This window comes from Micromonospora sp. CNZ286, from assembly GCF_014207755.1.
Genome location: NZ_JACHIZ010000001.1, coordinates 5,538,740 through 5,596,410 on the forward strand (window position 1 = coordinate 5,538,740; position 57,671 = coordinate 5,596,410).

Annotated in this window: 49 protein-coding genes and 1 pseudogene (2 of these 50 running past the window's edge); 22 read left to right on the forward strand and 28 right to left on the reverse strand. The window is 70.0% G+C overall.

Going from position 1 to position 57,671, the window contains the following annotated elements; translation table 11 throughout:
- Both FHX31_RS24470 and FHX31_RS24475 read right to left on the reverse strand, forming a co-directional pair.
- Positions 1–486, reverse strand: the 5' portion of a protein-coding gene (locus tag FHX31_RS24470; protein WP_221489317.1) for a response regulator. 207 nt of this gene lie to the left of the window's left edge; 486 of the gene's 693 nt are visible here — the first part of the coding sequence; it begins with the start codon at positions 484–486; the stop codon falls past the left edge of the window.
- Positions 462–1,697, reverse strand: a complete 1,236-nt coding sequence (locus FHX31_RS24475) for a sensor histidine kinase (RefSeq protein ID WP_184977249.1) — start codon at positions 1,695–1,697, stop codon at positions 462–464. The genes FHX31_RS24470 and FHX31_RS24475 overlap by 25 nt, the downstream gene beginning before the upstream one ends.
- Before the next feature lie 132 nt (positions 1,698–1,829).
- Here FHX31_RS24475 and FHX31_RS24480 point away from each other — a divergent pair, with 132 nt between their 5' ends.
- From FHX31_RS24480 to FHX31_RS24505, 7 genes are all read left to right on the forward strand, one after another.
- Positions 1,830–2,729 carry an ABC transporter ATP-binding protein gene (locus tag FHX31_RS24480; RefSeq protein ID WP_030272934.1) on the forward strand — a complete coding sequence of 300 codons (900 nt, stop codon included), beginning with the start codon at positions 1,830–1,832 and terminating at the stop codon, positions 2,727–2,729.
- Positions 2,726–3,511 carry an ABC transporter permease gene (locus tag FHX31_RS24485; protein ID WP_184977250.1) on the forward strand — a complete coding sequence of 262 codons (786 nt, stop codon included), beginning with the start codon at positions 2,726–2,728 and terminating at the stop codon, positions 3,509–3,511. Before FHX31_RS24480 ends, FHX31_RS24485 begins: the two co-directional genes overlap by 4 nt.
- A 2-nt stretch (positions 3,512–3,513) precedes the next feature.
- A complete protein-coding gene (locus tag FHX31_RS24490; RefSeq protein ID WP_013284322.1) occupies positions 3,514–4,218 on the forward strand; it encodes a YqeB family protein in 705 nt (234 codons plus the stop codon).
- Positions 4,219–4,314: 96 nt separating this feature from the next.
- Complete coding sequence (locus FHX31_RS32835) at positions 4,315–4,446, forward strand: hypothetical protein (protein ID WP_013284321.1); 132 nt, start codon at positions 4,315–4,317, stop codon at positions 4,444–4,446.
- 124 nt (positions 4,447–4,570) lie between these two features.
- Complete coding sequence (locus tag FHX31_RS24495) at positions 4,571–5,392, forward strand: CDP-alcohol phosphatidyltransferase family protein (protein WP_221488134.1); 822 nt, start codon at positions 4,571–4,573, stop codon at positions 5,390–5,392.
- On the forward strand, positions 5,389–7,215 hold the full coding sequence (locus FHX31_RS24500; RefSeq protein WP_184977251.1) for a sulfatase: 1,827 nt from the start codon (positions 5,389–5,391) through the stop codon (positions 7,213–7,215). The genes FHX31_RS24495 and FHX31_RS24500 overlap by 4 nt, the downstream gene beginning before the upstream one ends.
- A 13-nt stretch (positions 7,216–7,228) precedes the next feature.
- Complete coding sequence (locus tag FHX31_RS24505; protein WP_030272946.1) at positions 7,229–7,984, forward strand: FkbM family methyltransferase; 756 nt, start codon at positions 7,229–7,231, stop codon at positions 7,982–7,984.
- A gap of 9 nt (positions 7,985–7,993) precedes the next feature.
- On the opposite strand, the gene FHX31_RS24510 is transcribed toward FHX31_RS24505, so the two are convergent.
- Positions 7,994–8,995 (reverse strand): MBL fold metallo-hydrolase, encoded by a 1,002-nt coding sequence (locus FHX31_RS24510; RefSeq protein WP_184977252.1) that lies wholly within the window; start codon positions 8,993–8,995, stop codon positions 7,994–7,996.
- A 139-nt stretch (positions 8,996–9,134) separates the two neighbouring features.
- Positions 9,135–10,016, reverse strand: a complete 882-nt coding sequence (locus FHX31_RS24515; protein ID WP_184977253.1) for a serine hydrolase — start codon at positions 10,014–10,016, stop codon at positions 9,135–9,137.
- A gap of 38 nt (positions 10,017–10,054) precedes the next feature.
- On the opposite strand from FHX31_RS24515, the gene FHX31_RS32840 reads away from it, so the two are divergent.
- The 3 genes from FHX31_RS32840 to FHX31_RS24535 all read left to right on the forward strand — a co-directional run bounded on the left by FHX31_RS32840 (position 10,055) and on the right by FHX31_RS24535 (position 14,307).
- Positions 10,055–12,244 carry an endonuclease gene (locus tag FHX31_RS32840; RefSeq protein ID WP_402882739.1) on the forward strand — a complete coding sequence of 730 codons (2,190 nt, stop codon included), beginning with the start codon at positions 10,055–10,057 and terminating at the stop codon, positions 12,242–12,244.
- Between the two features lie 117 nt (positions 12,245–12,361).
- Positions 12,362–13,216 (forward strand): aldo/keto reductase, encoded by an 855-nt coding sequence (locus FHX31_RS24530; protein WP_184977255.1) that lies wholly within the window; start codon positions 12,362–12,364, stop codon positions 13,214–13,216.
- 107 nt (positions 13,217–13,323) lie between these two features.
- Entirely contained in the window at positions 13,324–14,307 is a 984-nt protein-coding gene (locus FHX31_RS24535; RefSeq protein ID WP_184977256.1) for an aldo/keto reductase, read from the forward strand.
- A gap of 45 nt (positions 14,308–14,352) precedes the next feature.
- Here FHX31_RS24535 and FHX31_RS24540 read toward each other — a convergent pair whose 3' ends face one another.
- Entirely contained in the window at positions 14,353–15,900 is a 1,548-nt protein-coding gene (locus FHX31_RS24540) for a collagen binding domain-containing protein (RefSeq protein ID WP_184977257.1), read from the reverse strand.
- Positions 15,901–16,252: 352 nt separating this feature from the next.
- On the opposite strand from FHX31_RS24540, the gene FHX31_RS24545 reads away from it, so the two are divergent.
- Together FHX31_RS24545 and FHX31_RS24550 are read left to right on the forward strand one after the other, a co-directional pair.
- Positions 16,253–17,266, forward strand: coding sequence for an ATP-binding cassette domain-containing protein (locus FHX31_RS24545; RefSeq protein WP_047891230.1), 1,014 nt, complete (start codon positions 16,253–16,255; stop codon positions 17,264–17,266).
- Positions 17,263–18,117, forward strand: coding sequence for an ABC transporter permease (locus FHX31_RS24550; protein WP_047891231.1), 855 nt, complete (start codon positions 17,263–17,265; stop codon positions 18,115–18,117). Before FHX31_RS24545 ends, FHX31_RS24550 begins: the two co-directional genes overlap by 4 nt.
- Positions 18,118–18,162: 45 nt before the next feature.
- Here the strand turns inward: FHX31_RS24550 and FHX31_RS24555 are convergent.
- The 5 genes and pseudogenes from FHX31_RS24555 to FHX31_RS24575 form a co-directional block, all read right to left on the reverse strand.
- Positions 18,163–21,502, reverse strand: a pseudogene (locus tag FHX31_RS24555) (AAA family ATPase).
- 44 nt (positions 21,503–21,546) lie between these two features.
- Positions 21,547–21,954 (reverse strand): hypothetical protein, encoded by a 408-nt coding sequence (locus tag FHX31_RS24560; protein ID WP_184977258.1) that lies wholly within the window; start codon positions 21,952–21,954, stop codon positions 21,547–21,549.
- The gene (locus FHX31_RS24565; protein ID WP_013284305.1) at positions 21,951–22,211 is read right to left on the reverse strand and encodes a class I SAM-dependent methyltransferase; all 261 of its coding nucleotides are present in this window, start codon (positions 22,209–22,211) and stop codon (positions 21,951–21,953) included. The genes FHX31_RS24560 and FHX31_RS24565 overlap by 4 nt, the downstream gene beginning before the upstream one ends.
- A gap of 13 nt (positions 22,212–22,224) precedes the next feature.
- A complete protein-coding gene (locus FHX31_RS24570; protein ID WP_013284304.1) occupies positions 22,225–22,938 on the reverse strand; it encodes a hypothetical protein in 714 nt (237 codons plus the stop codon).
- A 152-nt stretch (positions 22,939–23,090) separates the two neighbouring features.
- Positions 23,091–23,480: a globin family protein gene (locus FHX31_RS24575; protein ID WP_357235163.1), complete on the reverse strand. Its 390-nt coding sequence runs from the start codon at positions 23,478–23,480 to the stop codon at positions 23,091–23,093.
- 116 nt (positions 23,481–23,596) lie between these two features.
- Between FHX31_RS24575 and FHX31_RS24580 the strand changes: the two genes are divergently transcribed.
- A complete protein-coding gene (locus FHX31_RS24580; protein WP_013284302.1) occupies positions 23,597–24,163 on the forward strand; it encodes a snapalysin family zinc-dependent metalloprotease in 567 nt (188 codons plus the stop codon).
- 27 nt (positions 24,164–24,190) lie between these two features.
- Here FHX31_RS24580 and FHX31_RS24585 read toward each other — a convergent pair whose 3' ends face one another.
- The 5 genes from FHX31_RS24585 to FHX31_RS24605 all read right to left on the reverse strand — a co-directional run bounded on the left by FHX31_RS24585 (position 24,191) and on the right by FHX31_RS24605 (position 28,494).
- Positions 24,191–25,171 carry a hypothetical protein gene (locus FHX31_RS24585; protein ID WP_184977259.1) on the reverse strand — a complete coding sequence of 327 codons (981 nt, stop codon included), beginning with the start codon at positions 25,169–25,171 and terminating at the stop codon, positions 24,191–24,193.
- On the reverse strand, positions 25,168–26,517 hold the full coding sequence (locus FHX31_RS24590) for a hypothetical protein (RefSeq protein WP_184977260.1): 1,350 nt from the start codon (positions 26,515–26,517) through the stop codon (positions 25,168–25,170). Before FHX31_RS24590 ends, FHX31_RS24585 begins: the two co-directional genes overlap by 4 nt.
- Entirely contained in the window at positions 26,514–26,819 is a 306-nt protein-coding gene (locus tag FHX31_RS24595) for a DUF6403 family protein (protein WP_184977261.1), read from the reverse strand. Before FHX31_RS24595 ends, FHX31_RS24590 begins: the two co-directional genes overlap by 4 nt.
- 55 nt (positions 26,820–26,874) lie before the next feature.
- The gene (locus tag FHX31_RS24600; RefSeq protein ID WP_184977262.1) at positions 26,875–27,126 is read right to left on the reverse strand and encodes a hypothetical protein; all 252 of its coding nucleotides are present in this window, start codon (positions 27,124–27,126) and stop codon (positions 26,875–26,877) included.
- Between the two features lie 75 nt (positions 27,127–27,201).
- Positions 27,202–28,494 carry an AAA family ATPase gene (locus tag FHX31_RS24605; RefSeq protein ID WP_184977263.1) on the reverse strand — a complete coding sequence of 431 codons (1,293 nt, stop codon included), beginning with the start codon at positions 28,492–28,494 and terminating at the stop codon, positions 27,202–27,204.
- 1,023 nt (positions 28,495–29,517) lie between these two features.
- On the opposite strand from FHX31_RS24605, the gene queC reads away from it, so the two are divergent.
- The 7 genes from queC to dbpB (FHX31_RS24640) are packed head-to-tail and all read left to right on the forward strand — an operon-like array spanning position 29,518 to position 35,786.
- Positions 29,518–30,219 (forward strand): 7-cyano-7-deazaguanine synthase QueC, encoded by a 702-nt coding sequence (gene queC / locus FHX31_RS24610; protein WP_184977264.1) that lies wholly within the window; start codon positions 29,518–29,520, stop codon positions 30,217–30,219.
- Complete coding sequence (gene queE / locus FHX31_RS24615; protein ID WP_184977265.1) at positions 30,216–30,863, forward strand: 7-carboxy-7-deazaguanine synthase; 648 nt, start codon at positions 30,216–30,218, stop codon at positions 30,861–30,863. The genes queC and queE overlap by 4 nt, the downstream gene beginning before the upstream one ends.
- Complete coding sequence (gene queD / locus FHX31_RS24620; RefSeq protein WP_184977266.1) at positions 30,863–31,222, forward strand: 6-carboxytetrahydropterin synthase QueD; 360 nt, start codon at positions 30,863–30,865, stop codon at positions 31,220–31,222. The genes queE and queD overlap by 1 nt, the downstream gene beginning before the upstream one ends.
- On the forward strand, positions 31,219–32,223 hold the full coding sequence (locus FHX31_RS24625) for a hypothetical protein (RefSeq protein WP_184977267.1): 1,005 nt from the start codon (positions 31,219–31,221) through the stop codon (positions 32,221–32,223). The genes queD and FHX31_RS24625 overlap by 4 nt, the downstream gene beginning before the upstream one ends.
- Positions 32,223–33,365 carry a DGQHR domain-containing protein DpdB gene (gene dbpB / locus FHX31_RS24630; RefSeq protein WP_184977268.1) on the forward strand — a complete coding sequence of 381 codons (1,143 nt, stop codon included), beginning with the start codon at positions 32,223–32,225 and terminating at the stop codon, positions 33,363–33,365. Before FHX31_RS24625 ends, dbpB (FHX31_RS24630) begins: the two co-directional genes overlap by 1 nt.
- On the forward strand, positions 33,362–34,603 hold the full coding sequence (gene dpdA / locus FHX31_RS24635; protein ID WP_184977269.1) for a tRNA-guanine transglycosylase DpdA: 1,242 nt from the start codon (positions 33,362–33,364) through the stop codon (positions 34,601–34,603). The genes dbpB (FHX31_RS24630) and dpdA overlap by 4 nt, the downstream gene beginning before the upstream one ends.
- On the forward strand, positions 34,587–35,786 hold the full coding sequence (gene dbpB / locus FHX31_RS24640; RefSeq protein WP_184977270.1) for a DGQHR domain-containing protein DpdB: 1,200 nt from the start codon (positions 34,587–34,589) through the stop codon (positions 35,784–35,786). Before dpdA ends, dbpB (FHX31_RS24640) begins: the two co-directional genes overlap by 17 nt.
- 118 nt (positions 35,787–35,904) lie before the next feature.
- Here the strand turns inward: dbpB (FHX31_RS24640) and dpdD are convergent, their stop codons facing one another.
- Genes dpdD through FHX31_RS24685 form a run of 9 tightly spaced genes read right to left on the reverse strand, consistent with a single transcriptional unit; the run spans position 35,905 to position 54,293 of the window.
- Positions 35,905–38,070: a protein DpdD gene (gene dpdD / locus FHX31_RS24645; protein ID WP_184977271.1), complete on the reverse strand. Its 2,166-nt coding sequence runs from the start codon at positions 38,068–38,070 to the stop codon at positions 35,905–35,907.
- Positions 38,067–38,588 (reverse strand): phospholipase D-like domain-containing protein DpdK, encoded by a 522-nt coding sequence (dpdK, locus tag FHX31_RS24650; protein ID WP_402881223.1) that lies wholly within the window; start codon positions 38,586–38,588, stop codon positions 38,067–38,069. Before dpdK ends, dpdD begins: the two co-directional genes overlap by 4 nt.
- Positions 38,585–43,084 (reverse strand): protein DpdJ, encoded by a 4,500-nt coding sequence (gene dpdJ / locus FHX31_RS24655; RefSeq protein ID WP_184977273.1) that lies wholly within the window; start codon positions 43,082–43,084, stop codon positions 38,585–38,587. Before dpdJ ends, dpdK begins: the two co-directional genes overlap by 4 nt.
- Entirely contained in the window at positions 43,081–43,779 is a 699-nt protein-coding gene (locus FHX31_RS24660) for a hypothetical protein (protein WP_184977274.1), read from the reverse strand. Before FHX31_RS24660 ends, dpdJ begins: the two co-directional genes overlap by 4 nt.
- On the reverse strand, positions 43,772–46,936 hold the full coding sequence (dpdH, locus tag FHX31_RS24665) for a protein DpdH (protein ID WP_184977275.1): 3,165 nt from the start codon (positions 46,934–46,936) through the stop codon (positions 43,772–43,774). Before dpdH ends, FHX31_RS24660 begins: the two co-directional genes overlap by 8 nt.
- Positions 46,933–47,820, reverse strand: a complete 888-nt coding sequence (dpdG, locus tag FHX31_RS24670) for a protein DpdG (RefSeq protein ID WP_184977276.1) — start codon at positions 47,818–47,820, stop codon at positions 46,933–46,935. Before dpdG ends, dpdH begins: the two co-directional genes overlap by 4 nt.
- Positions 47,820–50,360 carry a protein DpdF gene (gene dpdF / locus FHX31_RS24675; protein WP_402881220.1) on the reverse strand — a complete coding sequence of 847 codons (2,541 nt, stop codon included), beginning with the start codon at positions 50,358–50,360 and terminating at the stop codon, positions 47,820–47,822. Before dpdF ends, dpdG begins: the two co-directional genes overlap by 1 nt.
- Positions 50,350–53,601, reverse strand: a complete 3,252-nt coding sequence (dpdE, locus tag FHX31_RS24680) for a protein DpdE (RefSeq protein ID WP_402881217.1) — start codon at positions 53,599–53,601, stop codon at positions 50,350–50,352. Before dpdE ends, dpdF begins: the two co-directional genes overlap by 11 nt.
- Entirely contained in the window at positions 53,598–54,293 is a 696-nt protein-coding gene (locus tag FHX31_RS24685; RefSeq protein ID WP_184977279.1) for a hypothetical protein, read from the reverse strand. Before FHX31_RS24685 ends, dpdE begins: the two co-directional genes overlap by 4 nt.
- Before the next feature lie 374 nt (positions 54,294–54,667).
- Here FHX31_RS24685 and FHX31_RS24690 point away from each other — a divergent pair, with 374 nt between their 5' ends.
- On the forward strand, positions 54,668–54,874 hold the full coding sequence (locus FHX31_RS24690) for a hypothetical protein (protein ID WP_184977280.1): 207 nt from the start codon (positions 54,668–54,670) through the stop codon (positions 54,872–54,874).
- 312 nt (positions 54,875–55,186) lie between these two features.
- Here FHX31_RS24690 and FHX31_RS24695 read toward each other — a convergent pair whose 3' ends face one another.
- The 4 genes from FHX31_RS24695 to FHX31_RS24710 form a co-directional block, all read right to left on the reverse strand.
- A complete protein-coding gene (locus FHX31_RS24695; protein WP_184977281.1) occupies positions 55,187–56,014 on the reverse strand; it encodes an SAM-dependent methyltransferase in 828 nt (275 codons plus the stop codon).
- A gap of 139 nt (positions 56,015–56,153) precedes the next feature.
- Complete coding sequence (locus FHX31_RS24700; protein ID WP_128137735.1) at positions 56,154–56,408, reverse strand: hypothetical protein; 255 nt, start codon at positions 56,406–56,408, stop codon at positions 56,154–56,156.
- Positions 56,401–56,643: a DivIVA domain-containing protein gene (locus tag FHX31_RS24705; RefSeq protein ID WP_128137740.1), complete on the reverse strand. Its 243-nt coding sequence runs from the start codon at positions 56,641–56,643 to the stop codon at positions 56,401–56,403. Before FHX31_RS24705 ends, FHX31_RS24700 begins: the two co-directional genes overlap by 8 nt.
- Complete coding sequence (locus tag FHX31_RS24710) at positions 56,640–56,870, reverse strand: hypothetical protein (protein ID WP_128137734.1); 231 nt, start codon at positions 56,868–56,870, stop codon at positions 56,640–56,642. Before FHX31_RS24710 ends, FHX31_RS24705 begins: the two co-directional genes overlap by 4 nt.
- A 311-nt stretch (positions 56,871–57,181) precedes the next feature.
- On the opposite strand from FHX31_RS24710, the gene FHX31_RS24715 reads away from it, so the two are divergent.
- Positions 57,182–57,671 carry the 5' portion of a helix-turn-helix domain-containing protein gene (locus FHX31_RS24715; protein ID WP_184977282.1) on the forward strand. 947 nt of this gene lie beyond the right edge of the window, so 490 of the gene's 1,437 nt are visible here — the first part of the coding sequence; its start codon is at positions 57,182–57,184; its stop codon lies off the right edge, out of view.

Here is a 57,671-nt window from a genome sequence, read left to right on the forward strand (position 1 = left end):
CCGCTCCCGCTTCGGGTCCGGGCTCGCCACCGGCGCGGTGCCGGTGACGTGCGCGATGAGCTTGCGGGTCACCGCCGGGGACAGCGTCGCCTCCCCCGCCGCGACCCGGCGTACCGCCGCCACGATCTCGGCCGGCGGGGTGTCCTTGAGCAGGAAGCCGCTCGCCCCGGCGCGCAGCGCCCGCAGCACCTGCTCGTCGGCGTCGAACGTGGTGAGCATCAGCACCTCGGGCGGTTCCGGGGTGGCCCGCAGCGCCTCGGTGGCGGCCAGCCCGTCGACCCGGGGCATGCGGATGTCCATCAGCACCACGTCCGGGGCGTACGCGGCGACCGCCGCCGGCACCTCGGCGCCGTCGGTGGCCTCGCCGACCACCGCCAGGTCGGGTACGCCGCCGAGGATCATCGACAGCGCGCCGCGGACCAGCGGATCGTCGTCGACGATCAGCACCCGCACCGGCGCGCTCACCGGGCCGCCCAGGGCAGCCAGGCGGTCAGCCGGAAACCGCCGTCGGCGTCCCGCCCGTGTTCGAGGCGGCCACCGGCGAGCGTGACCCGTTCCGCGATCCCGACCAGCCCGGTACCGGCGCCGGGAATGGCGGTGGGCGACGCGCCGACCGGCCACGGGTTGTGGATCTCCACCGCCAGCCCGTCCCCCGGGCCGCCCGCCAGCCGGACCGTGACCACCGCGCCGGGCGCGTGCTTGCGGGCGTTGGTCAGCCCTTCCTGCACGATCCGGTACGCGCTGCGCCCGATCGCCGCGGGCACCGCCTCCGGCTCGATCACCTCGTCGACCACGGTGACCCGTACCCCGGCGTCGCGGCTCTCGGCGACCAGCGCGGGCACGTCGGCCAGCGTGGGCTGCGGCCGTTCCGGCGTGGCCTCGGAGCCGACCTCGGCCCGCAGCACGCCGATCACCTCGCGCAGGTCCTGGAGCGCGGCGTGCGCGCTGGCCCGGATCACCCCGGCCGCCCGCGCCACCTCCTCCGGCGGCGCGTCCGGCCGGAACTCCAGCGCGCCCGCGTGCAGGCTGAGCAGGGAGATCCGGTGGGCGAGCACGTCGTGCATCTCCCGGGCGATCCGGCCGCGTTCGAGCTGCCGGGCCTGGTCGAGCCGGAGCTGCTGCTCGGCCTCGGCCCGCTCGGCCCGGTCACGCAGGGACAGCACGAGCTGGCGGCGGGCGCGGACGAACAACGCCCACGCCACCACCACGCAGATGAACAGCCCGGTCCACACGGCGGAGGCCCAGACCGGCAGCGTCGGGTCGGGCCGGACCGCGAGGTAGACCGGCAGGCTCAACAGTTGCCAGGCCACCAGCGCCAGGCCCACCGGCAGCGGCCGGTGGACCAGCACGGTGAACACGATGACCAGCAGCGCGACACCGCCGGTGACCGAGAAGAGCGCCAGCGGCGCGGTCGCGACCGCGAGCCCGACCGGCCAGCGCCGGCGCAGCCAGAGCGCGCCGCTGACGAGCAGGCCGACGAGCAGGTCGACCTCCTCCAGCCAGGCCGGACCGGCGTTGAGGCCGAACTCCGGGGTGGCGCTGGTCACGTCGCCGTGCGCGATCAGCACCCAGAGCAGCGAGGCCACGAACAGCACGCCGTCCACGAACCAGTCCCGCGGCGTCCGCCGGGCGACTCGGGCGGGCACCAGGGAGCCCGGCAGGAGCCAGGGATGATCGGGTACGGCGGCACTGGTCACCCGTCCATGCTAGGAAGCCCTCCGGACCGGCTACCAGCTACCAAAGTCGACGCCTGCGGTGAACCGAGGTCGACGGCGGCGCAGACCGCCGGCCGCAGCGCGTGACCGGGTGGCCCCGGCAGGCTCGACGGCATGATCGAAGTCGACCAGCTCACCAAGCGGTACGGTCCGCACACCGCCGTCGAGGACGTCACGTTCCGGTGCGAACCGGGTTCCGTGACCGGTTTCCTCGGGCCGAACGGCGCCGGGAAGTCCACCACGATGCGGATGATCTGCGGGATGACGCCGCCCACCTCGGGCGGCGCCACAGTCGGCGGACGCCCGTACCGGCACCTGCCCAATCCGGGACGGGAGATCGGCGTGCTGCTCGACGCCTCGGCGCAGCACGCCGGGCGCACCGGGCGGGAGACGCTCACGCTCGCCGCCCGCACCATGGGCGTGGACCGGGGGCGGGTGGCGGCGGTACTCGACCAGGTCGGGCTGAACGACACCGCGGCCCGGCGCCGCGTCGGCGCGTACTCCCTGGGCATGCGGCAGCGGCTCGGCCTGGCTCTGGCGCTGCTGGGCGACCCCCGGGTCCTGATCCTGGACGAGCCGGCCAACGGCCTCGACCCGGAGGGGATCTTCTGGATGCGCGGCCTGCTGCGCGACTTCGCCGACCGGGGCGGCACGGTGCTGCTCTCCTCGCACCTGCTGCGCGAGGTGGAGGCGGTGGCCGACCGGCTGGTGGTGATCGGCGGCGGCCGGGTGGTCGCCCAGGGCGGCAAGGACGAGCTGCTCGCCGGCGCCGGCACGCTCGTGCGCGCCCGCGACGCGCACGCCCTGCGCCTGACGCTGGACCGGGCCGCGCTGCCCGCCACCGCCGGCACCGACGGCGGCTTCGTGGTCCGGGCCGAGCCGGGCCAGGTCGGTCAGGCCGCGGCGGACGCCGGACTGGTCCTCACCGAACTGCGCCCGGCCGGCAGCGGCGGCCTGGAGCAGCTCTTCCTCACCCTCACCGCCGGCGCGTCGACCAAGGAGGCCGTCCGATGACCACCACTGCCGTTCCGACCGCCCCGCCGCAGCACGAGCCGGCCGTCGCCGGTCCTTCGCTGGCCCGGCTGACCGCCGTGGAGCTGCGCAAGCTCGCCGACACCCGGGCCGGACGCTGGCTGCTGATCACGATCGGGCTGATCGCCGCCGCGATCGTGGTGGTGCAGCTGTTCGTCGTCGACGCGCCGGACCAGACGTTCACCGCCTTCTTCACGCCGTCGCTGCTGCCGGTCGGGCTGCTGCTGCCGGTGCTCGGCATCCTCTCCATCACCGGCGAGTGGTCGCAGCGCAGCGCGCTCACCACGTTCGCGCTGGTGCCCCGCCGCGAGCGGGTGATCGTCGCCAAACTCGCAGCGGTGGTGCTCGCCGCGCTCGCCTCGGTGCTCGTCAGCCTGGCCGTCGCCGCCGCCGGCACGCTCGCCGCCCGCGTCACCGGCGGGGCGGGCGCCTGGACGTTCGACTGGCAACTGCTGCCGCACGCGGCCGTGTTCCAGGTGGCGAGCGTGCTGATGGGCGCCGCCTTCGGCCTGCTGCTGCTGAACACGCCGCTGGCGATCGTCACCTACCTGCTGCTACCCACGGTGTGGAGCCTGCTCGCCGCGATGATCTCCGCGCTGCGTGAGCCGGCCCGCTGGCTGGACACGTCGTACACGATGGAGCCGCTGCTCGGCGCCGAGATGAACGGCGGGCAGTGGGGCCGGCTCGGCGTCTCACTCGCCGTCTGGGTGCTCCTGCCGCTGGTCGCCGGTCTGGTGCGCACCATGCGCCGGGAGGTGTCCTGACAGTGACCGCATGGCAACCCGGTGAGGACGTCGTGGTCGACGGCGGACGCGGCGAGCTGGTGCTGATGTGGGCGGGGTTCCCGCTGCTCGGGGCGGGGCTGGGCGCCGGGCTGACCGCGGTGTCCGGCTGGATCGCCGGGCTGGCCTGGTTCCCGTTCCAGGGCCTGTTCGAGTTGCTCGACCGGTGGCCGGACGATCGGGCGTACCCGATCGGGGCCGGGGTGGGCCTGCTCGGCGGCCTGTTCCTGGCGGTGGTGGCGGTCCGCGAGCGGCTGACCGTCACGGTCGGGCACCGGACGGTACGGCTGCACCGCGACGGGCACGGGCGGGATCTGGCGCGCGCCGCCGTTGCGGGGGTGTTCGTCGACGGCAAGGCGCTGGTGCTGCTGGACACCGCCGGTGGCGAGCTGGCCCGGGAGAAGTCCGACCTGGACGCCGAGCGGCTGCAGGAGGCGTTCACCCGGCAGGGCTGGCCGTGGACCGGGCAGGACCCGCACCGGGACGCGTACCGGCGGTGGGTGGAAGGGCTGCCCGGCCTGCCGTCCGGCGCGGACGCCCTGTTGCGCGCCCGGCAGCGGGCGCTCGACGGCGGCCACGACGCCGAGACCCGGGAGCTGCACGGGGAACTGGCCCGGCTCGGCGTGGTGGTCCGCGACGAGGGCAAGCGGCAGTACTGGCGGCTGGTCGCCGGCCCGCCGCCGGGGTGACCGCCGCCGCCGGGCTGCGATCTTCGCGCCGAGGATTTACGTTCGTCCATGCGGGTGCGGCTCGCCGGACGGCGGCGGCCCGGCCGGAGTACGTCGGTGCGACGGGAGGGACCGGCATGGCGGTTCGGCGCCTGGTTCCTGCTCGGCGCGCTCGTCTACGCGCTGTACGGCTACCGCCGTTCGGCGCTGGCCCGGCGCGACGAGGACACCGCCGACCGGGCGCGCTGACCGCGCGCCGCCCCGCCGGCCGACGTGACATGCCACATCCGCTGGCGCGTTTCCGGCATCAGAACGAACTGTTCGGGCATGTTCTCCGTACACACGTGTGGTTCGTGACGTCTACCTCGGAGGCATGGTGTCCGCACTTCGAACTGATCCATTCGCGGGGGCGATTCTCCAGGTCGGCGTACTCGCGGCCCTGGCCGGCACGGTCGGCCTGAGCGCGTACGGCTGGCTTGCCGGTCTGCTCTTCGGGGTGGTGACGGTCGCGGCGCTCGGATACGGGCTGCGCCGCTCGGGCGCGGACCGGCTCGGCCCGGCCGACTGGGTGACGCTCACCCGGGCGACGCTCGCCGGCGGGGTTGCCGCGCTGACAGTCGACTCGTTCCGCGAGCCGATCGTGGTGCCGGTGCTCGTCGTCCTGAGCGCGGTGGCGCTGTCGCTGGACTGGGTCGACGGGCAGGTGGCCCGGCGTACCGGCACGGTGAGCGCGCTGGGCGCACGGTTCGACATGGAGGTCGACTCCTTCCTGGTCCTGGTCCTCTGCGGGTACGTCGCCGACCAGGTCGGTGCCTGGGTGCTGGTGATCGGCGCGATGCGATACGTCTTCGTCGCCGCCGGCTGGGTGCTGCCGTGGATGCGCGGCTCGCTGCCTCCGCGCTACTGGCGCAAGGTGGTCGCCGCCACGCAGGGCATCGCGCTGGCGGTGGTGGCGGCAGGCGTCCTGCCCCGGCTGCTCGCGGTCGCGGTGCTTCTCGGCGCGCTCGCGATGCTCGTCGAGTCGTTCGGACGGGACGTCGCCTGGTTGTGGCGGCACCGCGTACCGTCGCGGCGGCGCCCGGTGGCGCTCCCGGCCGCGCCGGTGTCCCCCGCGCCCGCCGGTCACCGCTCCGAGTGGGCGCCGGGCGCGCGGATCGCGCGCGAGCCCGCCGAGGTCGGCGGGCGGCGCCCGTGACCGACCTGTCCCGCCGGGCGGACGGCGACGACGCCCCGAACGGCACCACGACCGACGGCACCGCGAACAACGGCATCACGACCGACGGCACGACGGCCGAGAGCGACCGCGCCACGAGCGACCCGGGCGACGGTGCCACGTCCGACGCCGGCCCGGTCGACCGCACCCCCTGCCACACAGGGGCCGGGGACGACGGCGTCGCGACGCCCGGCCGACCGCGCGCCCGGCGGCTGCTCGCCGCGACGGTCACCGCGCTGGCCGCCGCACTCGTGCTGGTGGCGCTCGTCGCCCCGAGCGACGTCAACGGGTTCAGCCCTGGCGCGTTCCTGCGCATCCCGGTGGAAGGGCTGGTCGCCGTCGCCCTGCTGCTGGTCCTGCCGGCACGTCCGCGCCGGGTGGTGGCCACGATCCTCGGCGCGCTGCTCGGCCTGGTCCTCGTCCTCAAGGTCGCCGACCTCGGGTTCTCGCTGGTCCTGGACCGCCCCTTCGACCTGATCGCCGACTGGACGTTCCTCGGCGCGGGCGCGGAGTTCCTGTCCGAGTCGTACGGCCCGGCCGCCGAGGTGGGTGCGGTGGCGCTGGCAGTGGTCGCCGTTCTCGCCGTACCGCTGCTGGTGACGCTGTCGGCGCGGCGGCTGGCCCGGGTGGTGGCCCGCCACCGGATGGTCTCCGCGCGCGCGACCACCGCGCTCGCCGCCGCCTGGGTGGTCTGCGCCGTGCTCGGCGCGCAGATCGTGCCGGGCGTCCCGGTCGCCGCCGACACGGTGGCGGCCGGTCTCTACGACCGGGCCCGGCAGGTACGGGCGGGCCTCAACGACCAGGAGACACTGAACACGCAGCTCGCCGGCGACCCGTTCCAGAACGTGCCGGGCGACGAGATGCTGACCGCGCTGCGCGGCAAGGACGTGCTGTTCACGTTCGTGGAGAGCTACGGCCGGGTCGCGCTGGAGGATCCGGACCTCGCACCGGAGGTGGACGCCGTCCTGGACGAGGGAACCCGGCAGTTGCGCGCGGCCGGATACGGCAGCCGCAGCGCGTTCCTCACCTCGTCCACCACCGGCGGCGGGAGCTGGCTCGCGCACGCCACGCTGATGAGCGGCATCCGGGCGGACAACCAGTTGCGCTACACCAACCTGGTGCGCAGCGACCACCTGACCCTCAACGGCGCGTTCAAGCGCGCCGGCTGGCGCACCACGCTGGTCATGCCGGCGCTCACCCGGGCCTGGCCGGAGGCCGACTTCTTCTCCCCCGACCAGGTGTACGGCGTGAAGGAACTCGGCTACCGGGGGCCACTGTTCAGCTTCTCCTCACCGCCGGACCAGTACACGCTGTCGACGTTCCAGCGCCGCGAGCGCGGACCCGGGCACGCACCCGTGATGGCCGAGATCCCGCTGCTGTCCAGCCACATCCCGTGGACGCCGGTGCCGCCGCTGGTGGACTGGGACGACGTCGGCGACGGCTCGGTCTACAAGGGGACCGCGCGCGCCGACCGCGCCAAGGAGGGCACCCGGGAGGCGTACCGGCAGTCGGTGGTCTACACGCTGCGCACGCTCATCTCCTACGTGCAGCGGTACGGTGACGAGAACCTGGTGGTCGTGTTCCTCGGCGACCACCAACCGGCCCGGGCGGTCACCGGTGAGGGCGCCGGCAAGGACGTGCCGATCACAGTCGTCGCCAAGGACCCGGCAGTGCTCGACCGCATCGCCGGGTGGGGCTGGCAGGACGGCCTCAACCCCGACCCGCAGGCCCCGGTCTGGCCGATGGAGTCGTTCCGTGACCGGTTCCTGCACGCGTTCGGACCGAAGTCCACCACTCACAGTTAGGGATGTCGTGACGATGCTCGCGCGGGCCTGGGGGATCACCCGTTCCCTGGCCGTCTACCACGGTCAGCCGGCCAAGCACCGGCGTGCCCGGCAGCTCTACGGGCAGTTCCTCTCCCCCGGCGACCTCGGCTTCGACATCGGCGCCCACGTCGGCGGCCGGGTGCGTACCTGGCGGCGGCTGGGCGCGCGGGTGGTCGCCGTGGAGCCGCAGCCGGACTGCCTGCGGGTGCTGCGCCTGGGCTTCGGGCGGGACGCCGACGTGACGATCGAGCCGACGGCGGTCGGTGCGCGGTCCGGCAGCGCGCGGCTGGAGCTGTCCAGCGCGACGCCCACGGTGTCCACCATGTCGTCGTCGTGGATCGAGTCGGTCACAGCCGATCCGAGCTTCGCCGGGGTCCGCTGGGACCGGTCGGTCGAGGTGCCGGTGGTGACGCTGGACGACCTGATCGCGCGGCACGGCGTACCGGCGTTCTGCAAGGTCGACGTCGAGGGCTTCGAGGTCGACGTGCTGGCCGGGCTCAGCCGTCCGGTGCGCGGGCTGTCGTTCGAGTACCTGCCGCCCGCGCACGACGCCGCGCTGGCCGCGCTGGAGCTGGTGGAGCGGCTGGGCGCGACGGCGGGCGGCTACCGCTACAACTACTCGCCGGTGGAGACCATGCGGTTCGCCGGCGACCGGTGGCTGGACGCGGCCGGGCTGGTACGCCTGCTGGAGACGTACCGCCCGGCCGGTCGCTCCGGCGACGTCTACGCCCGGCTGGCGGCCTCCTGAGCGGCGCCGTCAGAATCGGTAGGCGGTGTGGTACTCCGGCACCAGCACGCGGCTGCGCGGCGAGACCCGGCGCACCTCGGCGACGAGGGCGTCGAGGCGTTCCCGGTCGCTGTCGGCGACAGTCGGCGGGTTGGTGAGCGGCGTCTCGAAGTTGTCCCAGTGCACCGGAACCACGACCTTCGGACGGTCCAGCGCGGCCATCAGCCGGGGCACGTAGTCGGCGGTCGCCGTGGTGGCGGCGGAGGCGACCATGGCGACGTCCGGGGCGAGCCCGCTGAGCTTGCGCTCGTCGAAGTCGCTGGCACCCATGAAGAACACGGCCGGGCCGCCGTCGATCCGGATCTGGTACGCCAGCGTGTCGCCCTCGGGCAGGTCGGCGATCGTCTCCGGACGGGGCGGCCGGCTGATCCGTACCCCGGGGAAGGCCATCGACCAGGTGGGGTTCCGGCTGTGCAGCGAGCCGATCACCTCCACCGTGTACCCGTCGAAGTCGAGCACCTCCCCGCCCTTGACCGGGGCCAGTTGCCCGGTCGGCAGCCCGTACGCCAGGCCGAGGTGATACGCGGTGAGCGTGCCGAAGACCCGGGCACCGGTCCGGGTGGCGATGTGCGGCACATCGTTGAAGTGGTCCCAGTGGGTGTGGGTGACGAAGATGTTCTCCGCCCGGTCGGCGAGCCGGTCGACCACGTCGGCGGCCACTGTCAGCCGGGTGTCGGGGTTGAACGGCTTCCGGAACAGCCCGGTGTCGTACCGGCTCAGGTACGGGTCGACGAGCACCGTCCGGTCCCCGATGTCGATCCGCCAGCCGGAGGTCCCCCACCAGCGGAAGCTCACCGCGCCGCCGCGTCGCGTACCGCCGGCGGCGCGGCTCGGCGCGGCGACGGGGCTCGGCCCGGCGGCGCGGGCCGGGGCGCCGGCGACGAGTCCGGCGGTGGTGACGGCGGCGGCGCCGACCGCTGTGTCGCGTAGCAGTCGACGGCGGGCGTAGCCGGACGGCCGGTTCTCGGGCATGTGTCGTCCTCCCGTTCGGGATCGGTGATCGGTAGGCCCAGACCACCACCCCGCCGGCGTCGATGTCCAAGATCGACGAGCGCAACGACCGATATCCGGACCGATATCACCGCAGGCCAGGCCGGTGGCCCGGCCTGGATCAACGCAATGAATCGACGGCGGTCCGGGCCGCCTCCCCCATCGCCAGGTCCACGTCGATCCGGCGGGCGGCCAGCCGTTCGGTGCGTACCGCCACCGCGATCGCGTACTTGCGGCCGTCGGGGTACTCCGCGACGCCGGCTTCGAGGTGCAGTCCCGGCAGGGTGCCGGTCTTCCCGGCGACCCGGACCCCGGGTGGGAAACCGGCGGCCAGCCGGGTCCAGAAGAGCTGCCGTGCCATCAGCTCCCGGACCATGGCGCACGCGGGCGCCGGGCCGGCCTCGTCCCGCCACACCAGACGCAGCAGCCGGGTCAGCTCCCGGGCGGTGCTGGAGCTGGTGTGCTCGGGGTCGAAGACCCGCATCGCGCGGACCCGTTCGGGCGACAGGGTGGGGAAGATCCGCGCGAAGTCCGCCTCGGTGCGTGCGCCCACGTCGGAGAGCATCGTCTCGACGAGTTGCCGGGGGCCGCCGACGATCCGGGTACGCGGCAGGTCCAGCTCCGCGGCCAGCATCGGCAGCACGTCCGCCCCGATCCGGCGCAGGAGCAGGTCGGCCGCCGTGTTGTCACTCACCGACATGGCCAGGTACGCGAGGTCGCGCAGGGAGACCTCCACGTCGTCGGCGCAGCCGGCCACGCCCCAGCCGCCGAGCCGGTCGGCGGCACCGACGAGCACCCGTTCGGTCGGGTCGAGCTGGCCGGCGGCCGCCTGCCGGGCGAACTCCAGCACCACCATGATCTTGAAGATGGAGGCGATGACGATCTGCTCGTCGGCGCGCAGCGCCACCTCACCGCCGGCCGGGTCGTCCACGTCCACGACGTGCAGGCAACCCCGCACCCCGGCCCGCCCGAAGATCTCCCCGATCCGTTCCGCCACATCCACGCCGACACGGTAACCAGCGGCGACGCTAGGGTGCCCGGATGGACCTGCTGCGGCACCTGCGGCATTTCGTGGTGGTCGCCCGGGAACTGCACTTCGGCCGGGCCGCCGAGACGCTGGGCATGGCACAGCCGCCGCTGAGCCAGTCGATCCAGCGGTTGGAGCGGGAGCTGGGCGTCACCCTGTTCGACAGGTCACAGCGCCAGGTCGGCCTCACCACCGCCGGCCAGTTGCTGCTCGGCGAGGCCGACGAGCTGCTGGCCGGTGAACGCCGGCTGCGTCACCTCGCCGATCGGGTCCGCCGGGGCGCGCTCGGGGTGCTGCGCGCCGGCGTACCCCCGGAGACCCCGGCCGTGACGTTGCGCGCGCTGCTCGACGCGCTCGCGGCCCGCGCGCCCGGGCTCGCCCTCGACCTGCACGAACTGACGAGCGCCGAGCAGCACCGGATGCTCGCGGACGGGCGGCTGGACGTCGGCCTGCTGCACCATCCGGTCGACGGGGCCGGGCTGCGCTTCGGCGAGCCGGTGGACGTACCGGTGGGTGTGCTGCTGCCCCGGGCCTCGCCGCTGGCCCGGCCGCGGGAGATCGCGCTCGCCGATCTGGCCGGCATGGACCTGGTCACCGCGCCACCGGCCACCGCGCCCGGATGGCACGAGCATCTGCTGACCGTGTGCCGGCAGCACGGTTTCGCCCCGGCCCGGATCCGCCCCGCGCGCAACCCGGAGTTCCTGTTCGGTCTGCTCCTGGCGGCGCGGTCGCCGTCGAGCCCGCCGCGCTGGCCCGCCGGGAACCACGTGTCGCGTGGCGACCGATCACCGGTACGCCGCTGGTCCGGCGGATCTCCGCGGCCTGGCCGATCCGGGCGGCGCACCCGGCCGCGCCGATGTTCGGCCACCTCGCCACCGAGACGCTCGCCGCGCCCGACGAACCGGGCGGGCCGGCGCTCCTCGCCCCGGCGGCCCGGCCGTGGCCGGTGCTGTTCGAGGCCGGCCGGGACGAAAAGTTGGCCCGCTGACCTCCCGCAGTTCACCTCGATCCGACTAACATCGCTGATCATGAATATGAAGCGTGTCACCCGCTCGCGACCCGGGCGGTTGATCGCGGCGGTCGTGCTCGCCGTCGCGGTCGGAATCCCGCTCGGCGTGACCGGCGCCGCGTCGGCCGCGACACCCCTGACCGTGGCTCAGGCGCTCGCCGCCCAGGACGGCCGGACGACCACCGTCACCGGCTACGTCATCGGCCAGCCCACCGCCACCAACACGGTGCTCACGTCCGGCTTCACCGCCGACACCGCGATCGCCCTCGCCGACCAGGCCGGCGAGACCGGCACCGGCCGGATGCTGTACGTGCAGGTGACGGCCGCCTGGCGGAGCACCTTCGGGCTGCTCACCAACCCGTCGCTGCGAGGGCGGCAGGTGACAGCGACCGGCGCGCTCACCGCGTACTTCAGCCACGGCGGGCTGAAGAACCCGACCGCGATGAGCCTCGGCGGCGGCGCCACGCCGAGCCCCACGCCGACCCCGAGCCCGACCGGCACCACCGGGCCGGACGCGTACTACGCGGCCGCGGCCGGCAAGAGCGGGCCGGCGCTGCGCACCGCGCTGCACGGCATCATCAAGGTGCAGACGAAGCTCAGCTACGACCAGGTGTGGGACGCGCTCAAGGACACCGACCAGGATCCGGCCAACCCGGCGAACGTGGTCCTGCTCTACAGCGGACGGTCGCAGAGCAAGACGAGCAACGGCGGCGGCGCGAACGACTGGAACCGGGAGCACGTCTGGGCCAAGTCGCACGGCGACTTCGGCACCGCCACCGGGCCCGGCACCGACGTGCACCACCTGCGCCCGGAGGACGTGTCGGTCAACTCGTCGCGCGGCAACAAGGACTTCGACTCGGGCGGCGGCACGGTGGCCGAGGCGCCCGGCTGCTACACCGACGCCGACTCGTTCGAGCCGCGCGACGCGGTCAAGGGCGACGTGGCCCGCATGATCCTCTACATGGCGATCCGGTACGAGGGTGGCGACGGCTGGCCGGACCTGGAACCGAACGACTCGGTCTCCAACGGCTCCGCGCCCCGCCTCGGGCGGCTGTCGAAGCTGCTGGCCTGGAACGACCAGGATCCGCCGGACGCCTTCGAGAAGCGCCGCAACCAGCGCATCTACGAGCGCTGGCAGGGCAACCGCAACCCGTTCGTCGACCACCCCGAGTGGGCACGGTCGATCTGGGGTTGACGCTCGTCCCCGATGTGAGGAAGCGTCGCGAGCGGGTAGAGACATCCGGTTGGCACGGCCGGGGGCGGTCGGCACGGACGCGCCCCCGGGCACCGCACGATCGGAGATGAGGCTCTCATGACCCAGAACGGCATTCCGGACATCGCACTCAACGACGGCAACACCATCCCGCAGCTCGGCTTCGGCGTCTTCCAGATCGAGCCGAAGGACACCGTCCGGGCCGTCGGCACCGCGCTGGAGGTCGGCTACCGGCACATCGACACCGCCCAGATGTACGGCAACGAGGCCGAGGTGGGTCAGGCGCTGCGAGCCTCCGGGCTGGACCGCGGCGAGGTCTTCGTCACCAGCAAGCTGAACAACGGCTTCCACCGCCCGGACGACGCCCGCAAGGCGTTCGAGCAGTCGCTGCGGGAGCTGAAGTTCGACTACCTGGACCTGTTCCTGATCCACTGGCCGCTGCCCACCCGCTACGACGGCGACTTCGTCTCCACCTGGAAGGTGCTGGAGGAGCTGCGTGACGCGGGCACGGTCCGGTCGATCGGCGTGTCCAACTTCCAGGTCGCGCACCTGGAGCGGCTGGCCGCCGAGGCGGACGTGGTGCCGGCGGTCAACCAGATCGAGGCGCACCCCTACCTCGGCAACGAGGAGGTGCGGGCGTACGACAGGGCGCACGGCATCCTCACCGAGGCGTGGTCGCCGATCGCGCAGGGCAAGGTGCTCGACGACCCGACAGTCGTCGACGTGGCCGAGCAGGTCGGCCGGACCCCGGCCCAGGTGGTGCTGCGCTGGCACGTGCAGCGCGGCGACATCGTCTTTCCGAAGTCGACCACGCCGAAGCGGATCGAGGAGAACTTCGCGATCTTCGACTTCGCGCTCGACGACACCGCGATGGAGCGGCTCACCTCGCTGGACCGGGGCGAGGCCGGCCGGACGGGCCCGAACCCGGACGAGTTCGACTACATCCCGAGCTGAGCGTCACGCGTCGGAGGGGCCCCGGAATCCCGGGGCCCCTCCGTTGTTGACTTCGCGCGCACTCGAAGGGGCAGGGTGGCCGGCAGAGCTCCGACGGGGAGGAAGACATGCGCTACCGCACCATCGGCACGGACCCGGCCACGCGTCGCGAGGTCAGTGTGCTGAGCCTCGGCGCGATGCTGTTCGGCACCGCCACCGACGAGGCCACCTCGTTCGCCATCCTCGACCGGTACGTCGAGGCGGGCGGCACCTTCATCGACACCTCGGACAACTACGCCTTCTGGCACAACGGGGGCCAGGGTGGCGAGAGCGAGGAGCTGCTCGGCCGCTGGCGGCGCAGCCGCGGAATCGGCGGCGAGGTGGTCATCGCCACGAAGCTCGGCGCGCGTCCGCTCGCGCCCGGCACCAGCTATGTGGACAAGCCGGAAGGGCTGTCGGCCAAGGTGATCCGCGAGTCCGCCGAGCGCAGCCGGGAGCGCCTCGGCGTCGAGCGGATCGACCTGCTCTACGCCCACATCGAGGACCGGACGATCCCGATGCGGGAGACCGTGGAGGGCTTCGCCGAGCTGGTCGCCGAGGGCACGGTGGGGCTGCTGGGCGCCAGCAACCACCGCGCCTGGCGGGTCGAGCGGGCCCGTACGCTCGCCGCCGCGGCCGGCCTGCCCGGGTACGAGGTGCTCCAGTACCACCGCAGCTACCTGCCCCGGCGGCTGGACGTGCCGAGCGAGCTGGACCCGGACGGCGACGTCGGCTGGGTCGGCCCCGACCTGCTCAGCTACCTGCGCACGGAGCCGCAGCTCACGCTGGTCGCGTACTCGCCGCTGCTGAAGGGCGCGTACGCCCGGCCGGAGCGGCTCGGCGAGGAGTACGTGGTGCCCGCCACCCCGGCCCGGCTGGCGGCGTTGCGGGCGGTGGCCGCCGAGACCGGTGCCACCGTCAACCAGGTGGTGCTGGCCTGGCTGACGGGCGGGGACATCCCGTCGATCCCGCTCGTCGGTTTCTCCTCGGTGGCGCAGTTGGAGGAGAGCCTGGCCGCCGTCGACCTGGAGCTGACCGCCGAGCAGCGGACCCGGCTGGACTCGGTGCGCTGACCGGCGCCGGGCCGGGTGGCTCGCACGCCACCCGGCCCGTGCCGCTCAACCGGCGGGGAACCGGTCGACAGCGACGTCGAGCCGCAGGGTGCCGGTGCCTGGCAGGGTCACCTCGGTGGCGTCGGCCGGGCGGGCCGCGCCGTCGTACCAGCCGGCGTACAGGACGTAGGGCGGCGTCCACAGCCACGCCACGGTGACCGGCTGGGGGCCGAGCACGCGCAGCGCGTACTCGCCGTCGCGATCCAGATCCAACAAATAGCCGATGACCTCACGGGTACGGGCGTTGCGCACCGTCAGCTCGGCGACCACCGGGCGGCCCTCCGGGTCGACGAGCCGGCCGGTGACCAGGACGCCACGCCGCACGGCGAGGTTGTAGACGGTGGTGGCGCCGGCCCGGACCGTGACCGGCACGGCCTTGCCCCGCAGGGCGAACCCGCCGGACCACTGGGCGGCGTTGTCGGCGGTGGTGAACAGCAGCGGCCAGGCGTACGGGCCGAGCCAGTCGATCCGGTAGCGGCCCTGCGTGTCCAGCTTCACACCCCAATCCGGGAAGAAGCCCGACTCGGGCGCGAGCGTCACGGCGCCGGAGGTCGCCGGACTGCCGGTGGCCGCGCTGGTCACGGTGCCGGTGACGACACCGGCGCGGTCGAGCCGGATCGGGGGCACGGTGACCGTCTGCCCGGCCCGGAGGGTGACCACCCGGGCCTGCTTCGCGTCGCCGGTGCCGCCGGTCGCGCCGACCCACTGCGCGCCGTACGCCGATCCGCCGGCGGGGCGGGCGAACAGGTTCCAGGAGCCGGCCGCGACCAGGCCGACGCGGACGTTCCCGGAGGCGTCGGAGCAGTACCGTCCCGGGTTGTCGGGGAGCTCGCCGGTACCGGCGGGTGCCGGCGTCACACAGGCCCCAGCGACGGGCGCGCCGGTCGCCGCGTCGACCACCCGGGAGACCACGTTCGCGGCCGGGGTCAGGACGACCACGGCGGTGCCGCTGCCGTCGGCCAGGACGTTCACCGTGGCGTAGCGGGGCAGGTGGGTGTCGTCGCGGGTGTAGACCCACACCTCCTGCGGGCCGGGGATCAGCGGCGGGACGGTCACCCGGGTGTCGCCGCACGGATTGCGCCGGGGGTCGAGGAACACGCACAGCCCGTCGACCGCGGCGCCGGTGACCGCGTCGCGCGCCCGCAGGGTCGACCCGCTGGGCGCGAGCAGGCGCTCGGAGACCTCCGTCGTGTCCCCCGCGGACACCCGGACCGTTCCGGCCTGCGCCCAGCTGGTCCGGCCCGGCACCCACTGCCTGAGCACCTCGTCGTCCTGGCCGTCGCTGTACACCGGGGTGACAGCGATCTTGTAGTCGCCGGCCGGCACCTCCACGCTGAGCTGCCCGGACTCGTCCAGCGGCAGGAGGTCCTTGTCGTAGCTGCTGTCAGCGGCCGTCACGGCGACGTTACCGGCGGCCGGGCTGCCGTCGAGCCTGCTGACGGTCAGGTGGAGCACGCCTGCCGGATCCGCCGCCGCACCGGCGGCGGTGGGTGCGGCGGTGACGGCCAGGGCCGCCACGGCGAGTGCGCCGAGCACTCTTCGGACGATGGACACGGTGGACCCCTCTCGGTTTCAATGCGCAGAGAGGCGTCCGCGTAACCACAACCGGGACGCGCCCCCGTGCGTCGGATGCCGGCGCAGCATATGGCAGGCGATCGATCAAGCACTGTCCACGATCGGTCATCCGGCGGGCTGCTGCGGGAACGGTCATAACCCCGCCTTCCTCCCGTACCGGCCGTCGTCGGCCGGGAATCGCCACCGCCAGATCGGATCTGGCGGGCCGTCTGGCGCCTTCGGGGTGAGGCCGGCACAACACCACAGCTTCCCGGCCTCGTTGAAACAGGCGATCGGTCGGCGGCACACCCGTACGGCTGTCGAGAACACCGACGAGGAGAGGTAGCGATTCATGAGCAACCGGAACACCGGCCTGGCCGTCGAGGCCGAGGGCCTGGTCCGGTCCTTCGGTTCGACCCGGGCACTCGACGGGCTGGACCTGCGGGTTCCCGCCGGCACCGTCTACGGAGTGCTGGGCCCGAACGGCGCCGGGAAGACCACCGCCGTACGCGTGCTGGCGACGCTGTTACGCCCGGACGGCGGCGCGGCCCGGGTCTTCGGACACGACGTGGTGCGTGACGCCGACGCGGTGCGCTCCCGGGTGAGCCTGACCGGCCAGTACGCCTCGCTGGACGAGGACCTGACCGGGGCGGAGAACCTGGTCCTGCTGGGCCGGCTGCTCGGGCTGGGCCGGTCCGGCGCCCGGGACCGGGCCGAGCAGCTGCTCGCCGCGTTCGGGCTGACCGAGGCGGCGGGGCGGCAGGTGAAGAAGTACTCCGGCGGGATGCGGCGGCGCATCGACATCGCCGCGAGCATCCTCAACACCCCGGACCTGCTGTTCCTCGACGAGCCGACCACCGGGCTGGACCCGCGCAGCCGCAACCAGGTGTGGGCGATCGTGCGGGCTGTGGTGGCGTACGGCACGACGGTGCTGCTGACCACGCAGTACCTGGACGAGGCGGACCAGCTCGCCGGCCGGATCGCTGTGGTCGACCACGGCCGGGTGATCGCGGAGGGCACCCCGGGCGAGTTGAAGGCGTCGATCGGCGCGGGCAGCGTCCACATCCGGCTGCGCGATCCGGGGCAGCGGCCGCAGGCCGAGCAGGTGCTGCGGGCGTCGCTCGGCGTACCGGTGCAGCTCGCCGCGGACCCGGCGGCGCTGACCGCCCGCGTCGGCGAGCACGGCACCGACCTGGAGGCGGGTACGCAGGCGGCGCGGGCGCTCGGCGAGCTGGCCGCCGCCGGCATCGTGGTGGACGACTTCTCCCTCGGCCAGCCCAGCCTGGACGAGGTCTTCCTGGCCCTGACCGACCACCCGGCCGTCCCGGCGGACGAGCGGGACGACGAACTGGAGACGGCGCGATGAGCGACACCGCGATCACCACCGGGCGGGCGCCGTCCGTCTACATGCCGTCCGCCGAGGCGCTGGCCACTGTGCTCGCCCCGGCCGAGCGGCCGGCCCGGCCCGGCGCGCTGTCGGCGTCGCTGACGTTCGGCTGGCGCGCGCTGCTGAAGATCAAGCACGTGCCCGAGCAGCTGTTCGACGTGACCGCGTTCCCGATCATCATGGTGCTGATGTTCACGTACCTGTTCGGTGGCGCGCTCGCCGACAGCCCGCGTGCGTACCTCCAGTTCTTCCTGCCCGGCATCATGGTCACGAGCGTCGTGATGATCACCATGTACACCGGGATCGGGCTCAACAGCGACATCGAGAAGGGCGTCTTCGACCGGATCCGTACGCTGCCGGTCTGGCGGCCGTCGGCGCTCGTCGGGATGATCTTCGGCGACGTGCTGCGCTACGTCCTGGCCGCCGTGGTCATCCTCACCGTGGGCATGGTGCTCGGCTTCCGTCCCGACGGCGGGCTGCTCGGGGTGCTGGCCGGAATCGGGCTGCTGGTGGTCTTCTCGTTCGCGTTCTCCTGGGTGTGGACGTTCTTCGGCCTGGTGCTGCGCAGCGAGAAGTCGGTGATGGGGACCAGCATGATGGTGCTGTTCCCGCTGACGTTCCTGAGCAACGTGTTCGTCGACCCGTCCACCATGCCCGGTTGGCTGCAGGCGTTCGTCAAGGTCAACCCGATCACCCAGCTCGTCACCTCGGTCCGAGCGGCGATGGCCGGCTCGATGGACGGCCCGAGCACCATGTGGATGCTGCTCTGGAGCGCCCTCTTCGTGGTCGTGTTCGGCACGCTGACGATGTACCGCTACAACCGTCGCTGACGTGACACCGGTGGCGGGGTCCACACGGCCCCGCCACCTCGCCGGTCAGAGCCGCCAGGGCACCGGCTCGGCCGGCTGGTACCGGCAGGCGCCGCCGGTGGTGACCGACTCGCGCAGGTGGGCGGCGAGCGCCGGATGCCGCTCGCCGATGCGGCGCAGGGTGTCCCGGATCCGCCCGGTCACCGCCTTGCGCGCCCGTTCCGCCTGGTCACCGAGACGCCGGCTGCGCCCGGCCAGCCCGGCGGCGGCACGCAACTGGTCGAGCAGCGCCGCGCGCTCGGCGTCCAGCTCGGCCAGCCGCCGCCCGTCGTCGCGCGTCGCAGCCCGGTCGATCTCGTCGTCGAGCCGCCGCAGGTGCCGTCGGTAGCGGGCCTTCGCCTCGTCGTCGAGCACCGGATCGGCGCCGAGGCGGCGCGCGGCGGCGAGTTCCGGGCCGGCCGCCGGGTCGAGCAGTTCGACGGCGGGCACGTCCGTGCCGGGCCGGCTCAGCAGCAGCCGCAGGTCGTGCAGCCCTTTGGCGTCGGGCAGGTGCACCACGACGCCGTCGTACGCGAGGCGCCACACCGGCCCGTCCGGCCGGAACTCGGGCCGGATCACGTCCGCGCCGCCCGCGCCGGGGTCGGGCGGCCGTGCGTTGCCGTGGACGGCACCCGCCCGGGACAGACCCGACGCGGCGCGGCGGCCGGGCGACGACGACGCGACCAGAGCCGGGGCGCCCGCGCCGAGCCGGACCGCCACCGGCGCGACCACGGCGGAGGCCGCCGCCGGGGCGGGAGCCGTCGCGCCCAGCCGGTCCACCACCTGGACCATGCCCAGCGTCCGCGCCTCGGCCACCGTCTCGGCCCGCAGCCGCCACGCCTCGGCCGCGTCGCCCGGCCCGTCGCGCCCGGCGAGCGCGCCCACCAGCCCGGCCCGGGCCAGCACCGACCAGGGCCGGGCGCCCAGCCGGTCCGCGGCGTCCCGGGCCGCCCGGTAACAGTCGATCGCGTCGTCCCACCGGCCCTCGGCCGCGTCCGCCATGGCCAGCCACAGGTCGACCGGGCCACCGATGTCGCACCCGAACAGCGCCGCCGTCCACTGCCCGCGGTGCGGGGCCAGGGCGGCCCGCACCTCCGCGCACCGGGCCGGGTCGCCGTCCACGGCCGCCGCCTGCGCCCGCAGGCGCAGCCACAGCGGCGACACCGACCGGGGGTACGCGGTGCCCGCGGCCTCGATCGCGGCGGTGAGCCGAAGCACGGTGGCCGCGTCGCCGCGCTCGGCGGCGGTGATCGCCCGGAGCAGCTCGGCCTGCGGGTGCGCGGCGCCCACCCGGTCGAGCACCGCCTCGGCCTCGGTGAGGCGGCCGTACAGCAGCAGCACCGACCAGCGCATGTGGTGCGTCATGAACGCGTGGTCGGAGTGCGCCGACTCGCGGTAGCTCTCCGCCTCGGCGGTGGCGAGGTCACCCCGGAACGCGGCGATGATCGCGCTGTCCGCGGTCGCCGCCACCCGCTGCCGGGCCACGTCGCCGCGTCGCGCGCCGGTCACGAACGCGGTCAGCTCGTGCCGGTAGCCCGGATCGCCCAGCTCCAGCAACGCGACCCAGCGCAGCGCCGTGGCCCACAGCTCGGTCTCCCGGTCGCCGCTACGACGGGCCACCTCGCGGATCTCAGCGGTCACCACGGCTCGCTCGTGCGCGGTGCCGAGCCCCCAGGTGGTGTCGTGGCGGGCCCACAGGCTGAAGGTGAGCGCCTCGTCGTCGCGGCCGTGCCGGGCGAGCGTCTCGGTGGCCGTGATCAGGTCGGTGACCAGCGCGCGTACCGGCCGCTCCGGCTCCGGTTCCGCGATCAACCGCCGGTACGCCTCCCGGACCAGCTCGGCGGCGTCGAGCCTGCGGCGGGTGGCGGAGTGCTGCCGGTGCGCGATGAGCGCCACCCGGGTCAGCACGCCGGGATCGGGCAGTTCCCGGGCCAGCGCGGCGGCCTCGGCCAGCAGCCGCTCGACCTCGGCCGGTGGGCCGGCGTGGTGCAACAGCCCGGCCAGTTCCAGCAGCACCCGGACCCGCCGGCCGGGCTCGCCGGTCAGTTCCAGCGCGCGCCGGTAGTGCCGTACCGACTCGTCCACAGCGATCCGGCCCCCGGCGTCGCGGGCGGCGGCCAGCAGCAGGTCACCGGCGCGTTCCGGCTCCAGCTCGGCGCCGGCCAGCCAGGCGTGCCGGGCCAGGTGGGCCGGGCTGAGCACGCCGGCGAGCGCGTCCGACCGGTCGACGGCCCGGACCACAGCCGCGTGCCGGGCCCGCCGATCGTCGTCGGCCAGTCCGTCGTAGAGCGTCTCGCGGACCAGGTCGTGCACGAAGACGAAGCGTCCGTCGCTCCGGGGCAGCACCAGCCGGGCCGCGGCGGCGCGGCCGAGCAACCGGTCGACCTGCGCGACCGGGGCGGGTACGCAGGCGGCGAGCGTCAGCCTGTCGAACTCGCGGCCGAGCACCGCGGCCACCGTGAGCGCCTCGACCACCGGGGCGGGCAGCTGGTCGAGCCGACGGCGCACCACCTCCCGTACGCCGGGGGCGACGGTGTCGGTGAGGCCGTGGGTGTGCCAGAGCCGGGCGGTCTGCTCCACGAAGAACGGGTTCCCGCCGGTGCACCTCGGCGACCAGGCTCGCGTCGGGCTCCCGGCCGGCGGTGCGGGCCATCAGCGCGGCCACCTCGGCGCGATCGAGCCCGGCGAGCGTGACTGTGGTCGCCTTGGCGGTGAGCGGCAGCAGCCACGGCCGCAGCGGGTGCTCGACGGATTCGACTTCGGCGTCCCGGTAGGTGCCGATCAGCAGCAACCGCTCGAACCAGGCGTGCTGGGTGACGAACTGGAGCAGCCGCAGCGACGCCGGGTCGGCCCAGTGCAGGTCGTCGAAGACCACGGCGACCGGGCGGTGCTGGGCGACGGCGACCAGGGCGGCGGTCACCGCGTCGTGCCTGTCGAACTCGGCCCGGCCCGCGTCGCCCGGCTCGGCCACGTGCGTGTCGCCGGGCTCGGTCGGGTCGCCCGGCTCGGTCGCCTCCGCGGTGTCACCCGCCGCGCGCTCGCCGAGCAGTGCCGCCAGGCCCGCGTCGGCCGCCTCCCGCACCCCGCGCCGGTCGTCGGCGGACCGGGCCAGCCGCCGCAGGACCTGCACCCACGGCCAGTAGTCGGGTGCGGTGTCGGAGTCCCAGCAGGCGGCGCCGAGCACCAGCGCCCCGCTGCGACGGGCCTCGTCGGCGGCGGCCGAGACCAGTGTGGTCTTGCCGATGCCCGGCTCGCCGGTGACCAGGACGAGACCGCCGTGGCTGTCGACCAGCCGGGCCACCTCGGCGCGCAGCAGCGCAGCGGGATGCTCCCGCCCGATGATGTGTTGGCCGAACCTCGGCTCCATGACCTCACGACGCTAGTCGAAGGGTCCGACAAACCGGGGAGCGTTCAGATCCGCGCGTCGGTGACGACGTGCGCGCACGCCGGACAGGCGGCCGGTCCCTGTTCGGCGAACCACCGGCAGGTACGCCGGATCGCGCACTTCGGCAGCGTCTCCTCCGCGGGCAGGGCGGTCTCGGCGTACGAGGCGGCCATCCGGGCGCCCAGCCCGCAGTGCGAGCCGGTCCAGAAGCCGCAGGACGAGGTGACGCACGGGCCGGCGAGCCGGGCCCGCGACTCGATCGGCTCGTCGGAGTCACCGAGCCCGGCGAGCGCCACCTCGGCCGGTACGGCCGGGGTCACGTAGGCCACCCGGCCCGCCGGAGTGATCATGCCGAGGAACACGGTGGCGTTCGACGCCGGGGTGCTCGGGCACATCCGCTCCGGCGTGCCGGCCGGCCGGGCGGCGTCGGTCACCGCTGGATCCAGAACCCGATGTCGTTGATCTTCTGCCCGAGGTCCTGGGCGAACGGGCCGTCGATGACCCAGAGGCCGTACCACTCGGGACGCAGCTTGATGTTGCCGTGGCCGACGGTCAGCGGGTTGGTCAGCTTGGCGTCGGCGGTACGCAGGGCGGCCAGGCCGGCCTTCTGGATCTCCGCGGCGATCAGGGTCTGCTGCTCGGGGCTCAGGTCGACGCCGTCGACCACGAAGCGGAACTCGTTGCGGGCCATGTGCTACCTCCGGTCACTCGTACGATTCGGTGCCCAGCCCGCGACGCAGGCTGGTGCGGGTGAAGGCCGCCCAGCCGGCGTGCGAGGCGGCGTCGGTGCGGTGCCCGGCGCGGGCGAGCACCCGGGCGGCATGCTCCGCCCAGCGGTGGACGGTCGCCGCCGCGTCGCCCCACAGTTCGCGGCAGGCCGCGACCGCGAAGGCGACCTGTTCCGGCGCGCCGGTGAACCCGGCGGGTCCGTCGGCGACCCGGATCGTGCCGTCCGGGCGGACCCGCACGCTCGGGAAGTGGTGGTGCAGGCTGGCCAGCGTGGCCAGGTGGGTGGCGTCCCGCCGGCCGGCGGCGAAGCCGGCGCGCAGCTCGTCGTCGCGGCGGTGCCGGATCCCGTGCAGCACCAGCGCGTCGCCGGCCGCCTCGATCCGGGCGACCACCTGCACCGGCACGCTCCAGGCCGACGGCGAGTTCGCCGACCAGAACGCCAGCCAGGCGGCGAGCCGGGCGTGGAAGTCGGCCTGGACGGCGACCGCGAGCGCGGACCCGTCGGGCGCGCGCAGCGCGGCGGTGGCGATGCGGTCCCTGGTGATGAGCGGCGTCGCGGGGCGGCTCGGAGCGGCCGCCGCGGCGCCGGTGGTGGAGGCGACGGCCAGGCCGGTCACTGTGACCGCCGAGGCCGCCGCCGCGCCGGCGAGCAGTCGCCGACGGTCGAATGGGTGTCCGTTGTCGTTCATCGTCGGCCCTTCGTCGACGGCAGTGGCCCGACGTTATCGACCGGAAGCGATCAGGAAAACACCCTGTGTGACGGGAGGTCGACAGGAAAGCCGGGGATACCCGGCGGCGTGAACGACTGTTCCTGTGCCGCATTCACGCGACCCGCCGTCGCTCAGGCCCGGAGCAACCCGGCGACGGCCCGCTGCGCGTCGACTACCGTCGCCGCCGGCAGATCGAGCGCCCAGAGCGCGGCGGCCAGGTAGTCCAGGACGCGCCAGCGCTGCTCCCCGGTCAGCGGCGGGCGCCGCGATCCACCGAGGGCCGGTCCGCCGGCGTCCGCGGGGTCGCCGTCCGAACCCCGCCGCGCCCCGCCGAGCGCCGCGCCCAGCCGGGCGGTGAACAGCGCGGCGAGCCGCTGGCGGTCCACCCCGATCAGGTACGGCGCCAACTCCGCGTCGGCCGCGATCAGCCGCAGCCAGCGGTGCACCGCCGCGCGCACGGCGACCGGGCCGAGCCGGTCGCAGGGCTCGCGGGAACAGGTCGCCACCTCCGTGGTCCGCACGACCAGGGGTACGGATGATCGAGTCCGGTCAGTTCACCGCAACCCTTGATATCGATGAATACCTATCTATAGGCTGGCGGCGTTCCGCTCACCCCCCATCCCAAGGAGTGTGAACCATGCGTAAGCCCAAGCTGTCCCGGATCCTCGCCACCCTCGCGGCCGCGACGCTGGCAGCGCTCGGCGCGGTAGCCGTCAACCCGGCTCCGGCCTCCGCCGCCGTCCGCAACGTCTGCTACAACATCAGCCAGGCCGGCCCGTTCGCCAACACGGCGGTGCAGGCGGCGGCGATCTGGAACAACTACACGAACAACATCAACATGGCCCAGTGCGGGTCCAACCTGCGGATCACCTACACCTACGGCGGCGGCTCGTACGCCCAGCGCACCAGCCTCGGCAACGGCCGCGTGGTGATCGACTACTACCAGGCCCAGCAGTACTCGCCGCTGCGCATCATGACGCACGAGATCGGCCACATCCTCGGCCTGCCGGACAACTACAACGGCAACTGCGCCATCCTGATGTCCGGTGGCAGCGCCGGCACGAGCTGCACCAACCCGTACCCCAGCTCCACCGAGGCCGCCCGGGTCGACTCGCTGTTCGGCTTCGCCGCCCGCAGCGCGACGCCCGCCCAGGTCTTCACCGGCAGCTGGCCGGCCGCCTCGACGGTGGGCGCCCAGCGCTGACGAAGCAGTGACGACGGGGTCGGCGGGTCACCGCCGGCCCCGTCCGCGCGTCCCGTGCCGACCCGACGCGGCGTCGTCGGCGAGATCCGCCGCGCGGCGGCTCAGCCCTTCGACCCGCTCCCGGAGCCGGCGCAGCGCCTCGGCGTTCCCGTCCACGTCGGACACCTCGTCGAGCAGGCCGACGTAGTCGGCGGCCAGCCGCCGGTGCGCCGGGGCGACCGGCCCGGCGTACCGGTCCAGGTCGATGATCTGCTGGGCGAGAACCGCGGTGGCGGCGCCGAGCGCGGCCCGCTCGTCGGCGCGTGTGTCCCGCCCGGCCCGGCGCGCGTCGGCCAGGCGTCCGGCCCGCCGGCCGCCCAGCCAGAGCACCGCCGCACCGGCCACGACCCCGGCCACCGCGCCGCCGGCCAGCAGATACCGGGGCAGCGACGGGCTGATGGTACGGGCGCCGTCAGGCACCAGACCGGCCCGGACCAGCCGGTCGTAGTTGAGCACGATCACCTTCAGCGCCTCGACCGGCCGGTCCACGAACGCGTCGGCACCCCGGCTGATCGTGGTCTCGGCGACCATGGCCCGCCCGAGGTCACGCGGACCGTCGCCGCCGAGGCGGGAGCAGCCGTACGTGTCCCAGTCCTCGCCGTCGCGGCTCATCGCCAGCACCAGCGTGCCCCGGGTGGCGCGTTCGGTGTCGTCGCACGCCTCCCGCAGGTCGGCGCCCGGCTCCATGATCAGCACCACCAGCCGCCGGTTGCCGATGACCCGTTCGGCGGCGGCCCGGTCCAGGTCCACTCCGGGCGCCGCGTAGACCGAGGAGCCGCGTACCTGCCGGGCGGCCGGACCGTCCAGGACGCTGCCGGTCCACAGCGCCCAGCCGGCCAGCGCCAGGCAGGCGAGCACCGCCCGGCCGAACGCGGTGCCGACCAGGCGGCCGAGCAGCCGGCGCGGGCCGGTCGCCGCCACGCCACGACGGGTCGCCGTCCGCTCGGGACGGGTCGCGACGCGGCTCACGACAGCCTCGCCCGCAGGTAGACGTCCGGCCGGTAGCCGGGCATCCGCACGTCCCGGGCCACGTCGTCCAGCTCGGCCGCCGCGTCGGCGAGCAGTTCGCGTACGTGCCGGTCGGGCAACCCCTCGTCGAACGCGTCCCGGGCCGCCCGCAACCGGCCGACCCCCCGGACCAGCGCCGGGTCGCTGCGCGCGTCGGTGAGCAGCGACAACTCCACAGCCAGCGCGGAGAGCCCGGCCAGCCGGGCCGGCGTGCCACCCGGACCGACGTCGGCGGGACGGCGGCCGGACCCCCGCACGGTACGGATCGACAGCACCACGAAACCCGCCACGCACCCGGCGAAGATCCAGGGCAGCGCCGGCAACGCCACCCGCAGCGGGTCGAACGGCCGGTACGGCAGCGGACGGTCGAACAGCCCCGCGTACCGCACGTCGGTGACCTGGGCCAGATACGCGCCGAGCACGTTCTGCTGGGGATAGGCGTAACGGCCGAGCCGTCCGCCGAACTGGGCGTAGAAGCTCGCGCCGGCCACCTCGGCGAACGACGCCGCACCCGGACCGTGGTACTCGATCCAGTCGCCGTACATCACCACCAGCGGCTGGTCCGGGGCGAGCCGGTGCAGCGCCGGCCCGTACGCGGGCAACGGCTCGCCGTACGGCTGGGCGGGCAGCACCACGAACCAGGCACCGTCCGGGAACGCGGCGCTCGCCGCCTTCTCCGGCAGCTCGGGCAGCGTGGCGCCGGGGCCCACGTACCGGCCGGTGGCGCGCAGCGCCGCGACCACCGGGGCCAGCTCCGGGCCGGTCGGCTCCCGCCAGCGCAGGCCGTCGCCGTCCTGCGGGGTCGGCTGGTCGTGCAGCGCGGCCAGCAGCGCGAGCACCGAGCCGGTCACGTCGCCGGTGGCGAACCGGGCCCGCCAGCCCGGCAGGTCGTCCGGCGAGGCCACGTAGAGGCCACCGCTGACCTCGGTACCGACGATCCGGATCTCGGCGTTCTCCACGTCCTTCACCCGCCGGCGTTCGGCCTCGTCCAGACCGGGCGGGGCGACCAGGATGCGGGTGCCCCGGTCACCGACGGCGGCCCGGACCCGCTGCTCGTCCCAGCGCGCGACCGCGCCCGGCAACCGGACCACCGGATCGGCGGCCACCAGCGCCGTCATCTCCTCGACCGAGGGCACGCTCGCGTCGCTCAACTCCCCGGCCGAGCCCTCGGGCAGCGCGGCCGTCGACGGGGAACGCCCGTAGCTGACCTCCACGCTCTGCCGCTGCGCCACCAGGAACACCACGAGCACCGCCGCCGCGGCGGCCAGCAGCGACCAGCGCAGCAGCTCCCGGCGTACCCTCGTCACCGCCCGGCCCGCCACAGCTCGTCGGCGCGGCGGGCGTGCTCGGCCGCCGCGCGGGCCGCGTCGGCGCCGCCGCGCCCGGCGGCGAGCATCTCGGCGTGGGCCAGCAGCCGCTCGGCCTCCGGCACCGTCGCCGGGGACGCGTCCCGGCTGACGGTGGCGTCGTGGATCGCCGCCCGCGCCGACGACCAGGCGATCCGCCGGCCCTCGGCCCGGGCGCGGCGCCGGGGCAGCAACGCGGCGAGGAAACCGGCGGCCACCGCCACCACACCCCCGCCCAGCCAGGGCAGCACGCTCGCGGTCATGATCCCTGTCTAACGCACCGCCGCCAGCGCCGCGCGCCGAGGGCGGCGGTGCGGCCTACGACTCGTAGCCCTCGTTGAAGCCCTCCATGAACCCGCCCGCGAACCCGGAGACGACACATCCGGCGCAGCACAGGATCACCAGCAGCGCCGGCACCGTGACCCACAGGACGATCGCCCACCGGCCCATCCCCTCGCTCGGCTGCTCCACGTACGCCGGCGGCGGATAGTACGGCTGTTGCGGGTACGCCTGCTGGTGGTACGCCTGGTGCTGGTACGGATCCTGCTGGTAGGGATCGTGAGGATGCATCCGGCCATCGTGCCCACCGGCCGCGAACGCCGGAAGATCCGAACGGTCCGCCGATCCTGCCACGACGGCCCCTCGTCACGCCCGGTGGGCATCGAGGTGGGTCAGCACCGTCTGGTTGGCCTCCCACCCGTCGGGGAACTTCACCGGCACGTCCAGGTGCACCCGCTCGGTCGACGGATACGCGTCGAGCAGCTCACCGATCCCGGCCCGCGCCACCACCACACAGGCGTGCCGGTGCCGTGACGCCAGCACGCACAGCCGTCCCGACTCCAGGTGGAACGCGGTGGCGTCGCGCCGTCCGGAGAGCGGGTGCAGCACGATCGTCACGTCGTACTCCCGGCCCTGGAGCCGGTTTGCGGTGTCCACGGTGATGCCCGCCCCGGCCGCGCCCAGCCGGAACCGGATGGCCGCGACCTGGTCGCGGTGCGCGGCCCCGACGGCGATCCGGTCCGCGGTGACCGGCGCGCCGCCGGGCGCGGCCTCGCTGACCGCGACCGCGCCGCGCCGCAGCACCCGCAGCGCCAGCTCCGCGCAGGCCGCGGCGGCTTCTCCATCGGTACGCACGGTGTGCCGGGCCGGCAGCTCGTGCAACGCCCAGCCGGTGGCGGCGGCCACCTCCACCGCGGCGTCGTAGGCGTCACCCGCACCCGGTTCGGTGAACGTCAGCGCCCGGTCGGCCGGGCCGGTCCCGGCGCGAAACCCGGTGAACGGGTAGAACGCGGCGGACACCACAGGCGCGGCCGAGTCGGGCAGCCGCCACGACACCGGCAGCCGGTGCACCGGCAGCTCCGGGTTGTGCCGCAGCAGCGTGGCCACCGCCGACTGCATCGGATCCCAGGTCAGGCCGGTCCAGCGGAACGTCTCGACGGTGCTGAACGGGTCGAGCTGACCGGGGTCGCCGACGAACAGCGCCCGCTCGAACCGCCCCGCCACGCGCAGCAGCGCGTCGGCGCGCATCTGGTACGCCTCGTCGACGATCGCCCACGGCCAGCTCCCCTCGGTGACAGTGGCCCACTTGGCCGCCGTACCGATGGTGACCGCCGGGCCGCCGAGGTCGGCGACCTTCGCCGCGACCCGGACCGCCGGGTGGGCGGTGACCCGCTCGGTGGGCCGGTAGTCGGTCGCGGAGAGCCGCCCGACGCGCAGCTCCGGCGCCCTGCGGCCGAGCCGGTCGATGAGGTCGTCGACCTGCTCGTTGGTCTGCGCCACGATCATCAGCGGATCGCCGGTGGCGGCGGTCTCGATCGCGGCGCGGACGACGAGGGTCGACTTCCCGGCACCGGGCGGCGAGTCCACCACGACGCCACGGTGCGCACCGTCGCGCAGATCCCGCAGCACACGCTGGATCACCTGCTCGGCTTCGTGCAAGGAAGGCCCCCCTTTTGACGTCTCCGGTAGAGGCGGGGCCCCTTCTTAACACGTGCCGGGTCAGACTGTGGAGCATGACCGACGCGCCGGTGCTCCATCTCATCGTCTCTCTCCCCCGGCGCCACGGATCGGCGAACTCTCCGACCTGCTCAGGACCGACGGCTGGCGGGTCTGCGTGCTCGCCATCCCGATCGCCGCCAAATTGGCTCGACCGCGACCCACTCGCCGACCGCACGGACCACCCGGCCCCGAGTGGCGCTGCCCCGCTGACCTCGAGCCGCACCCGCCGGCCGACGCCGTCGCGGTCGTGCCGACCACCTTCAATACGCTCAACAAGTGGGCCGCCAGAGCGGGTCTGCCGATTCCCGTCTTCCCCGAGTGAACGCAGCGCTCGCTGCGCACCCGTCGTACGGGCCCAACATGCGGTTGTTGCGGGAGGCGGGGTGGTGGTGCACGACAGGGAGGTACTGCGGTCGGCGGTGGTCGACGCGCTACGCGCGGCGCAACCCGCTCTCGGGCGAGGACCTACGCCTGGGCTGCGCCCGCTGGGGCGGAGCGGGCCGGCAATCATGCCTCAGCGGATGCGCCGACTCTCGCGATGCGTGCGACCGCTCCGGGTACGCGGTGCGACTGGAGGGCGGGTGCCGAGGCGGCGGGAAGCGCGCTCGTCAGCGGATGTCGACGCCGCAATACCGCACCCCTTCCCCAGACCATCGCGGCGGGCGGACTCGTCAACATGTCTGCCGAGCCGGACGGAACGATGGCCAGCAGCAACTCCCGATGCTTGCGTGGCCCTCCAGCCGCAAGTTCTAAGGCGGACGGTCCAGAGGGCTTAGCCAAGCCGCACAGGCCAAGCCGATGTCACCGAAGCGTCGTCGTCAAGCCAGCAAAACACGCCCTGCTCATCTTCCAACAACGCGCAGTACTCGGGTAACGTGACGCAACCTGCGAGCAGTAACTGCGCATCACTGGCGGAGCGAGCTACTGCAGTTTCTCGACCATCGACGAAGCGAGGAGCCTCAGATGTCGGCAGCCAAGCCTCAAGCGGTAGTACTGCTAAGCGGCGGTCTGGACTCGGCCACGGCCCTTGCAGTGGCCGTCAAGGAGGGGTTCGAAGCCAACGCCCTGAGCTTCCGCTACGGCCAGCGGCACACGGTAGAACTCGAAGCCGCTGCCCGGGTCGCTAAGGCCCTGGGGGCGACGCGACATGTTGTTGCGGACATTGACCTTAGGGTGTTTGGTGGATCCGCCCTGACCGACGACGAACTCGCTGTGCCCCACCATGAGAGCGCCGAGGAGATTGGGAGCGAGATCCCAGTCACCTACGTGCCTGCTCGAAACACCATCTTTTTGTCGTTCGCGCTTGCGTGGGCAGAGACCTTGGGGGCGTCGGATGTCTTCATCGGTGTAAGCGCTCTTGACTACAGCGGCTACCCGGACTGCCGACCTGAGTACATCGACGCATACGAGCGGATGGCCAACCTCGCCACCAAGGCGGGCGTCGAGGGCACGCAGCGCATGAAGATTCACACACCGCTCATCGACCTAACGAAGGCAGACACCATCCGGCTGGGCCTCAGCCTGGGCGTCGACTACTCGCTCACCCACAGTTGCTACGACCCGGTCGAAGGCCGCCCCTGTGGCACCTGCGACTCCTGCCTGCTCCGCACCCGAGGCTTCGCCGAACTCGGTATGTCCGACCCCGCCGTCGGCAGCACGGTATGAGATCCGCGTACCGCATTAAAGAGATCTTCTACACGCTGCAGGGCGAAGGTACTCATGCCGGGCGGCCCGCGGTTTTCTGCCGGTTCACAAGCTGCAACCTCTGGACAGGCCGCGAGGCCGACCGTCATCGCGCCATCTGCCAGTTCTGCGACACAGACTTCGTAGGTACTGATGGGCCAGGAGGGGGCCGCTTCCGGTCGGCTCAGGATCTGGCGGCGGCGGTGGCAAAGGCGTGGGCTGGCGCAGCCCACCTGAGGAGCAGACCATACGTTGTTTGCACTGGCGGAGAGCCGCTTATGCAACTCGACGCTGCTGCTGTCGACGCCTTTCATGACGAAGGCTTCGAGGTGGCTATCGAGACGAACGGGACGCGGCCCGCACCCGCTGGCATCGATTGGATCTGCGTCAGCCCCAAGGCCGGCAGCGAGCTGGTCCTCACTGAGGGTCATGATCTCAAGCTTGTCTACCCCCAGCCGGGGGCGGAGCCTGAACGATTCGAAGATCTGAACTTCGCTAACTTTCTCCTTCAGCCCATGGATGGGCCCGACCAAGCGGCGAACACCCGGTCCGCCATCAGCTATTGCCTCGCCCATCCTCAATGGTCGTTGAGCCTGCAGACACACAAGTACATTGGGATTGCTTGATGGAAATCTTCCGTGAGTTCACCTTCGAAGCTGCTCATCGCTTGCCGCACGTGCCCGAGGGGCACAAGTGCGCTCGCCTCCATGGGCACTCCTATCGCGTTGAGGTACATGTACGCGGCGAGGTCGGAGCGTCGACCGGATGGGTGATGGACTTTGGCGACATCAAGGCAGCATTCCGGCCCCTCCTGGACCAACTGGACCACTACTACCTAAACGAGGTGCCGGGCCTCGAGAACCCGACCAGCGAAGTGCTGGCGCAATGGATCTGGGCGAGACTTATCGATCAGTTGCCGCTGTCGGCCATCATGGTCAGGGAGACCTGCACCTCGGGCGCCGTCTACCGGGGCGATGCCTCGTGACGGAGGCGATGGCCGACGAAAGTTCGCCGGGTGTCCCTGCAGACAGCAACAGCCCGTCGCAGGCGCCAGCCCGTGTTCATATCGTCGTCACCTGCGCAAACCGCAAGAACCTGGCAGTGCCTGCGGCGCTGCGGGTCAGGGCGCTGTCGAACTACGCACCTAGGCAGAAGCTCGCAGAGTGGACCCGACGACTGTCCGAACCTAGCCAGCCTTCCACTGCCGCAACGTCGCTCTATGCTGGCGAGCACTGGGCCGTAGCACGTCAGCTGGTCAACCCGAGAAGCGTGGAGACGCAACTCTGGATCTGCTCCGCGGGGTACGGACTGATCCCCGCCACCGCGCAGCTTCGCCCCTACGCCGCGACCTTCGCGTTGCGCGAAGCAGACTCGGTCGGACAAGGTTCGACCGAGAACCGCGACTGGTGGCGGGGACTAAGCGAGTGGGTTGGCCCTGACCCCGGCACGCCCCGATCGTTCTACCACCTGGCCCGGATGAATCCCGACGACACGATCATCGCCGTCCTATCGGCTACCTACCTTCGGGCGTGCAGTGATGACCTCCTGAGGGCGGCGGGGCGGCTAGGCGACCCGCAACGGCTGACAATCGTTGGGCCGGCTCAGCCGGACCCCGACTTGGACGAGCTCGTCGTCGGCGTGACCGCTCGCATGAGACCGGCAGTCGGCGGCAGTCTGCTCGCCCTTAACGTGCGCGTTGCGCAGCACCTCCTCGGCCGAGTCACCGCGGAGCATCGCACCCACCGCCGCTCGTACTTCCGGGCGTTGGCCCACGAACTGGCAGCCGCCGCGCCCCCGCCGCCGCCTCCGACTCACCGTGAGCGCATGACCGACGACGAGGTTAAGGCCTTCATCCGGCCGCTGGCGGAGGCCGGGCCAACCTCGGCGACGCGCCTGCTCAGACAATTACGGAACTCCGGCAAGTCATGTGAGCAGGCACGTTTTAAGCAACTGTTCGATGAGATCTCGCTGGAAGTGCACTGCTGATGGCGCCCTCACATGACTCGAAGAACATCGCACGCCGTGCGCTGCGAATCGCTCAGCCGGGCACTCCAGCGCTCTACCTCTTCGCACTGCAGGCAGAAGAGGTACTCCAAATCGCAGACATCTCCCGCGTCAGCCGAGACGATGCCGGGAAGCTAATCGGCTACCAACGCCCGCAGGTACGGAAGCACATACAAGAGATCGTCGAGTACCTCGACACCGAGGCTGCCGTCTTCCCCAACCCCATCATCTTGGCCCTCTCTTCCAGCGTCCGGTTTCAGTCGAGCAGAGGGCCAGGTGCCGCAGATGGACTCGCGACCTCCGGGCTACTTAGCATCCCCCTGCCGCAATCCGGCAAGCCGAAGCCCGCATGGATCGTCGACGGACAGCAGCGAGCCCTGGCGCTGTCCCGTACCCAACGGCAGCAGTTTCCGGTACCAGTCACGGCGTTCGTAGCGGACAGCGTAGGTTTCCAGCGCGACCAGTTCCTACGTATCAACAACACGCGTCCACTGCCGCGGGGCCTGGTGACCGAACTCCTACCGGAGGTCGACAGCCCGCTACCACCGCGACTCGCAATCCGGAAGGCGCCCTCGGCGCTGTGCGACGTCCTGAATGCCGACAAGGCATCGCCGTTCTACGGGCTGATTAAGCGGGCGTCGACCAACCGGCAGCAGGCACCGAAAGCTGTCATCACAGACACCGTCGTTGTCGAGATGATCCAAGAGAGCCTCACCTCACCAGCTGGCTGCCTCTTCCCCTACCGCGACGTCACCCGCAACGAGACAGACTTCGACGGGATCCTTCAGGCGCTCTGCGCCTATTGGTCAGTAGTGCGTGACACGTTCCCCGAGGCATGGGGCAAGCCGCCCACCAAGAGCCGCCTCATGCATGGGGCCGGCATACGCGCCATGGGACGGCTGATGGATCGCGTGCTGGGAACGATTGATCCACGCCTCCCCGAGGCACCCGAATTGATCAGCAAACACCTCGCCGTGATCGCGCCGCATTGCCAATGGACGGGAGGAAGGTGGGACGAACTCAACCTTCGTTGGAACGAGATTGAGAACGTCTCCCGCCATGTGCAGGAATTGTCCAATTACCTCATTCGCGTCTACTTGAACGAACGGGCAGGAATTCGATGAAGTTCTTCTTCCCGGACAGCCAGGACCAGGTAGACCCCACGTTCGACTTTCAAACCGAGGAACGCCACCCGTTCCGAGTGCGTCAACGCGATGACCTATACGCCCACGAAGTACTGAAGCCACCGCCGTTTAACGGTCTCTTGGTCTCCAAGGCAATCGTAGATGGGACCGCCGGTTCCAGTACGGGCAAGTACACCCTGCCCCAGCGCCACCGGCTCTACCGGCAAGGGGCGCGTGAGTTCTTCCGCCTCCATAATGGCAGCGCGCCGTTAAAGATCATGGGTGATTGCGGAGCTTTCTCGTACGTTGGTGAGAATTACCCTCCCTATACGGTCGAAGAGGTCGTCACCTTTTACGAGGGGTGCGGGTTCGACTACGGCATCTCCGTCGATCACGTCATCTTCCAGTACGAACCGAAGGTTCTTCGTACCGACGAGGCGGCCAAGGAGTGGGTCCGCCGGCAACAGATCACCCTCGATCTCGCCGCAGAATTCTGGCAACGTTGTTCCGCCAGCGATGTCCACTTCACGCCCCTCGGGGTGACTCAGGGTTGGAGCCCCGAGTCATATGCCTATGCAGTGGTGGAACTGCAACGGATCGGGTACCGCAGGATTGCGGTCGGTGGCATGGTGCCGCTGAAGACGAAGGAGATCCTCGCCTGCCTCCGTGCCATCGATGATGTACGTGCGCCCGACACCCAGTTGCACCTCCTAGGCATCAGCCGCGTCGACGAAATTCCGACATTCGCTGGCCATGGCGTAACGAGCTTCGATAGCACGTCGCCCTTCCGCCAGGCGTTCAAGGACGACAGGGACAACTACTACGCGCTCGACCGGACTTACGTGGCGCTTCGGGTTCCTCAAGTCGACGGAAACGCGAAGCTTAAGGCGCGAATCCGCTCCGGTGAGATCAGCCAAGGGCAGGCCATGCAGTTGGAGCGGGCCGCGCTCGCCCGCCTTCGCGAATTCGATAGGGGCGAAGTCGCCGTCGAGGCAGCCCTAGAGGCGTTGGACGCCTACAGCGCGGTGTGGGACCGTAAGGCAAACAGGAGCAGCCAGTACCGCGACACGCTCGAGAATCGGCCTTGGCAGGCCTGCGACTGCTCGATCTGCAAGAAGGTCGGCATAGAAACAATCATCTTCCGTGGGGCGGAGCGCAATAAGCGCCGGGGCTTCCACAACCTACACGTATTCGGGCAACGACTGCGCCGGCAGCTTGGAGATGACGATCGTGACTAAGCAGGGAGACAAGAGCGCCGTGGCCGCGAACTCTGGGAACGTCCTACATCTTCCGGCTCTTGAGATCAGGCAGGGACCCAACCGCCGTCTGTACACGTTCGCGGTCGACGGCAAGCAAGTCCCGTCGTTCGCCGCCGTCTCGCGGGTCCGGCGCGACAATCAGCAGCAACTGCACGGCTACCAACGGCCTGAGGTCCTAGCGCACGTAGCGGCGATCCGCCGCTACGTAGAGTCGGACGACAGCCCACTGCTGCCCAACGCGATCGTCGTGGCCTTCGACGACCGGGTTCGCTTCCTCCCTGCCGACACCGCCGGCGACGGGCCTGGCTACGTCCGTATGGGAACCCTCGTGGTACCCGTAAACGAGGACTGGGAGGAGGCCGACAAGCCTGGCTTTATCGTCGACGGCCAGCAGCGTTGCGCGGCCATCCGGGACGCGGAAATTTCGGCCTTCCCTATCTGCGTCACCGCCTTCATCACCGCTGACCAAGCCGACCACAGGTCGCAGTTCATCCTCGTCAACTCCACCAAGCCACTGCCCAAGGGCCTGATCCACGAGTTGCTCCCGGCCGCGTCTGGGCCGCTGCCGAACCAACTACGCGTGCGGCAGCTCCCCGCGACACTCCTTGAACGACTGAACTTCGAAGAGCGTTCGCCGCTTCGTCACATGATTCAGACGCCGACCAACCCCACGGGCGTCATCAAGGACAACTCCATGCTGCGCATGCTTGAGAACAGCATCTCGGATGGTGTCCTCTACCGGTTCCGGGGAAGCGACGGATCCCTGCCCAACATTGGACTGATGGTGACCGTACTGAGCGACTTCTGGGCAGCCGTGCGGGAGGTATTCGGTGAGGATGCGTGGGGCAAGCCTCCTCGTAAGTCTCGCCTAATGCATGGAGCGGGGATCATCAGCATGGGCTATCTGATGGACGCCATCGCCGACACAAACGGCGACGGCGAGGACATGCCGGACTCTCAGGCATTCGCTGCCGGGCTAAAGACCGTCAAGGATTACTGTCGCTGGACCGAGGGCACTTGGGATCTGGGCGATGGAAATCCGCGCCGTTGGAACGATGTTCAGAACACTCCGCGGGATATTCAGCGGATCACGGATTTCCTGGTGTCCACATATTATGCCAAGCAGGGGAAACGTCACAACCGATCGAGCAGACTGTTTTAACCTCTTGACAATTGGCGTTGGCCCTGCCCAACAGGGCCGACGCATGTCTTGCATCAGAGTCACTGACGCAACCGCCACCCTTACCGCATAGCTAGGTCCTCATCAGCAACGACGGCCATTAGGCAGCTTGTCTCAGCGTTTCCAGAGCGACGTGGAGCATGCTCGCCGATCCCGCCCCGGGCACGTACACGACCTTGCCGCCCGTCCAGCGCTCGATGAATCCGGTCGCTGCGTGCGTCGCACGCCTGGTGGCCAGAAGGGCGATGTCGCTGGCCTGGGACTGATCCTTGAGCCTGTCGCTGCCGTCATGATCGCTGCTGGTATGCACGGTTAGCGCCGGAGCAAGTTGCTGGAGGGAGGCCCGGACTCGGTGCAGGACGCGCTCCTGCAGGCTGTACAGCAGGACTGTGCGTGCATCTGCGCGGAGGCTCCCGCCCGCTTCCAGTTCGCCTGGTGCGATCAGGGACTGCCACGCGAGATCGATCCCTGCATCGAGACTGAGTTCGCCGGCGAGGATGACCTGAGCTGGTGACAGGCGACGGCCGAGGTCGCGCACCCGCGCGAGTAGGTCTTGGCAGACTGTCGCTCGCGTTCCAGGTTCCACGGCCGGCCCCGCCAGCAGCAGATCGACGAGGTCGAGCACCCGGTTGACCGTGCGGACCTGCACCAGTTGTGGCGCGAAATCGGATAGTGAGCCGACGGCCTCGCGGTACTCCGTAGCGTTGGGTGCGGCTAGCAGGAACGACCGGAGCGCCACAGTAAGAGAGGCGAGGGCGGCCTCGTTGAACTCTTCGGACAACAGGATGAGGCTGATAGCGACACCGCTGCTTCCGCCCGCCCGCTGCTCGCCGAGCGCGTCGAGCAGCAGCGGCAGGGCATCGAGGATGGTTGTGACGGCGGGTGACTCCGGCGGAATCTGGGCGATCGCGTCGGCGACCGAACGATCATCGATCACCGGCCACTGATGGGCGATTTCGTCTAGGTTCCTCGACAGGCCGGAGAGATCCTCTCCGGCGGCAACCCGTTCAATGAACTCCACCCAGTTAGTGGGTACGCGGTCGCGGCCCAGGCCAAGGCCGTCAAGGTGATGCTGCCACGCTTCGCGCTGCCAGTCCTGGGGTAGGACTTGCCTGAGATAGTCGGGCCCGTGCGCGTTGAGTACCTGGTAGAGCTGTGCACTACGTACCGCGTCGGCGAGGCCGAGGGCGCAGTGCACCGCGAGCCGATCGCGGACCACTCCGTCGGAGAGGCCAGCCAACGCCCGCCACGCCTGTTCGAAGGCGCCCTCGTCGATTAGATCCCGGATCGTATTGATGCCCGGCTCGGCCTTCGGGGGCGCTGGTTCCGGCAGGCGTTCGCGCAGCGCGAGCAGCCACGGGTCGTCGGCGTCGGCGAGCGCCACGAGCAGCGTTTCCAGGTCGGCCGACGTTGGGTACGTCAGCGCCAGGGCGAGTAGCGCGCTGCGGGCCTCCGGGCGGCGCACCTGGCTGGGCCCGCCCAGCAATGAGGCGTACTGCGGGTTTCGCAGCAGCTCGTCGCGGGCAGCGTCGACGTCGCGGTCGGCGGCTGCGGCGACGAGGTAGCGCCGGTGCACCGCGACGAGCATGGTCTCGCGGATGGCAGCGGGCAGCCGTATCCGGAACAGGTCGTCGACTTCGGCGCCATCGAGCGCCCGTTCGGGGAAACCGAGCGCGTCATGGCGGCGGATGCGAAGGAACGCGGTGTTGGTGGCGTCGAAGGCCCCAGACGCTACCAACCGTTGCAGGTAGACCGCAGACAGTTGTTCGTCACCGCTGACTAGTGCGATGCGGAAGTCACGCAGCAGCCGTCCGACCGGTACGGCCTCTTCCACCGTGCGGGTGGGCCGCTCGTGCCAAACGCCGCGCAGCAGACGCAACGCGTGCCACGCCGCCTGCCACTTCTCGTGGGGGATCTCTAGTCGCCACATCGGCCCGTCCCCCAAGCCCTCCAGGGCCATCTCGACCGGATCGTCGCGACGAGGCACTGCCGGCGTAGGGCTGAAGTGGGCGTAGGTTGGGCCGACGAAGGCGGTGAGGGCCTCGATCAGGCGGCGGCCCATCGGCGCGCCGAACGCCTTGGCGAGGACGAACCACCGCCCGCCCTGCCGGTGTGGCAGCAAGACTGGTCGGCCGGGGACCGCAGCGACGTCCTCAATGAACGGCGCCACCCGCGAGAAGCGCTCGTCCAGCCGCCATCCATCGGGCAGGTTGAACTCGTTACCGGGACCAAAAAATCCGTGCACGAACTGGTCGACGTCACTCACAGGTGCCCCCAACGAGCACGAAACGCCAGCCGGGCCTCCGCGATGGCGCGCGAATCGGTGTCGAACCGCACCCATTCGTCGAGAAGCTGCACGCCGTTATACGTGAAATTCATCGACCCGTTGAGAAGATAGGCATCGCCCAGGAGGCCCTTCTCGTGCAGGACCGGTGAGCGCCTCACCTGCACGCGGTCCGCATTTTCGCTCTGTTGCAGCCGCTGGAGGAACCGTCCGTTGTGTTCGTCCGGCCGAACCTCGACAAAGACTCGGGTTCCCCGCGCGGCCAGGCGCAGAAGGATCTCGGAGAGGCGAACATGCCTAGCGCCCCAGCTCGGCTCCAAGCCGGTGAAGGCCCCGTCCGTGTTGTTGACCACCCCAATGTCGCTGACCCACGGCGACACTAGCCAGATCTCCTGGCTGGGCGCTAGCAGCTCGCCAATGAAAACCGCCTGGAGCAAGGCTCGCAGATCCTCACTTGTACGGGTGTGGCCACGGCGTAGCGTCCGAGCGGGATAGCTCACTGCTCCATCTCCCGAAGCTCCAGCCTCACCTTAATCTGGCCGCTCTCTCGCCGCGCTCCCCGCACGACCGGATGAACGAACAGGTAGCTGGTGTCAATCGGCTCGGTACTGACGTGGATGACCGCAGATTGCAACTCGCGGACGGACTCCATCGACGCGACGAGGTCGACCATCCCGGTCGAGGTGATCTCCCGTTCGAAGGTAGTCCGCCAATCAGCGTCGGCCACAGACACCTCCGGAACGACGTCGCCTAGGAGGGCGGCCACCAGTTGCCGGTCGATGGGCGGTGGTAGGTCGTCGTACGGCGAGGAGACCCGAAGGTCACCGTTGAAGATGTCGACGCCGCGCGGCCATAGGGTCGAGTACACGTGGTCCGGGGCGCGGTAGACGTCGCCGATGTCATCCCGCTGGTCGGAAAGCACCAATGCCGACCAGGATCGAGCGTCGATCTCGAAGCCCATCGTCCGGGTCGCCTCGTCCCATTTCTTGAGCACATGTAGCAGGGCTGCGTCGTGGCGCGGCCCGGTGCCTGGCCGCAGCAGTCGGATGGCGATGGCGGACACAACCGGATGCGACACCAGGAAGCCGCCCCGGTCCAGTTCCGCGAGGAGCGACTGCAATGAGGCTCGAGATGAGGAGTTGTTCCGCGCGGTCCGTACCGCTGACAACGCCCTGGCGAGCGGTCCGGTAGGCGCGGTGACCACCTCATCGAGGATGCGGCGCAGTTCGCTGTCGACCACCTCGAAATCACCGGGCCCCAAACCGGCCCGTACCAATCGCCAGAACCGACGAGGGTCTGCTGCGTACGTCCGAACCAGACGCTCAACAATCCCTGCCCCGCCCACCGTACTCTCGGTTAGCCACACATCGGCGCCGCCGCCGTCAACACGCAAGTCGAGCAGCAAGTCCTGGTCGTCCGCATCGGGAGTGAGCTGCAGGACAGCGGAATGAATTGCGGCGCCGATGGTGCGGGCCAGGACGTGACGGGCCAGGTCGGCGTCGGCGGGGGCGTGGGGTGCAAACCCAGTGGGGTCGCTGGCGACAGCGGCCGTGACAGCAGTGGAGTGTAGGCGTCGTGCGTGGTTTCGCAGTCCTTGCCGCACGGCTGGGTCAGCCACCGCCGCGAAGAGTTTGGCCCGCAGCTGGCGGGGATCGTCCTGGGGATCAGCATCAAGGTCATCGCCGGTACTGGCCGCTGGCCCATCGACCTCATCGGTAAGAAGGCCGGTTAGCCGCCCCACAGCCCTGCGCATGTCATCCTGGCTTACCTCGGCGCACACTTCGCCGACCTGCTGCTGCCCGGCGAATACACGGTCGACGACGGCGCTTTCAAATACCGGCCCCAGCCACATCCGGACGAACGGGTCAGGTACGGACTCGTCGCACGCGACAGCGTGCCGGAATGACAGAGAACGCCAGGCCGGCGAGCTGAGGTGAGCCAGCGCGGACAGTTCGGCCGCCGACGGCAGCCGCAGGCGGAAGTGCACCCCGTCTACGTCGAGCGCGAAGCCGAGCGCGGCAGCCTCACCGGCGTGGTTGACGTACGACACCTGAACCTGGGCGGCACCGGAGTTGCGACCCCGCGTTTTCATATCCGCCCGTGCGCCGGAAGTGAACCGCCGCACCTGCAGCGGACGCCGGTTGACGTGTGTGTGGACGCTGATGTACTCCACGTGTTGATGCCAAGGGGCGGGAACCTCCAGCCGTAGGGGGGCGCCTTCCTGCGGCACAATCTGTGTGTGCCACACCGGCCGGCTGTTGGCGGTGTCGTTCACCTGAGACGGCGGGTCGCTGAGCCTGATGGCGTACGGGCGGACGACGACGAACTGCTCGTCGGAGCGGTAGTCCGTCCACCGGCCCTCTATGCTTCCCCGCGCCACGAACTCACGTAGCGGAATCACGGCCGCCGTGGCGCCCATGGGAAGTGGAACCCAGGTGCGCTGCGCACCGGACCGGACGGCGAAGCGTTTGCTGACCCGTCCTGGAGCGGTCTCGCGCAGCGCCTGCAGCACCGGCATACGGGTGTCGACCTGCCGGGAGAAGGTGGCTGGGAGTACCAGCTCGACCTCGGGCAGATTCAGCGCCGCAAACAACGCGCGCGGCACGAACTCGGGCGCAAAGGCATCCCCTACCCCGCCGGGATCGTCGGCCCCCGCCGACCAGTTGCTACGTGCCCGGCGCAGCAGGGTCGGGACCACCGCCGTGAGTAGTGCGCGAGGCGGATCCCAGAGCACAGCTAGTACTTCGTCGTCGTCCAGTTGCAGCGACCACCGCAGGTACCCGGCGAACTCCCGCTGGGTGATTGGATCGGTAAGCAACTGTTCCAACAGCGTGGCGACCTGGTCAAGGGCCGGATGGTTCAGGCCGTTCTTGGGTGTGAGAACGCGTCGCGCATCCTCGCGCCACTGCAGCTGCCGAGTGAGCCAGTCAGCCAGCGCGAAGGTGGCCTGCATCCGCACCACGTAGCGGTTGCCGATCGGCAGCGACCGCGGCGGTAGCTCAGGGTCGAATAATCGATCATATGCCTGGTAGGTCAAACGGTCGCGGCCGAAATCGCTCAAGGTCACCACGGTAAGCGGACGAATCGCCCGGGTTCGGCCGGCGCGCCCTCGGCGCTGTACGAACTGGGCCGGATCCCGTGGTGACTTGTGCTGCAAGATGAGCCCCACCCGCGGGTCATTGAAGCCGACGTCGAGTGAGGCCGTAGCGACGACAAGATCGGCGTCGTCGGCGACGCCGGGGTCCTGCGAGGAGGTCTTGCCGATCCGCAGGCCGCGGGCGGGAGATGTCCCGGGCAGCGGATGGCCGGTGCGGTCGGCGAGGGCCCATACCTGCCCGTCGGCGTCGCGGCGGGCCCGGTTAGGTAGGGCCGCGGAGCGGAGGTTGGCGAGGACCTTTTGAGCCCCTGACCGCCGCCGGGCGGTCCAGCCGTCTCCTTCGGCGTCTCTGAGGTCGTGGAAGAGGCGATTGGTCACGTCGAGGTCGTCCGTGAACAGGAAGCCCTTGCTGCCGGCGAGCCCGTCGGCGCTGGTGGTCCTGTCGAGGGCCCGGCCAAGCAACATGGACGCCTGGATGGTCAGCGACAGCATGCTGGCGCCGCTCGTGGGATCGGCCCGTACGGCGACCTGGTACTGCCGGCCTTCGGCGATGAGGTCATCGTCGGCGGGCTCGATGTGGGTGACGCCGCTCTCCGCCACTCCGACCAGCCGGGCCATAAAGGCACCCGCGTCCGCCAGTGTGGCGGAAAGCCCGACCACCGTAATGTTGGGGCCGACGGCGTTGCGCCAGCGCCGGAGGGTCAGCCCTACATGGGCACCGTGCACGCCCTGGTACGTGTGCACCTCATCGAGTAGGAGCAGCCGCGGATGCGATCCGTTCGGCGTGAACCCGAACAGCGCGCCCAGTCTGGGGTCGGATGATGCCCGGTTGAGCATCTCCGTCGTGGTGAACAGTACATCCGGCGGGCGATCCAGCATGCTGGCCCGGGTAAGTGCCAGGAGGTCTCCGGACACCTCCCCGCCGCATCCCCGACAGACCAGGCGTTCTCGGCCAGCCTTGTAGCCCTTCACGCGGCCTGGCGTCCGGTCGCCGTCCGGCCACACCAGGTCCGCGCCGCAACGGGGGCAGCGGCAGTACGGACAAATCCGACCCTCAGCAACGCGCCGCCAGGACTCCTGAAGCCACGACGCGGAATCCACCGCGCGGCCGGACTCTGGGGTATCGCCGTAGAGCGCGCCGATACGCAGCGGACGGCGGCCCGCGGCGCCCAACGCGGGCGCGACGTCGAGCGACGAACGCAGCGCCTCACCGACCTGGTCTTTGAGCAACTCGTTACGGGGGTACACGGCCAGGGTGTGCACCTGCGGGCTGGTGGAACCTTCCACCATCCACAGGTAGGCGGGTAGATAGAACGCCAGCGTTTTCCCGCTACCCGTTCCAGCGGCCACAATGACCGCCTGGGTGCCCTCGCTGTGCAGTGAGCGCAGCACCGCCGCGGTGGCGTCGACCTGGAACGCGGCCAACTCATTCTCACCGATCTGCGCCGCGAGCACCTGCGAGCCGGTGGTGGTCAACGGGCTTATGTCCCGTAAGCGGTCAACCAAGTCGGCCAATGGGATGTTGCGCCGTGGGTAGCGCCGGGGCTGAGCGATGACGCGGTAGTCGGCGACCAGAGTCCGACCGCGCAACCACCACTCGCCCGGCCCTGTTCCGAATAGTTGGCGGGCCCGTGAAAGCAGGCGCAGGGTTTCGGCGAACCGCGACCGCCATCGCCCCTCGCCTACCTCGATCAACAACGCCCGGGCGGCGAGCGCGTCGACGACCTGCTCAGCGGTGTGGTCAGAACCGATGTCCTGCAGCCGCTGCGCCACCGCCTCCAGCAACTCCGGTTCGGTGAGGTCGCGGTTGACGACCCCCCAGGCCAGCAGCGGAAGCTCCCTGTCTTCGACAGCGTTCAGTGCGTCACCCAGCACCTTCGGCGGGATCGGCTCGATCACGCCTGCCACCGCACCACAAGACCATCCGCGAGGTCGTGTGCCTGCAGGAGACGGAACTGCTCGGCGGTCAGTTTGCGAAGCGAGAAGCCCTCTCGGTTGAGTGCCTCGAACACCGGCTCCAGTTGCTCGGGAACCTCGGCCCCGCCAACCTCGCTAATCTCCTGGCGCAGCCAGGCGACCTGGCGAAGAAACATCTTCACCTGTGATGGGTTTCGGGGCGGCGCTGTGCGACCCTCCTCGACCTCAACAATCGCGCTGGCCAGCCTCTGCTGAACGGACGGCGGGAGCATCCGAACGGAACGGACCCCCGCCTCCTCGGCCCTGGCAGTGGCAAACCGTGGCCAGGCATCGGCAATGGAACTGTCGGTCTGCCGCGCCACGGCGGCCAGGGCATGCTTGACCGTATTGAAATCGGTGTCCAAGGCACCCGGCGACTCGCCCGCGTCCAGGCCTCGGCGAAGGTTGGCGACCGCCTGCGCCAGACCGGTGTGGTCGGGCGTTCGCAGGTCATCCACCCCGGCGGTGGCGCACGCGCGCCACGTCTGCGCCGATAAAGCCGGCTCATCGAGAGCCTTACGCAACTCGGCAGCGCGGTTCTGCAACCGACGAGCGTTGTCCATCGCGCTCCGTACCGCCTTCACCTCACCTGCTAACTGGTGGAGCCGGCGGGCCTTGTCTAGCAATGACTCACCCATCGGAACTCTCCTGCCATTCGCTCAACAGCGCGTCGATTTCGGCGAGTACATGCCGAAGCTCGGGATAAGGGTCGGCTGGTTGGGCCCTGCGCTGGTAATCGGCCTTCCGAAGCCCGTCGTCCAACCACCGCTCGCATCGCTTTAGGAATTCGAGTACCAATCCAAATCGGTTCCCGCGGTCCTTCGCGACGAGGCGTGATCGTCTCTCGCTGTTCCTGGCCGACGGCGGCTCGGACTCAATCGCGGCGTCATCAAACTCCTTAACCAAGCTCTCCCATCGCTCCCACGGGAGCGTTCGCGCTTGCCGCAACCCGTCCAGCCACTCCTCGGCTGCACGGCCACCGGCGCCGGGTGCGATGGCGGGCAGCGCGGCCAGGGCCTTGCCCAGTTCCTTGAGCAGCACCTCCGGCTCTTCCCCACCGGTCAGCCGCCCATATTCGGCGACCAGCGTTCGCAGATGCACCCACTGCGCCTGCACGGCCGGGTCGAAATCCCGCTGCAGCCGTCGGTACGCCGGGGCGATCCAGTCGGGCAGTGCCTGCGGATCCGCCTCGAGAGTTGGGTCGGCGCCGATCGACTCGATAGCGGGCAGCAGGACCGTGGCGTCTACCAGTTGTGGTGCGCCACTGCCCTGCGCGGCGCCGATCGCTTGGCTCAGCCGGTCCACGACGAGAGCCCTGTCTTCAAGGTGTTTAGCAGCCAGCTTTGCCCATTCCTCGACACGTATGTCACGGTCGGTGTGGGTGGCGGCGCCAGGCTGAGGGCCCGGGTCGAGGATGGCGGCAAGCAGATCCTCGCGGCTGCGTCCGCGGCTACCCTTGAGGTCAAGCACGCGAGCGCCGATCAGTGACGTGGCTACTGCGGCCCGTATGGTTTCCGCCTGATGGAACCGGAAGTGCTTTCGTGCGGCCTGCACCATCGCCTCGGCCCACTCGTTAAGGCGTCTCGACAACAATCGCTGCTGTTCTGGGCCGCCAGCAAAGTTCCAGTGCCCGTACTCTTCACGCTGGAAGATCGCCTTGAACATCGTGGCCGTTGCCGGCCCCTTCCTGAGCACAATGGTGGCCTTACCTCGGGGCGGTTCACCTTTGTCACCGAATGCTCTTTCGATGTACACGCCTGGTCCCTTGTCACCCAAGACCGCCCGCCGGATAGCGTCGTTCGGCGTAGGCAGCCCGAGCTCATTCCATGGCACGCGTGCGACTACGGCGTCTCGTAACCAGGTCCGCAGCTCGCGGGCGTAATCCTGAGCCAGCACCTCGTCCCGGCCATCCCAGTCATCGATCGCGCTAAGCCGCGTCTGCAGCCGGGCCTTCGGCACCGGGCCGATACTTTCCTCGGACGGCGCCGATGGCGACGATCTCGTGGTTGGGAGTTGCTCCCCTGAATAGGGTCGGGGCACAGTGGAGCGTTGCGGTTGAGGTGTCGGTACTTCAACGTTCCGCAACTGCGGCAGGCGGAATGCCTCATAAATTCCGAGAGCCAGGTGCGGAGCCGTGGCGACTGACTCACCCCAGAACTCAAGAAGGTCTAGTCGCCGCTCGTAGGTCTCTGGATCGGCCGCCTGAAGGCGTGCGGCTGCCTCCGGACTCAGGACGTGGACCAGTCGTCTACGCGGGAAGTCCCGCCGGAACGTACGCGGAGGGAACTCTACCTCGCGGATCGCCCGGTCGTAGTTATCCAGCACGTGGCGAACCACCCGGCTGAGTACGGTGCGAGGGTTGAAGGTGTCGGTGTCACGGTCGGAGGTAACTCGGACTGCGCGCACAATGGCATGTTTGTTAAAGGGATACAGCCCGAATTCTTCTGAGGAAGCGCCAAACGCTTCGTGGCACTGGTTCCGTAGCGGGCACTTCGAGCACTTGTTGGGCACCCACTCCGATGAGGCCGCAAACTCATTCTGTGCAGCTGCATGGGCGCGGACGAGGTCGGGACGACCCGTCCGCGCGGCGTTAAGGTAGCGAGCCACGAAGTCGACGATCTGCTGGTCGTCAACGCCGATGGACGCCTTCTCGCGCATCGGCACGTCAAGTTGGTACATATAGGGAACGCTGGCTTCTGCGCGGGTTCTTGCCGTCTCCGGCAACTGTTCGAAGAAGTAACCCCTCGTGACGGCCATGAGAGTACGGACGGTCGCCAACTCCTGGCGGCCTTCCCGGACGCCAGCTTCGGTGATTGCCTCAAGAAGGTCCCGCTGAATTCCCTGGATCAGCGCGAAGTCCTCGATGAGCAGGATGATCTCCTGCCCGCGGCGATGGAACTCGCGACGGATTTCAATCATCGCCTCGCTCAGTCGGCCACCTTCAAGGTCCGTCAGGCGAAGCACGGCTCTGTCGAGGTTCTCGCTGAGGAGCCTCGCAGCCTCCTCGCGCAGTGGCGGCGACCCCAGCAGTTGTTTGTACATCGTCGCGGCGATCGGGCCGATCTCTCCCGGATCCACGTCCGGCATAAGGTCTTGCGGCTCGAACGCTGTGCGTCGCTCGGCTTCACCCCCGCGCCGGCCATGCAGCAACTCCTCAGCAAACCGGGTTAGGACGCTATCCGGCGCGAGCAGATGCCGACGGTAGCCATAATCGCGCAGCAGGGTGGGCAGCGCCCGTTCGTTACTCAGCGCCTTCCGGTACCTAGCAGCGCTACTGTCGATTGCGCTGCCGGTGGAGTCGGCGAACTGCAGGACCAGCGCTAGCCGGTCAAGCAGCTCGTGCGGAAGCGCCTGCTCGTCGTACTGCCCCAAGCTACGGCTGACCTGATCGCGGATCTCCTGAAATCGCTGGCCGTCCAAATCTGATAAAAGAGTGCGGATGACTGACGAGAGGTTTGTTTCGGTCTTGCGGAGGTAGATGACGCGGCGTGTGGGGGTGTCTTGCAACTGCTGGCCGACCCAGCGCACAAGGTGGGACTTACCTGTACCGGACTCACCCATGATTGGCATCAGGACGACCCCGCCTGTGGGCGGGCGGTTGATGAAGTCTTCCAGTACGGCTCGTTCGTCAACCTGTTCACCCGGGGCGGCCGATCCCCACGCCTGCCGAACGACGGCGAGGGGCCGGTGAGTGGCCAGGAAGACGGCCGGATCCGCGTGTACCGCCTCGGTGTTGATCGTTTCCGCGACGTTCGGCCGGTTCCAACACACATAGCCGGCCAAAGAGTCAGTCATCGCTGCACCCCCTGCACGGTGACGACACTGATAATCCTCACGTTCGGCCCATCGGACAGCAGTACCTTGTCGGGCGCATCTGACGGATTTCCCATAGCTATCGCGCCGCTCTCTTCGTTGCACAGGAGGGCGTGGCTCAAGGCCACGTCCAGGGCATTGTCGACCGCCCGCCTACCAGGCGGTAGGTCCCAGCCCGGGCGCAGCCGAGTCGTCAACCGGCCACCGTCGACGACGGGCAGGGAGTGCCGGAGGAACGACACGAATTCCGACGCCGGGACGGGTCCAGTCCACTCCCGGCTCCTGATCACCGTGCGGACCGCACGAGTGATGTCCGGGACAATGGTCGATGAGGCCCTCCCAGGGGGTCCGGCATACTCCGCGAAGCCAAGCGCAGTAGCCCACCTGACGAAGGCCAACCACGGGTTGCTGTTCCCGATGGCGAAGGACGTGAAGGATTCGCCCATGTCATGCGACAAAAGGCGCTGCACTTCTTGCCAACTCAATGGGCTGCCGTAGGGGTCCTGCGCGCACCACCAGGTGAGCGCCGAAAGCAGATCGCGTTGCGGCGACTCGTCAAGGCCGTCCGTCGCGCCGCCGCAGATCGCCAGCACCAACGCCTCGCCGAAGGCCCGCACGTCCGATGGAACGGCGAGCTGTGGGGCGGCCGCGACGGTGCCGCCCGCCCGCACCACGAGCCTCAAATCCTGTAGCGCTTTCAGGCAGGCATCGAAGGTGTTCGTGCCATCGGCGCGAATCTTCAGTGTGGGGGGTTGCAGCAATGACTTCAGTCGATGCTGCTCGACCGGCTGCGCGCACTCGGTCAGATATCTGGCGATGAGATGCATCCCGTTGGGCAGGATGTTGGGCGGGTTAAGTAGCGGCATTACAGGTCCTCACGCAGGCGGGTGTGCGTTACGCAGGGCTGGTGCAGGTCGGACCAGGCGACGTGGGGACGACCGGGGGCGGTCAGGTTGGCAGGGGCGACCAACACGAGTGCCGGATAGTAGTCGAACCAGTCGGCGAGATCGAGCGGCGGTTTCCCGCCGGCAGCAAGCAGCGCGACGGTAGGCACCGGAGGATCCAGAGGGCTCGGAGCGGTGATTGACCGCATCAAGGGCTTTGGCCCGGCGGTGTCCTGTAGCTCCAGCCATTCCCGATCCGTGATGTCGCCTTCGACATCCAGGACGTGGCTGAATCCCGCGACGACCAACTGTTTGAGGACTCGCCGTGCGAGCTGCGTCGTCGCGACCTCGTCGCTGGTGTCGACAAGCACCGTGAGCCGACCGTGTGGCATCAGGGCGTGCAGCGACGACCCAACGCCCGAGGACCGAACGGGCCACTCGGCCACTGGTGGCAGTGGAGCGAGCCCCTCGCTCGGTGGTACGTCCGCCCGTCGGCAAGCCGGGCAGCCCCGACAGGACCTCGTCACCCGGGCTGAACCGAACGGCCTATCGAAGCTGTACCAATCGCGCAGAATATCGCCGATGCAGCGCTTTCCGGCCTCGATGGCCTTGAGCGCGTTGAGCCCGTCGCGGCTCGCGTCCAGGATCCGCTGCCGCTCGGTCAGGTAGGCGGCCCAGTTGATTTCGCGGCGCCGGGAGATCTCCAGATAACGGCGCACCTCCGCCTGATCCAGGGTCACTTCTTCCTGCGCCTCGCCCCACCCAGAGGCGATAAGGTCGAGGAAACCGGCTCGGGCCAGTGCCGAAAGCAGGGCGATATTCCACCGTCGGTTGGTTGGACCCTCCATCGTGACGTTGGGCGGTCTCGTGTCGAGGTCGAGGAGCATCCGCATCGATGGAAGTTGCCGGGCCCCGACGAGTAGGGCGTCCCATCTGCCCTCCGCCTTCTGCTTAAGCAACTTGGGCAAGCCGAGCCTTCTGGCGATCTTCCGGTCGCGCCGAGTGAGTAGAAGGCTGCTGACCGAAGGGCAACCGTCGCGGCCTCCGCGACCTACCTCCTGGTAGAACCGGTCAACCGTCTCCGGCTCACATGCGTGGATCACGGCGCGAACATCTGGAACGTCAACTCCGAGGCCGAACGCCGAAGTGGCCACGACAATGTCGTAACGCGTGGCCCCGATACCCATCCGCCAACCGTTGACGACGTCACGCCGCTCGGAGGCCCGACTCCGGCCGCTAACCCCAGCATGCCGGTGGAAGCCCCACGTAGTCATGGCCTGCCGAACCTGGTCTACCTGCTCAGGCAGCGACACGTACACCACCGCGGGACGCGGAAGATGGAGCAGGTGTTCGCGCAGCGCGTCCATCCGCCTCTCGTCGGTGGGCCAGCACGACATGAAGTACTCGGGTTCTGACCGCAATCGCGAACTGCTAACAATGCGGAACGGACGATCGTCGCCGGACGGGCCCTCATCTGCGAACAACCGATACAACGTCTCCGCCGCAGATGGGTTTAGGGTGCCGGTCATCAGTACCGTGACCGGCGCAACATCCGGGGCGGACTGGTCTACCAACGTACGCCGCAATCCCGTCATGGCTTGAAAGTCCGGCCGGAAATCAGCCCCCCACTGATCCACAATGTGGGCCTCATCGACCACGAAGTAGCGCAAGTGACCGGCCTGCGCTGCGGATTGCAGCGCAGGGGCCAGGCTGGTCATGAGCGCCTCAGGCGAGGTGAATAGGAGCCGCTGCTCGCCGTGGCGGATTGCGTTCCTAATGGCCTCCTTCTCCTCGTCGGTCATGTCTCCGATGTAGGCATACCGCCCACTTGGTGAGGGGCGCTCCCCGCGCTCTTTGATCATCTCCTGCAGCCGCCGCTCCTGGTCAAGCGCCAGCACGACGGTGGGGACGACGACGACACTCACCCCGATAACCTGCGAAGCAAGTAACGCGGGGGCGAACGCCAGAGAACTCTTGCCCGTGCCAGTCGGCAGACTCACGAGGAGAGTGGCGCCGGGTGGGGCCGTGACGATCGACCGGGCCGCCTGGCACTGCCCCTCGGACCGGTAATCGGTGTAGCCGACGGTAGCCATCCAGAACGGGTCGGCCGAAACGGGCTCCGGCCGTCGACGCAGCGGCGACTTCGACTCCAGGTACACGTGGTGTAGGGGATCACCACTCGGTTGCGCAGTGTCGTCACCCGGCGGGACCCAAAGCTTCCGCTGAAGATGTAGGCGGCCGTCAGCCATGCGGGTGCAAGCGATCCCTGCTCTTCGCCACACGCTGTCGTCGCCGGCCGCGACGCCCGGCCTCACGCAGATTCCGAACTCGTCGCCTTGCCGGACGCCCTCGAACCCCAACACGTGCCGGATCAATACCGCGATGTCCGCCGCGCCCGCGCTGCCGCTGACCACGGCGTCGAAGAGTCGCCGGTGCGGCGCGGGAACCTGATCTTGGGGAAGGCATGGAGCGTGCCCACCACTCAGTGCCTGTTGAACGCACTCCCACGCCTCAGTGTGCATCGACACCCAACTCTCGGGCCGCACCCGCGAACGGTCGATTACTTAGTACGACGCAGGAGACGGCGACCAGCCGTACCCGGGGCTTCCGGCACGCCTGACGCAGCGCCTCGGCAAGGCCCGCGATCGGGCCGTCCTCCTCGCCGAGGCGGGCGGCCGCGAGAGATCTTGCGATCCGCTGTTCGTTTTCGCGGTCGAGATCCACAGCCGCAACTGCGTCTGCCTCAGCCGCGCGCTGCTCCAGATGCCGCACCGTCCGGAGCCGTGCCTGCGCCGCATCGCGGGCTCTCAAAACCGCGTCCCGGAAGGCTCGAGGGCCTCCGAGCAGGCTGATCAGCACCGGAAAGCGATCAGGGTTGAGGTTGCGATCGCCTCGGTCCGGTTCGTAGGCCAGTTCCAGGACGGGTTGAAGCTCAGGATCGACATGGTTGCCCGTCCACGGGTCGAGCCACACTCGGTGCGTGAACGGCACAAACCAGCCGTCCAAACGCCGCTGCAGGGCAGCGGCCGGCGCGTCCGGGAAGCGATCGCAAACGAGGTCGATGTCGCCGTCCACCATGTACTCAAAGCCAAGGCAGACATGTTCGCCGCTCAGCTTCGGAACATGCCGCCACCAGGCCGACGCCTGGCCGCGGTCATCCTGCTGGGCCCATCCCCACAGCGTGTCGACCGTCGGCGAGCCCAGACGCAGCACTCGCGTGCCCGGGCGCCGGAGTGCCGCCGTGCGGTTGAAACAGCCTGGGCTGTCCCAACTGCCGGGCAGCGACTGAGCTAGCTGGTACGTAGGGAGCAAGACCTTCTCGCCCAGGCGGTAACGGCGTACGGCCCGGTCTCGCGAGTCGGTCTCGCGGACCAGTTGGAGCGAGCCTTTGGCATCGCACACAAGGTTGTCGACCGTGCGCTCCACCCTCTTCCACTGCGCCTCGACATCGTCCAGGCGCGCGAACCCAGGATTACGTTCGCCGTCGCCGGCGAAGGTGGCCTCCAGGATGTCCTCGGCAGCGATCTCCTTACGCCGCTGTTTGAGCGTGTCGGCAATCCATCCGGTGCCCTCGATCAGCGCCTGGCTACCGCGCTGTAGGAGTTGCAGGAACAACGTGGGAGCCACCACGTCGACGGCGTACTGCAGCATGGACAGTGAGTCGGTGAAGGCCCCGAAGCCGTCGCGCAAAAGCGCTAGCCAAGCTCCTATCGTGGACTCCTCATCGGCCGGAGCCACGACGTACTGAGCCGCCGGAGCGCCCTCGCCGTGGCGGTCTACCCTGCCCATGCGCTGTTCGAAACGGTTAATCGACCATGGCAACTGCAGGTGGACGACGGCGTCTGCCGCCTGGAAGTTGCGCCCCTCCTCGCCATCGCGATCACATATCAACACCTGGGCGTTACCGGCAATCCAGGCTTGAGTCCGCCGCTCTACCTCATTCGGGTCTTCCTCGGCCAAATGCCGAACGGTAACCGGCGATGGACGGCACTGCGTTAGAGCGTCGGCGACCGCGCGGCCGGCGGCCGGCGTTCCGGCGAAGACGAGTACCCGACGATACCGACGGCACAGGGAGACAATTGCTTCGGCGATCCCGGATAGCGTCTTCTCGGGCTTATCGGATTTCGCGAGTTCGGAGAGGCCGCGCCACAGTTCCTCGTCCGCGGCGAGGGCCGGGGCGCGCTTCAGGATTCGGGTCTCGTGCCGATCTAGGCTGACCGACGCACACGTGTCAATGTCACCCAGCCGGAGCGCCACCGCCGCCGCCAACCCCCCGGCCAGGTTCCTGCAGCGCTCCATTAACACTGCGTGAGTCCACGCGTACGCAGCCCACGTCTCATCGTCCGCCGCCAACTCAATGAGGTGATCGCGTACGGACTGCCGCCACCGTTCGAGCAACTCCTCGGCGGCATCACCATGCAGATCTATGATTTCCAATAGCTCCGGATCGCGCCGGCCCTTGACCTCGAATCGAGGACTTCCCGGGCCGCAGCCCTCGGTGGCTAATACCCGATCACGCCGGTGCCGGATTACTCGGCGATGAAGTCGATAGGTCTCGTTGACATAGGCCCGTAACCGGTCAAGGGACTGCGGCAGCCCTTTCAACGCGTGATCGGCCGCCTCGTTAGCGTCGTCCACCAAGGACCCGAGCCGGGGATCATGCGGGAAGGCGGATCGGATGGTTTCCAAGTGCAGCGGTACGAATTCCGGGAAGGTCGGATCTAGCGCATAGAATGCGCTGGCGAGTTCGTGCCGTGCCCGGACTCGCGCGGTGAAGCCCTTGAGGTCCTCCAGCCGATAGACCGCCGGATCCAATAGGTGGAGCAGACCAAGCATGGCCTGCTCATGGTGCAGCGCCGGGGTGGCCGACAGAAGCAGCAGCCGGCGGCTGGCATGGCATACCTCAGCGAGGATTGTCCGGATCTTTGTGGGCGTGTCGCTTGCTACGAGGTGATGCGCTTCGTCGACCACCACCAAGTCCAGTGCGTCCTCGCCGCGCCACCGCGAAGGGCTTTCGTGCGCGACGATTCGAATCTTCGCCTTCGGAAAATCATCGATAAAAAACTTTGACCGTAACTCATCTTGCCATTGGCGGCGCAAAGAATCCGGGACGATGAATGTGACGACAGCGCGAGGGTTATCGAGGAGAAGTTGACGCGCAATCATCCCCGCCTCAATGGTCTTACCGAGGCCCACCTCGTCCGCGAGTAGGTACCGCTGGATCGGGTCCCGGAGCACCTGCAGGACGGCGCGCAACTGGTGCGGATACAACTCCACCGCACTCGACAGGATTGCGGGCACGTTGGAACAGGCTGCCCGTTGCTCGATGATTCCACGCACAAAGGGTAGCCGCGTCTCAGCGAAGTGCGGACTCTCGTTGGCACCAGCAAGCAACACCTCCACTGGATCCATGACCGGGCGGGACCAACGAACCCAAAGCCGTCGGGCATCGAGCGGAATGTCATAGAGACTCTTCGGCTTACGGACTGCATAGCCGGACCGCACGTCCCCAGCTAGAACACGTCCAGCCTCCCACTGTCCACCTTCCTCCCAAAACACACGGGTCTGCCGAGGCAGCGGCGGAAATTTGACTCGATCTCTAGGCAGCCAGATTGCGTCAACCTGAGGCTTCGACGGAGACTCGAAGAAGTCAACTCGCACCTTCTGGCCGTCTACCGCTCCGATTTTACCCCAACCGCGCGCTTGCCCAACCCATGCCTGGAGTCCGATAAAGCCAGTTAAGTCCTCCCGTACACGCCTCACGCGTTTTTCCCATTGATTGCCCAGGCACGAACTGGATAGATTTTCGTTGATAACCCACGAATGCGCTTATTGCTCCGGCCACCCAACTCGCGCCTCAAAAGCAACTTCCACCCTCCTTCGCCACTACGACTGGATGTGTTGAAGATATAGCTCAATGGCTCCGCCGAAGGGTTGGAGAACAGGTCAAGCCGTCCGTCACTGACGAACAGCGCCCGGTCGACCCTGCCGGCCAAGCGAAGCAGACTTTCCGGCCTCGGCTGATATGCCTCGTCGAGGGGCCCATGGGCAAAGATCTTCGATGGCCCTGGCCCGGTCGGCGGCTGTGCCGATGATGACGGCGGGGCCGCCGAGGTCGGCGACGTTGGCGGCAACCCTGCTCCCCTCTCGTGGCCCTTGACCCGTTCCGAGGGCTGGCAGTCGGCCGGGGAGAGCAGGCCGATGTGCCGCTCACGCGCTTCCTTTGCGGGGCGGTCGATGACGTTGTCGGCCTGCTCGTTCGTCTTCGCTGTGATGAAACATCGGCTCGCCGGCAGCAGCCAACCCGATGGCCCTGCGGACCCAGATTTCCTTGCCTTCTCCGGGCAGGGAGTCGACGACGCCGCCTCGGTGCGGCCGGAGCGCAGGCGTCTTGCAGGACGGTGACTACACTGCTCCGCTTCGATAGCGGGCGGCATTTCCAGCCCAGCAAGCATCGACCTCACCTCCCCACAAGGCGTGCCCGGACCTTACCGCCAGGAGTCCTGCCAGCGGGACCCCCTTCATTCCCCTGTTCAGGCGGTCCGGACTGGCCCACCTGCGCTGTCAATTACCTTCTAAGTCGATATTGCTCTGGGCAACCACTTACGATCAGGGGGTACCTGCGCTCATGAGGTCCCCTTCGAGGATTCCGTCTACGCGAGGTCGGTTCAAGATCACCGGCGTCTGCCAATGCCCACCGGGTACGTCGGGCTGAAGCAGAACTGTCAGGGATCCGACGCCAGGTCCGGCCGCCTGCCAGCGCCCCAGATGCTTGGCGCTACTCACGCTCGGGTATCAACTCCTGGCACCGGGAAACGCGGGTGAGCCGATGGGCCTTCGCCGCATCCGCACCAGTCTTGTCATCGGCTTCGTTACGCTGCTGTTCGGTTGCTGCATGGCGCTGTCCCGACTGTCCGGCAGCACCCTTCGACTGATCGGCGGCGGCGGGCTCCTCATGCTCGCCTGCGTCGTGCGGTCCGCCATTCCGGCTCCACATCAGCTTGGAAGGCTCGACCGTCCCCGACAGCCGCGCTGAACCGACTGCTGCCCTGTGTGGAGATCGAACACCTCGGACCTGCCGTCGATGCCCTCGTGCAGAACGCCGGGAGGTGCTGCGGTCGGAGGGCTTCCTGCTGCACCTCGCGACGAGGGCACAAGTCGGGCGAGCCGGGTGGAGTTGTTGCTCGTCGCGCACGGTTATGGCCGCCTCCGGGCCGACGCGTTCCTGCGGGACCGGCCCGCCGCGTTGGCGCGGCCCAAGCAGGGCCAAAAGGAACCCGGCGGACGTGTCCGCACCCGCCGGCGGAGCGTTCGTACCGGAGGGCTCGCAGCGTGCGCGAGCCGACGCCTACGGCTTGCGGGCGAGCAGTCCGACGAACGTGTGGTAGGTGTCGGTCTGCTGCTGGGCGGGCGCGTCCGGGTCCGGACGCCACTCGGCCAGCGGCACCAGGCCCGGCTCCAGCACCGTCAGCCCGTCGGCGAAGGCGAGGATCTCCTCGTCGGTACGCCAGCGGCCGGTGCCGAGCGACTCGTTGAACACCCGCTCGACCTCGCGGGCCTTGCGGGAGCCTTCCGGATCCCGCTCACCCGGGTCACGGAAGTGCGAGATCGCGACGTAACTGCCCGACGGCAGCGCGTCGATCAGCGCCGCCGCGACCGATCGCGGGTCCTCGTCGTCACCGATGTGGTGCAGGATCGCGAACAGCAGCAGCCCGATCGGGCGGTCGAAGTCGAGGAACCGGCGGACGTCCGGGTCGTTGAGGATCTCCTCCGGCTCCCGGATGTCGGCCTGGATCACCGTCGCGGTGCCCTCGGCGGCGAGCAGCGCCCGCCCGTGCGCCAGGACGATCGGGTCGTTGTCCACGTACACGACCCGGGCCTTCGGGTTGTGCTCGATGGCGACCTCGTGCACGTTGCCCTGGGTGGGCAGCCCCGACCCGATGTCGAGGAACTGGTCGATGCCCGCCTCGGTCACGAGGTGGCGGATCACCCGGCGCAGGAAGGCACGGTTCGCCTGACCGGCGGCCGGCCCGTCCGGCGTGATGCGCAGGGCGTGCTCGGCGACCTTCCGGTCGACCTCGAAGTTGTCCTTGCCGCCGAGGAAGTAGTCGTAGACCCGGGCCACGCTGGGAACGGTGACGTCGATTCCGGGCGGTGCGGCCTTGTCGCGGGTCACAGGCGTCTCCAGACTCCGTGGCGGTTCCGGGCGTTTTCGGGGAGTGTAGCGACCGTACAGGGTGGATGGACGCCCGGTTTGGGACCGCTCCCAACGGACCCGGCCGCCGCCAGGACGTTCATCGACCGACACGCCGAAGTCAGCGCAGCTCCATCGCCCCGCATGACCCGTCGTGACCATCCCGCTGTCCGCAGCGCCCACCGCCGGGGAGCCGCACGTCGCACCAGACCCGGTACCGCAGGTGCTGCGCGTCCTCCTCGCTGAGCGTCGTCTCGCCGAAGTCGACGGCATCCAGGTGACCGAGCGACCGGGCGAGCGCGGCGGCCAGCTCGGCGGCGACGTGCCGGGTGGTCAGCGTGGTCGGCAGGTGGATGATCCAGCGCGGCTCAGCCATCGTGGCCGCGTCGCCGGCAGCCGTTGTGGCGGGACTGCCACTGCCGAAGGGCCTGACGGACCCGCTCCGACTCGGTCCGCGCCGTGGTCAGCTCCCGGTGCAGGCGGTCCATCTCGTCGGCGACCCGGCACAGGTAGTCGTGCACCTGCGCCGGGTCCAGCCCACGCCAGCGGGTGTCGAAGACGGCGCTGCGCACCTGGTACGCCTGCACCCGCTCCCCGGTCACGTAGATCACCACGCCACCGTCCCGGCCGCCAGGGCCTCGTCGGGCAGTCCGGCCGCGGCGAGCGTCGCCCTCCCCCACCGGGCCAGCCGGCAGGGGTACGGGACACGCTCGCTGCGGCACAGCGGCCCCTGCGGCCAGTGCTCGGGCACGTGTACGCGCACGGCCAGCGCGGCGACCAGTAGATCCTCGTCGGTGACCGGGGTGTGGACGGGGAAGTCGGCGAGTACGGCGGACATCGGCAGGCGCCTCCGGGTCGGGTCTCGTGGAGTGGCGCCGGGGCGGGCGGGGACGGCGGGAGCCGCGATCGGGGGACGCGGTGCCGCCGGAGCCCGGCACCCGCCCCGGGCCATGCGCTGACCCTCAGTCCCTCTCGGCAGGAGGCGCATGCCCTGATGATCGTGGCCGCCATGCACACCCCGCATACGCTCGGTCACCGTCACGAGACATCCGGCGATATGCACAGCGCGTATACCGGGCCGCTCCGGAACGGGTTGAATGACTAGGCTCGACTTCGGACACAGGTTCTCCGCGAACGGCGAGGTTGCCGGTGACACCTGCGAACTGCCCCCGCTGCGGCGGCCGCCTGGCGCGCGACAACGGCACGGGGCGCTGCGCGCCCTGCCAGGCCGCCGAACGCGACCGCCTCAGCACGCCGCCCGGGGTGCCCGACTCGTTCTGGGACCATGAACCGGTACGGACGGCGTTGGCCCGGCGACATCTCGGGCAGGTGATCCGGGCGTACCGCCACCACCCGTACCACGGGCGGAGCCCGCTGCCGCAGAGCGTCGTCGCGGGGTGGCTGGGGATCACGCAGGCACAGTTGAGCCGGATCGAGAACGGGCCAGCCCTGGTGCATCTCGACCGGCTGACGCATTGGGCCACCGTGCTCCGCATCCCGCCGGGGTCTCTCTGGTTCTCAGTCGGTCCAGGCTCCCCGGCCAGCGCTCCGGCCGACGGGATCGGCGCAACACCAGACCTGGGTCGGCGAACCCTCCTGGCCGGCATCGCCGCGGTGTCCGCAGGAGCCGGGCTGGTCG

Bases quoted from the DNA above. Each gene is read 5' to 3' on its own strand.
- FHX31_RS24480 (WP_030272934.1), top strand. From the start codon at position 1,830: ATGATCGAAGTCGACCAGCTCACCAAGCGGTACGGTCCGCACACCGCC.
- FHX31_RS24485 (WP_184977250.1), top strand. From the start codon at position 2,726: ATGACCACCACTGCCGTTCCGACCGCCCCGCCGCAGCACGAGCCGGCC.
- FHX31_RS24495 (WP_221488134.1), top strand. From the start codon at position 4,571: ATGGTGTCCGCACTTCGAACTGATCCATTCGCGGGGGCGATTCTCCAG.
- FHX31_RS24505 (WP_030272946.1), top strand. From the start codon at position 7,229: ATGCTCGCGCGGGCCTGGGGGATCACCCGTTCCCTGGCCGTCTACCAC.
- FHX31_RS24510 (WP_184977252.1), bottom strand. From the start codon at position 8,995: ATGCCCGAGAACCGGCCGTCCGGCTACGCCCGCCGTCGACTGCTACGC.
- FHX31_RS32840 (WP_402882739.1), top strand. From the start codon at position 10,055: ATGGACCTGCTGCGGCACCTGCGGCATTTCGTGGTGGTCGCCCGGGAA.
- FHX31_RS24530 (WP_184977255.1), top strand. From the start codon at position 12,362: ATGACCCAGAACGGCATTCCGGACATCGCACTCAACGACGGCAACACC.
- FHX31_RS24535 (WP_184977256.1), top strand. From the start codon at position 13,324: ATGCGCTACCGCACCATCGGCACGGACCCGGCCACGCGTCGCGAGGTC.
- FHX31_RS24545 (WP_047891230.1), top strand. From the start codon at position 16,253: ATGAGCAACCGGAACACCGGCCTGGCCGTCGAGGCCGAGGGCCTGGTC.
- FHX31_RS24550 (WP_047891231.1), top strand. From the start codon at position 17,263: ATGAGCGACACCGCGATCACCACCGGGCGGGCGCCGTCCGTCTACATG.
- FHX31_RS24565 (WP_013284305.1), bottom strand. From the start codon at position 22,211: ATGGCCCGCAACGAGTTCCGCTTCGTGGTCGACGGCGTCGACCTGAGC.
- FHX31_RS24570 (WP_013284304.1), bottom strand. From the start codon at position 22,938: ATGAACGACAACGGACACCCATTCGACCGTCGGCGACTGCTCGCCGGC.
- FHX31_RS24580 (WP_013284302.1), top strand. From the start codon at position 23,597: ATGCGTAAGCCCAAGCTGTCCCGGATCCTCGCCACCCTCGCGGCCGCG.
- FHX31_RS24595 (WP_184977261.1), bottom strand. From the start codon at position 26,819: ATGACCGCGAGCGTGCTGCCCTGGCTGGGCGGGGGTGTGGTGGCGGTG.
- FHX31_RS24600 (WP_184977262.1), bottom strand. From the start codon at position 27,126: ATGCATCCTCACGATCCCTACCAGCAGGATCCGTACCAGCACCAGGCG.
- queC (WP_184977264.1), top strand. From the start codon at position 29,518: ATGTCGGCAGCCAAGCCTCAAGCGGTAGTACTGCTAAGCGGCGGTCTG.
- queE (WP_184977265.1), top strand. From the start codon at position 30,216: ATGAGATCCGCGTACCGCATTAAAGAGATCTTCTACACGCTGCAGGGC.
- queD (WP_184977266.1), top strand. From the start codon at position 30,863: ATGGAAATCTTCCGTGAGTTCACCTTCGAAGCTGCTCATCGCTTGCCG.
- dbpB (WP_184977268.1), top strand. From the start codon at position 32,223: ATGGCGCCCTCACATGACTCGAAGAACATCGCACGCCGTGCGCTGCGA.
- dpdA (WP_184977269.1), top strand. From the start codon at position 33,362: ATGAAGTTCTTCTTCCCGGACAGCCAGGACCAGGTAGACCCCACGTTC.
- dbpB (WP_184977270.1), top strand. From the start codon at position 34,587: ATGACGATCGTGACTAAGCAGGGAGACAAGAGCGCCGTGGCCGCGAAC.
- FHX31_RS24660 (WP_184977274.1), bottom strand. From the start codon at position 43,779: ATGGGTGAGTCATTGCTAGACAAGGCCCGCCGGCTCCACCAGTTAGCA.
- dpdH (WP_184977275.1), bottom strand. From the start codon at position 46,936: ATGACTGACTCTTTGGCCGGCTATGTGTGTTGGAACCGGCCGAACGTC.
- dpdG (WP_184977276.1), bottom strand. From the start codon at position 47,820: ATGCCGCTACTTAACCCGCCCAACATCCTGCCCAACGGGATGCATCTC.
- dpdF (WP_402881220.1), bottom strand. From the start codon at position 50,360: ATGCACACTGAGGCGTGGGAGTGCGTTCAACAGGCACTGAGTGGTGGG.
- FHX31_RS24685 (WP_184977279.1), bottom strand. From the start codon at position 54,293: ATGCTTGCTGGGCTGGAAATGCCGCCCGCTATCGAAGCGGAGCAGTGT.
- FHX31_RS24690 (WP_184977280.1), top strand. From the start codon at position 54,668: ATGGGCCTTCGCCGCATCCGCACCAGTCTTGTCATCGGCTTCGTTACG.
- FHX31_RS24700 (WP_128137735.1), bottom strand. From the start codon at position 56,408: ATGGCTGAGCCGCGCTGGATCATCCACCTGCCGACCACGCTGACCACC.
- FHX31_RS24710 (WP_128137734.1), bottom strand. From the start codon at position 56,870: ATGTCCGCCGTACTCGCCGACTTCCCCGTCCACACCCCGGTCACCGAC.